We start from the raw sequence: 57,671 nt of genomic DNA, 5'->3' as shown, positions 1-57,671 counted from the left end.
AAAAGGAAATGAACTTGAATAAAGAGGAAGAAGGTGGTTCCTGGTTAGTCCGATTGAAACAATTTCTCCAGGGAGAACCGCAAAATCAGGAAGAACTGGTTGATTTATTAAGGGACGCCCACATTCGCTCTCTGATTAGCTCAGAAACACTGGGCATGATAGAAGGCGCAATTCTTTTCTCACAAATGCGCGTACGCGACATCATGTTGCCGAAAAATCAGATGGTCTATCTCAAACTCAATGACGAATACAGCCATATTATCGATACCGTCACACAAACAGGTCATTCCAGGTTTCCGGTTACCAGTGAAAATACCAATGAAATCATAGGTATTTTGCATGCAAAAGACTTGTTGCGCCATCAAAAGGACAATGAAGAGGCTTTTGATTTGCTGGACATTTGCAGGCAGGTAACCTTTGTTCCCGAAAGTCGCCGTCTCGACAGTCTGCTCAGCGAATTTCGCAGCAATAAAAATCATATGGCCATTGTAGTGGACGAATACGGTGAGGTGTCAGGGTTCGTCACTATAGAAGATATTATTGAACAAATAATTGGAGATATTGAAGATGAGTTTGATATAGACGAAGATGCTTATATTAAAGCGCATGATGATCATTGCTATATCATTAAAGCGCATACTCCAATTGAAGACTTTAATGAACAATTAGGTGCTGAATTTAGTGACGAGACATACGATACAATTGGCGGTATAGTAATGAATAATTTTGGTTATTTACCAAAACGTGGTGAAATAATTACCATTGATTCGTTTGAATTTAAAATAATAAATGCCGATGCTCGCAGAATAAAACTGTTAGAATGTATTGATAAACGAGGCTCAGAACATGATATTTCCAGCGATGAAGGATAACTGATTCATGAATAGCACTATTCTCATAATAGATGATGATACCGAACTCACCGATTTGTTAGCCCAATATCTGGAACCCGAAGGCTTTGATGTTGTTTGCGTTCATGATGGGGAGAATGGGGTAAAAAAAGCATTAAATCAGGTATTTGATGCGATAGTGCTTGATGTAATGCTGCCTAAATTAAATGGCTTTGAAGTATTAAAAGCGATTAGAGAACATCTGGAAACTCCTGTATTAATGCTGACTGCCCGAGGGGATGATATCGATCGCATCGTAGGTCTGGAAATAGGCGCTGATGATTATCTGCCAAAACCGTGCAACCCAAGGGAGCTGGTTGCAAGGCTTAGGGCAATACTGAGACGTACGCAGAAAATCCCTACACCCAAACCTGTTTTGGAACAGCATAATATAGTAGTGGATTGTTCCAAACGCCATGTGACCATGGCCGGCAAATATCTGGAATTGACCAATGCTGAATTTAATATACTGGAAATGCTGATTAAATCTCCAGGGCAGGCCTTTTCCAAAGAAGAACTTACAGAATACGCTTTAGGCCGAAAATATACCGCTTATGATCGCAGTATTGATGTTCACATCAGTAATTTAAGAAATAAACTCGGTGACAACCCTCAAGGTGAGCCCATAGTCAAAACCGTTCGCGGCTTTGGATATATGTTTAATGCGTAGTTTGTATTGGAAAATCTTTATTTCATTCTGGCTGGCAACGATTTTAATCATCCTGACCACCGCCTGGGTTACCAGCCAGATTGCCCAAAAAGCATCACAGCCAGCACGCGAAGAAAGCTTTATGGACAGTTATGCCAATGCTGCTGTGGCGACTTTTGAATCAGGACAACAATCAGCACTCCTTAAATGGTTTGATCAAATTGGTCTTTCTCGCCATATGGATATCTATTTGCTTTCCAGTACTGGCGAAATTATTGGCAGTAAAGCGGCTCCTGAAGATATAAAAAAAATATCAGCAAGCCTTATGAAAGATCAGCTTCCCAGTGAGGGAATCTTTAAATCGGGTAAACTCATTGTAAGCCATGAAATTCTCTCCACTTCCGGAAATTTTTACAGGCTTGTGGCGGTTAGTGAAAAACCAATCACTTTCTTTATTCAAATCCCCTGGGCCGGCCTTACTATCAGATTAACTCTCGCTACGTTTATCAGTGGCCTTATCTGTTATTTATTATCCATTTACCTGACGCAACCGCTACGTTCTCTTGGCATGGCTGCAAAATCGATTGCAAAAGGAAAACTTAATACGCGTGTTGGCCGTTTTAGAGGCCATAACAAGGATGAAATAGCTGAGTTAAGCAATGAATTTGACCGAATGGCTGAGCAATTGGAAACGCTGGTTCACTCTAAAGAACGATTATTACAGGATATCTCTCATGAGCTGCGCTCACCACTGGCCCGCCTTAATATTGCAATAGAACTGGGAAGAAAAAAGACAGGAAATCTGGCTGAATCAGAATTTAACCGCATGGAAATTGAAAGTTCCAGATTAAATGCGCTCATAGGTGAAATACTGGATTTTGCCCGCCTGGAAAAATCCACAACGGATCTGCAACTGGAAAAAACAAGTATTCCTGAATTACTTTCTGAAATCATCAAAGATGCCAATTATGAATTTGATAAAGAATCAATACGAATCCAGGCCGGTATAATCGAACCTTGTGAACTGATGATAGACAGACGGCTTATTTACCGTGGCATAGAGAATATAGTACGTAACGCATCCCACTACTCTCCTGAAAATCAGTTAGTGCTTATTTCATCCCGGTTCGATGAGGAAAAGAAACACCTTTATATTGAGGTAAAAGATCATGGCCCCGGAGTTCCGGAAAATCAATTACAGACTATTTTCAATCCTTTCTACAGAGTTGACTCATCAAGAACTAAAAAGACTGGCGGCTATGGTTTAGGTTTAGCCATTGCATCAAGGGCTGTCGCATTGCATCAGGGTGAGATAATCGCTCAAAATAATAAGGAAGGTGGTTTGTTGGTTAGAATCATTCTTCCAATCACCCGAAAAGAACAATAGAAAAACAAAATATGCAAATTTATACCAGATGATTTATTTTTAAGATCTTTGCTGTATAATGATGCGCAATAGAACATAAAATAGGCAGAAAGATAGAAAGCCCCCCAACATATCACCACAAAATCAATAAGGTCAACTGATCCTGCTATTCTTCGAATAAATAAATTTTTGTCCAAGGGTTTTTTCTATGCCAAATTTAAGCGAACTATTTTTCACGGTACTTGAACGTGAAAATGATACTATTCAAAACACCGAACTAAACAACAAATTAACCGAAATTTATGGGGACGCGCCTCGTACCTATGAACAACTGGAAGAGGATTTCGATATTTGCAAAACGCAGTTACTTGCTTTGCTGGAATACATCGAACAATTAAATCCCAATGCACTGCAATTATTTGCTGTTTACAAAGAAAGAGTCAGTGAACTGAATAAAAATTCTGCACTACCTGACATCAGAATTACTCTGAAGGCAGCCAAAGAAGCCCTTGAAAAATCATTATTAGCAATCATTTCAAAACACACACAAATCGATACAATAGCCCTAAACAATCTGACCACTGGCCTATGTTATGCAGGTGCTTATGTCAATGTTGAACAAGCCTTGGGATATTTTAACGGCACTTCCTCATTATCAGCCATGATCCATTACGCAAAGAAGAATATCATTCTCGATTTAGCAGCTGCTTTCCTCAACGAACACGGCATGGTTGAGTATGAAGGTAACGAAGTTCATTATGCAAACGCCCTATTTAATTATGTTGCAGATAAATATGGTCTGCTTTCACAGGAAGATCTCTTTGCACCAACGTATGAAGTGGATACCTTGGAGGCTTTTGATGCTTACGTTTCTCATCATATGACTATACCTGCCTTAATCCAGCACGTAATGAGATTATTGCCTCCTCTTCAGGAAACGATAACTCAAATGCCTGAGTTTCAACATCTTACTGATTTATTTCAAATTCTTGGTCATGAAAAGCCAGGATTGAAGGAATACATGATGTTATATGATGATGAAGATATAGATGATATCGCAACTTATGTGCGTAAACCGAATTGGGATCTTCTTCTTACAGGAGTTTTAGCCAGCAGCATGCAAAAAGCAGGCTATATCACTGATGTACATGCCATTATTGATTGTAAAAGCATCGTTGACACTGGCGAGTATATTTTTGATGCAAGCAATGACACTGTTACTGTTTTATCTCAGGAGGATTTATTGCTCCTGGTAGACAGCTCTGATACATCCATAGAAAAATGGCGTTTAATCAGACAAATGACCCCGGAATCAATACTTAAAGCGTATTTAAAAGAAGGTCAATTTGAGGAAATAAAAAGTTTCTTGTTTGGAACGTTACTTGGATACGCTGAATTACCCGAAGTTATTTTAAGTCAACTTTATTTGGCAGTTCGTAATTCAGGCAGAGTAGATCAATTACGTGAGCTGTCGCATTATATCTTTGCAACCAGACAGCAAATACCTTTTGATGAACTCACCTACTTGGTGGGCTTATTGTCACCCGAGGAGATATATCATTATTTGGTTCTGGCAATGAATCATGATATTCCCTATCAAGTTAAAGCATTATTAACTTGTGCGCCCTCCCCATTATCACCCATGCACGTTATTCATCTGGCATGTCAAAACAATGCGCTAAATGTCATCCGCCTATTAGGCCAGTTGGGCTTTGATTTAAACATTATGGACAACGTAGGATATACACCTGCTTGTATTGCCGTTGCCAGCCAAAATAGAGAACTCTTGATAGCACTTCATGCGGGCGGTGCAGATTTACAAAGAGCGATTCCACAGTCTCATAATGGAATTACCCATCAGGGTAAATCACCAGTGCAAATAGCAGCAGCATTAGGTTATAGCTCAATGATTGAAACATTACATGAACTGGGTGTTGATTTGAACCGTGCCGATAGAAATGGCGATACTGCTGCCTGTATTGCAATAAATAACAATGATACTGCGATGTTGGAAAAACTTCATGAGTTAGGAGTCGATTTAAATAAAAAAAGCGGATCGACAGGTCTTTTCTTTTCAATGTTTGCCAGCGGTCCATCATTAAGCCCACTTGAACTAGCAGTCAGAACCGGGAATATTGACATGATCCGTGTTCTTAAAATTCTGGATGTCAATTTGGATGTTCTTGATGGTGCTGATGATACTCCGATAGGCCTTGCAATTCACATGAACAAACTTCCCGTCATCAGTGTCTTGCATGAGTTAGGGGCTGATATTTCCCAACGGGATAAAAATGGTTTATCACCAACAGACCATGCAGCCCGAAATGGAAACAGTGCAGCGCTTAAGCTCCTCAAGGAGTTGGGAGCTGATATAAACGAAGCAGGACCATCTGGTGCAACCCCTTCCTTTGTTGCAGCAGAACAAGGCAGAGCCGATTCAATAAGGACATTAAAAACTCTGAAAGCAGATTTCAATCAAGCTAACAATGCTCAGCAAACCCCGGTCTTTATAGCCGCAAAAAATGGGCATATCAAGGTCATAAATTGGCTTCATCGCTATGGAGCAGATATAAATAAGACAGATAACCAAGGTCATACACCTGTTTATATCGCTGCCCTTCATGGCCGTCTTCAAGCCTTCAATGAGCTGGTTAACTATGGAGCTGATTTAAACGAAGTATGTCAAAATATCAGTGATTTGATTTACCTTAATTCAAAAAGTAATGATAAAAAAATGTTTTTCAGGCTCCTGGAAACGGATATTAATCTTGAAAGCATAACAGATTCTACCTGGCTCCAGATTCTGAATAACCTTGATGGTAATCAAATTGAAGTTGTTTTGAATATTTTAATTAAAAATGATAATGTATCAGTGTTCAAAAAATTGCTTAATATTCCACTCATTTCCAATCATGGTATTTTACACTATCAGGCTCATTTTGCTGCTGAACATGCTCAATCCGAATCTATTCTCCAGCTTATCCATCAATCTGGTATCAATATGGATTCATCTAACGGTTATGGAGAAAGCCTTGCCTATGTCGCAGCGAAGGCTGGAAATGCTTTAGTATTAAGACAGCTAATCGCTTTAAATGTTGATCTTGATAGTGTAACAGAAGACGTCGAGACTCCTGCCTTCGTTGCTGCCCGAATGGGACACGAGTCAATTATTCAACTGCTATTGGAACAAGGTAAAGCAAACACACCCGTTACCATTACTGTAAGCACACTAAAAGACCTGGTAAAAAAAATGGATGCGCAGATTGTTGCTAGAGCAGAAGAGAAAATCCAGGAACAAGAAGACTGGCAGATCACGTTGACCCCCAGAGACATCGCACACATCATGGGGCATGAGCATATTGTTACCTTGATCGATTCGTATCAACCAGCGCCACAGACTCCGCAAAATCGATTCAGCTTTTTTGCCCAACCTGAAGTAGCCTCTCCTTCATCCAGGAACAGAAGCATAAGCGAGGATGAAAACAGCTCCCCTACAGCATCACCTTCAAAAGCAAATCCCAAGAAACGGGCAAGCACGGGGGAAATATTATCGCCAATAGAAAACAAAAAACCCTATCAGCCCTCAGATCCAGATGCTGAATATCAGCATAGGCCTTAATTAAATTGCAGAAGACCATTACCCGTATTTGGAGAAGCCGTATACAGGACATAACTGTTCCGCTTCCTGACGGTCGCGGCTCGGTTTTCGTGCGTTCGTATTGACTTCATCGTGCACCGGAAACCGAGCCGCGACCGTCAGGAAGCGGAATTTTTATTGCAGCCCGTAGCCCGTATTAGGCGAAGCCGTAATACGGGAATGAGCTCATTGCCACTCCGATCCCGGCTGCGAGCAGACCGGGCTACAGATTGTGCCAGGATTTAGCGAAGCCGTATAATACGGGTTACGACCTGATTGAGCAGTGGATTTATGAACTGTAATTAGGTACCATGCCTAATAAAACAATAACAGGAACAAATTTAAGTGCGAGATGGTTCAAAGATAAGCAGTGCGAGCAGTTATTTTTTCGTATCCGGATTTATAATCGGAAAAATACAATATTTTCCTTTTCCTCTCGTTGTTTCTATTACCAACTTACTGTCACTTGCCTGCTATTTTATGGGCTATAGTTTGTGGTTTGTATCCAGTCATTTCTATCCTGAGCATACTCCATTGGAAAATGAATGGTATGGTTTTACCCAATTTAAAGAACAATATCTATATGCAGCAACACTGGGTATTATTGCTACTTTGACGAGTGCCTGCGCCATTGCGTTGCCCGTGCTGGCAATTCCTGCAGCCTGGCTTTTCGTTGTCAGTAATACAATATGGACTATTGGTGAATATCATAAACTGCAGAACCCGCCAGACTATGACCCTAAATATTCTCATAGCCGTCAGGATACTTATTTATCTTACGCCATAACCATGACCTCTATAGGATTAATTACTGCCATAAGCGTCAGCTTAAGCTTCCTGTTTCCGGCCATTATAGTTCCTGTCATTGCTGTATCAGCACTTATATGCCTTGGATTAGGTGTTCTTGCCGCAGATTATTGGCTTGACTGCACGTTTAACGATCATAAACCTGGTATTCCCGCAGATCATAGTTATAAACACATGCAACAGTCTTTGGGACCAGCCTTAAATTCACAATCACAAAATGCTCCTGCGCCTCATCAGGGTAATGAACTCTTTAAAACTGATGATAAACAGTCAGACCACACTGTTTTTGATGCGCCCGCTTCATCAATTCCGTCTTGTGTAGTACCTTAATAATTTAGTATATTCTGCACGCCAATATATAGAGATTCATGATGGATAAAATGATTGCAAAAATGATTTCCCAGGCTCACGCTGTATTGAATCATGCTTATGCGCCCTACTCTAAATTCTCGGTCGCATGCTGCATTTATACTGAGCAAGGTCATTTTTACACGGGTGTTAATGTGGAAAATGCTTCTTTTGGTTTAACCAGCTGTGCTGAAACATCGGCTATTGGTTCTATGATTTCGGCAGGTGAGCAAAAGATAAAAAGTATGGTGGTACTGGCTGGAAATGATCAGTTATGCTCTCCTTGTGGTGCGTGCAGGCAGCGTATTCATGAATTTTCTACCTCTGAAACACTGATTCATTTATGTAACAAGGACACTGTCTTCCACAGCATGACAGTTGATGAACTTTTACCCTTGGCCTTTAATTTTAAACTCTGATTGGAACTATGTATGACTCATTCTGAAACAAAAAAAGCCTATGCTTATTTAGCAGCCGATTATATTAAACAATTACACCCATCATTCAAACCAACTGTTGGCGTGGTTTTAGGATCTGGTTTGGGGCAATTTGCTGAAGAATTAGAAAATCCAGTTGTTATAGATTATGAAGACTTGCCAGGCTTTCCCAAAATGACTGTTAAAGGTCATGGTGGAAAATTAATTCTCGGCTACTGCGGTGGTGTAGGCGTAGTATGTCTGCAAGGCCGTGCACATACTTATGAAGGACTGGAAAACTACGATACCGTAAAAAACTATGTGCGAACGCTGAAAGTGCTGGGTTGCAGCCAGTTTATTGCTACTAATGCCTCTGGATCACTGCGTGAAGAAGTAGGCCCGGGTGAACTGATGATGATTACTGATCACATCAATATGCAGCCCAGCAATCCACTTATAGGCCCTAATGATGATGATTTTGGACCAAGATTTTATCCACTGGACAATGCCTATGATGCTGAAATGCAAAAAGACTTACTGGACATAGCCCAACAAAACTCCATTAATCTGAACACTGGAGTATACATTTCTGTACTGGGGCCGCATTATGAAACTGCTGCTGAAATCCGCGCGTTTAAAGTTTTAGGTGCTGATGCAGTGGGCATGTCGACTGTTCCGGAAGTTCTGGTAGCGAATCATTGTGGACTAAAAGTAGCGGTCATTGCTATGATAACCAATTATGCAACGGGTCTTGCAAAAACAAGCCATAATCATGATTCCGTTGTTAAAATGGCTGCTGGAGCTGCGGTAAAGCTTAATACGTTAATTAAAGAGTACATCAGGACATTATCGTGACACTGACAATTCATCTCAATGATGTATTGCAACAACTCCTTTCGTCTCAAAGTGGACGGACTATATCTAAAGATCAATTAATCGCAACAATTGATCTTACCCTTCTGGATCCGGATGCTTCTGTTGAAGCACTGGCTCTTCTGGCTGACAGAGCGCAAACGAATCATGTGGCTGCTGTCTGTGTCTTCCCTGAACATCTGCCGGCATTCAAAAGACTGTCGCATGTACATTTGGCTACTGTCATTAATTTTCCTCATGGCAATAATGATTTATTAGCCTGTCTTGCTGAACTGGATCAGGCAATTAACTTAGGTGCCAGAGAAATTGATTATGTTTTCCCCTATCAATCTTACTTAACAGGTAACAGGCAGCATGCACTCAATCAAAGTGATGTCATCATTCAAGCCTGCAAGAAACGAGAGCGCACTATTAAAATAATTCTGGAAACAGGTGCTTTCACCACCATGGAAAGTGTTTATCAGGTCAGTAAAGAATTGATTGCTATGGGCTGTGATTTTATTAAAACCTCCACAGGAAAAACCGCTCAGGGAGCGACCTTGCCTGACGTTTTTGCCATTTTAAGCGCCATTAAAGATGCAGCAACAGAAGAAAGTCCTTGTGGTCTTAAAGTATCAGGAGGCGTAAAAAGCCCAGAGCAGGCAAGAAATTTCGCTCATTTGGCTGAACTCATGCTCGGTAAAAAAATATCAGCCGATTGGTTTCGCATCGGTGCCAGCAGTTTGTTGAGTGAGTTATTAAACAGTAAGTGATTGTAGCCACGTCGTCCTGAGCGCAAAGAGACGCGCTCAGGACGACGTGCTTACCTGTCAGGGAGAATGACTTTGTTACGATTAGGGATAACAGGATTGGTACTGATTATCAGCTATAGCCTTTCAGCGCACCAATTAAAGCAAAGCTATTGCACACCGGCTCAATCCTGCTGGCCATCTACCACACAATGGAATGAACTTGATAAGCAAGTTAACGGGCATTTAATTAAAGGCATATCTCCCCTGCAAGCCTGCATTCAATCACCCGATAGTGAGACCTGTAATATCGCATTACAAGAACTGAAAAACCCTTTTTTTATCGAATCACAACCCGGAGGTACGCAGTCCAATGGCTGGTTCAACGCCTGGAATTCAGCAGTCAGTCCTTACATTGTAGCCGTTGAAAGTGCCGAGGAAATCGCTGCAGCAATACGCTTCGCACGACAACATCACATTAAAATAGCAATAAAAGGAACCGGGCACGATTATCTGGGCCGCTCAAATGCTCCAGACTCCCTGCTTATCTGGACTCACCCCATGCGTAAAGTAAAAACAGTCGATAAGTTCATCCCGAAAGGCTGTCCGCCAGCACACAAGAAGGTCAATGCGGTAACAGCAGAGGCAGGAACACGATGGCTCGAAGCCTATAAAGAAGTCACAGTGAACCATGGACGATACGTTCAAGGAGGTGGCTGTACCTCCGTAGGTGTTGCGGGCGGCTTCATTCAGGGAGGTGGGTTTGGCAGTTTTTCCAAAAAATTTGGTACAGGTGCTGCTGGTATTCTTGAAGCAGAATTAATTACTGCTGATGGAACAATACTTACCGTGAATACCTGTCAAAATCAGGATCTGTACTGGGCATTGAAAGGAGGCGGAGGAGGTACCTATGGCATAGTGAGCAAAATCACTTTGGAGACGCATCCCCTACCCACCTTCTTCGGAGCACTCACAGGAACAGTTAAAGCAAAATCAGATAAGGATTATCAGGATTTAATTCAATATTTTATTAATTTTTATCGCTTGAAACTTCACAATGAACACTGGGGAGAGCAAGTGATTTTAAACCCCGAAAATGAATTACAGCTTGCACTGGTTTTTCAAGGAATGAATAAATCAGAAGTGGATACGCTATGGCACCCCTTCATAAAATGGCTGGAAAGAAATCCAGAACGCTATCAAGTCAAGATCAATAGCCTGGTCTTGCCCGCCAGAACGTTCTGGGATTATACCTATCTGGAGCAACATCTCCCTGCGGACATCATTGCGGATCAAAGGAAAAATGCCACGCCCGGTGAGTTCTGGTGGGCAGGCAATCAAGCAGAGGTTTCTATATATCTTACCCATTATCAGTCAGGTTATTTGCCATTCCGGTTATTTCAGGAAGAAAATCAGGGTCGATTGGCTAAAGCTTTATATGATGCATCGCGGCTCACTCGTCTCTCACTGCATTTTAATAAGGGATTATCCGGTGCATCAACTGAGGCTAGAGCCCGTCAGAAGAATACGGCCATGAATCCTGCTGTTCTAGATGCTGTAGCGCTGGTGATTGTCTCTGGAGGACAGCAATATGCCTATCCCGGTATCACTGGGCATAAACCTGATTTGGCAGCGGCCAAACTAGCTGCTGATAAAGCAAAAAGCGCCATGCAGATCATAAGCAGCTTAAGTGTTAATTCCGGTACTTACGGTAATGAAGCAGATTACTTTTTACCCAACTGGCAAGCTGCTCTATGGGGGCGCAATTACGACAGATTACTGGAAATAAAGCACAAGTATGATCCTGAATCCTTATTTACTTGTCATCATTGTGTAGGAAGTGAATAAAAAAGATAAAATCAATTAAAAATCTTGATAAAGTCAGTTAGAATGGCTCAGCAATGAAATTAATAACTATTGGAGTTAAATCACTATGAACCTGAAACCCGTATTTAAATCCATTTTTGTCGCTTTACTAGGCTTATTTCTGGTTGCCTGCAGCAAAGACTTACCTCCCGGAGAATATGATGCCAATGAAATTGGCAAAATTAAAAAAGTCATTCCAGGTACTATCATATCCAAAAGACCTGTAAACCTTCATCGCCAAAATACTGCCCCTAATCCCAATACCAAGGGAGCGGACAGTTTTATCGATGGCGGCTATAATCAGACTCATGGTGTAGAATACGTCATTAAACTGAATTCGGGCAGTATTATCTCTGTCGTTCAGTCGGAAGATCTGAAGCTCAAAAACAAGCAGAAAATTTTGGTTATTTATGGCAGACACACACGTGTTGTAGCTGACAATGGCAGTGATGTGTATTAATCATTTCAAACTCGGATTCACGTCGTCCTGAGCGCAAAAAGACGCGCTCAGGACGACGTAGCCAGCGCAACGGCCAACCACATGAATGCCCCATAATAATTGCTTACTATAAATGCTTTAAAGCAATCTTGCGGAATACGCTGACTTATCAGCTTTTGCTGATGGATTAAAACAAAGCTTGCAATAGCCCATACTGGATAAAAGAGTACATTAACCTGATTGATTAAGGCCCATGCCAACCATAAGGCATGGAGAACAAGCAATAACAAGCCAATAATCAAACGATCATAGTCAGCAAAATAAATTGCTGTTGATTTGACCCCTATTTTTAAATCATCTTCCTTATCTGCCATGGCATACATAGTGTCGTAAGCTACAATCCAGGCAAAATTCAAGCTGCAAAGCAGCCACATATCTGCATCAAACGAAGTTCCTGAGGCAACATAAGCCATAGGAATCCCCATAGAAAAGGCAAGCCCAAGAACAACTTGCGGCGCACTGATAAAACGTTTACAAAAGGGATAGATGAAAATCACCGCAAGGGCAATTATAGCAAGATAAAAGCAACCCCAAGGAAGATAAAGCAGGATAAGAAAAGCAGCGAAAAGCAGTGTTGCTAACAAGAAAAAGGCTTCTTTTACGCTGATTTCATTTGAAGTGATTGGCCGTAATTTAGTTCGTGAAACATGCTTGTCTATGTCCCTATCTGCGATATCATTAATGACACAACCCGCAGAACGCATCAGCACCGTTCCAATAAAGAATAATGAAAACAATTTTAAGGACAGTCCCCCCCTGTTAGCCAACCATAAAGCCCAGGCGGTTGGATACCAGAGCAGTAAAATACCTATAGGTTTGTCAAGACGCGTTACTCTTTTATAAACATCCCATTTCATCACGCTACCGTCCCTAATTCAGGCAATAAAAGCTCTATTAAATAAAAAGAGGCTTTATGTTGAAATTGATATTCTGCTAATCTGCACCAAAGAGTACCCTTTGTGTCTGGCAGGTATTTTTTAGCCCAATAAAACTCCAGGCATTGTTCATCTACCGGATAACATATCCTGTTGCTACAACGCACCTGGCTTTCACCAAAAATTAAATTTTTTATTGATTCGCTATTCAAGCGATCAAAAAATGTTGGGGCAACCTCATAACATGTTTCGGGAATAATCGTTCTGGCATACCAATATTCAGTGTCTTTATGGCGCATGATAATTTCGCGCTGATAGATAAGTTCATCATTTATCTGAAGAAAATAGGTGTCCCACCAGTTTGGTTTGATCCAGTTTTGAAAAAGCACCTCCAGTTGCGAGGAACCTTTAAGCTGCACCAGTTTGTCAGTCAAAGAATGTTGATGTTCAGCCCAGGCTTTAAAACACTCGGAATGGGGTGTTTCTACAAAAAAAAGAGGCTGTTTATTGAAGAACATTAATAAATTATATTTATGAAGATGATGGGTGCATCTTACAAAATTAACCACTGCCTAACAAGCAATTAATCTGTTTTCACTTTAAGCCGCCCCAACCTGTTTAAAAGTATTTTTACAGATTGATGAGACTTTACATCAGTCAAAGTAAACGTACCATTGCTGATGGCATGAGAGGGATTATTGGATATCAGAATTTTATTAGCATTAGCGCCTGACCAGCTTAGACTCCAGTTGCGATGTTGCCATTGCCACTGATGAAGCAATTCCATTTGTCCCGTAATTTTATTTAACTGCTTTAACTCCATTCCTTTAGACCAGTCTGTCTCTGCATTAGGCGGGGTCAGATACAGCGTATGGCCAAGATTTATTCCTTGAAATTTGGCATACTGGATGGCCATTTTAAGTTCATCAATGATCATTTGCTTCTCATTTTTTTCCCTGAATAAGGAAAGCGCATTAATGCTAAACAAAGACAAGCAAATAAACAGAATTAAAGTAAACATGACTTCAAGAAGAGTAAATCCTTTTATGCTCATAAGTCGGTTTCATTACAGGAAGAAAGATGCTGCTTAAACGAGTAGAGATCTTGCAATACCTTTTTCTTGTCAGCAGGCCACTCAATAAGATGCTCCAATGAAAAACTGAGGATTATCGGACAGTTAGCTAAAGCATTGCTAATGAAATCAGGCAGCTCTACCCCTAAAGATAATAAAGCACGGGGGGTTACGCTTTTTAGCCAATGTTCCGATAAGTCCTGAATTTGGATTAGTTCCAATTGTTCCTCCATGAGACCAATACAATGAATCATTTTACGTAACAGCAACTCAGTTTTCCCATGGCGTGTCGAGGTAAGAATAAACAACCTGGGCCTTTCCTTCGGCTCTGCAATAGGTTGTGCTGGAATCAAAGCAGAATGATGTTCCTTACTCATCCAGGGTCGGATGCCTATTTGATTTAAATAATAAAGAGTTAAATCATTGTACATGAGAATATTCTGCTGAAAAAAACAAGTATATCCCGAAACAGCTGTATAGTCAGCTGTTTCAAGATTTATGGTGAAAATACGCAGCTATTGCTGCTGCAATTCTTTTAGGCGACATTGCGGCAGAACTGGCCAGAATCTTGTTCATTACCCCTGGAACAATATACAACTTTTTCTTTTGCAAGCCTCTATAAGCGATTTTTGCCACAGCCTCTGGACTCATCATTCCTGTATACCCTTTTTCCAGCATGGAATTTTCCATTCCAGCAGCTGGGAAAAAATTAGTCTTTGTAGCGCCAGGACATAAGATGGAAAGGGATACATTCGTTCCTTTCAATTCATAGGCTATTGCATGCGACAATGAAGTAACATAAGCCTTGCTTGCATAATAAGCAGCCATAAACGGCCCAGGCAGAAATGCAGCAGTTGAGGCTACCTGTAAAATGCGCCCTTCATTTCTCTCTAGAAAATCATTTAAATAACAACGAGTTAATTCACTGACCGAAACCATATTCAATTGCATGAGTTCATCAAGTCTGGGTAAACTCATATCAGCAAATGGTCCCATATAGCCAATACCTGCATTATTAACAAGACAATTGATTTCAATCCCATGCTCTCTTAATTCAGTATATAATTTGAGGGCACTTCCCGTCTGGCTAAGATCAGCGACTTTATAATCAACAGTGACTTTATAGAGCACTTTAAATTGCTCTACAATCTTTTTTAAACGCTCACCATCGCGAGAAACCAATAGTACATCATGACCATGTTGTGCGAACTCATGCGCTAAGGCTAATCCTATACCCTTCGATGCTCCCGTCACTAAAGTCCTCATGATATTGTCCATCCTTTATAGTTTGCATCGGTTCTTCCCTTTCTCGTAAATGAACTACCAACTGGGAAACCGACTCAAGTTTATTACTGTTAAATAATTTCAAAACTCTTAAAGCCTGAGGCATGGACAAATCCCATTGGCCATAATATTCAGGTTTAAACAAATTATTATTACAGTATAGTGTACTTTGCAGATCACTAAGATGTGCGTAAATCTGAGGGTCTGGATTATCTTTAAGTTCTTTTATTAATTTAACAAGGATATGAAGTAATATATGCGAGTCCCTGGATATTCGTCCAAAATGCTCCAGACAGGTGAAGGGATAATGAAGTGTTAATGAATGCCTGGCTGTTTCCAGGGTCTTCATGTCAGCCCCATTAAGTACTAAATCAGAGGTTAACTTTAAAAAAATGGGGTACAGGGTTAATAGCACTTTGTGATTGTCTGAATGCTGTTCCAGTAAATGGTGCTGAGCCAATATATTGCCAAAAAATGTTATAGGCTTGGGATTAGGCTTTTTCTTTTCCTCTACAGTTGTTTCTGTATTAAAGTAAAGAGAACGCAACTCTAAAGATTGCTTCATTAAATTGGTTCTGTTGGGTAAGGTTGATTGAACTATCAGATTATTTACTATTTCAAACCACTGCTTATTCCCTCTATAAGAACAATAGGCCAGCAAATCGCCCAAAGAACTGAATGTTGAATACATCAATTCCTGATTTTTATTAGTTGAATACTCTTTAGTTCCATAACGTACGGTCAAATATTCATTAGTTGCTTCATAGCCACTTTGAATCATTAGCAGCTGATCTTCTGGAGCAACACTAAAGCCAGAAGTTTTTATATTATCCACATTCGGAACAATGGTTTGATGTGCATATTGCCTTAGTTTAATACGATCTTTTTCCCAGCCACTGGCAGGGTCACTTACTCCTGTTAACAGACTATAGATCCAGTTCAGGATGAAGTTTTCCCTGTATACCTGATCCATAACATAGTCTATAACGGAACGTTCCGTCCCGTTATCAAACTGAACGCCTAAGACTTTTAAATTATTACCGTACTCTGATTCCAGTAAAGTAGAATGATCATCACAAAAGACTTCTGTTGGAAAGTTACTCAGTACCCCTCCATCATTATGCTCTTCCCCATCGATCATAGTATGTCGGTATACAACCGGGAATAAAGCAGATGTTTTTACTGCTTCACTGATTTCCATATCAGGAGTACGTTCCAGTGAAAAATAGGAAGTTTGTCTTAATTTTTTGTTGGTAGCCGTGACAATAAGCTCTTTCCCCAGGCCACAATCAGGATATTGTCGTCTGAGATTTTCCAAGGTATTGAACGTGATTTTTCCTTGTGGATAAGGAATATTATACTTCTCCACAATTTGCGTCACACGCTTCGCAATAGCATAATCCAATGCTGTTTTCAGAGAGTGAGAATCAGAAAGCCCATTCAGATCTATATCAAACTGAACCAGATGCTCTTGTTTAAAATTTTTAAATAACTCAGTAATTTCTTCTGCTGAATAACCCAAGTAGCACATTAAGGCCATAATTGCGCCTGCTGAGCTTCCCGCAAAACGAGTGGGCTTTATATTGGCTTCATTAAGTGCCTTCCATACCCCCACATGAGCAAAAATCTTGGCTCCACCACCGCAAAAAACAAGATTTTCAATATCAGGTCGCTTTTCTCTGACCAGAATTTCCTTGGTATGTTCACGTTGATAAATCTTTGTTTCATCGTGTTCATAAAGTAAAACCAGTTTATTCTCGACTGCTGAGGTTTTTCTTTCAGATTTAACTGGTGCAGTTATAAAAAAGGAAGTAATCCAGTGCCAAATGCGCAGATACCATGGTTCAGATTCATTAAATTGCTGTGTTTTCCTGTAAGCCCTCATTTCTTCAAAACGTGGCTCCTGATTGTTAATATCAATTGCCTGAGGATGAGCCCGCTTACACATTACTTCGGGTTTTACAGATTTTAGATCAAGATTTACTAATTGTTCAACCAACTGATCCGTTATAATTACCCTTTTGGTATTCCCTATTTGTTCTGACTCTGGATCATCTGGACCTTTATACTTTGTGCCTGAAGGTGGTACCAGGAATTGTTTAAACCCTACCAGAATCCCATTTTCACCGTGTAGCAGTTCAATTCCAGTAAGTTGATAATTAAGGGATAGTTCTAAATCGGTTACAGTCCAATGCTCCGCATTTTTACCTTGAAACCAGTTCTTTATTACCCCAATCCAGCTCAAGGTTTCTTCTGCGGTAAACCCCCGGTATTCATTTAATGAAGTGCTACTGGGCCATGCTTTTTCTTTTTCTGCAGCATGAGGTTCGAGAAACCATTTGAGGAAGGCATCCCTTTTTTCATCACTTAATCGAGTAAAATCAAACATCATCTGTTCATTATCGAATAAGTAATTTCCAAGGGCTATTTTATTATCAGGAGGCAACCCATTGATTCTGAGACGACCAAGATAAGAAATGATGATAATCTTTTTTAATAGTTCCAGATTTTTAGGGTACTTAGTGTCAGATTCCAGCAGCTGACTTATCACGTGCTGTGGTGTCATGGCTTCTTCCTTAAATCTATTTATCCATTATTATCGAAACGGAGGAGCTTAAAAATTTATTAAATGACATTAATACAATTATCATAAATAATCCTGGAATAAAATAGAATGGAGACAATTCATTCTTATGGCTCTGAAAATACCGCTGTTGATTCGGATTCATTATGTAGCCGAAAGATAATCAAGAGGCTAACAGATATTAATCAAAACGAGTCAATTAGATGACATCTAATTGTACTATAAGATCATTTTTATAAAAAGATGCATCACGAAATATCACGCAATATTTCTGAAACGACATGGTAAGGTGAGGCTGATCGCGTAATGGGGCGGCCTATAACCAGATAATCACTTCCAGCCTGAATGGCTTCTCCGGGTGTCATGATACGTGACTGGTCGTCTTTAGCATCAGAAGGAAGGCGTATTCCCGGAGTTACGTTTACAAAACCAGAACCACACTCCTGCTTGATAAACCGGGCTTCATGAGCTGAACTGACTACGCCATCCAAACCAGAGTCTCTCGCCAGTTTTGCCAAACTTATCACTTCATCAGCCAATGCTTTATTTACTCCAATATCTTCTAAATCCTCTTGTTTATGGCTGGTTAATACCGTAACGGCAATCAATAGAGGTGCGTCCTTTCCATGTGATTCCAGTGCCTTTTTAGCAGCCATCATCATGTCCATCCCACCCAGGGCATGGACATTCATCATCCAGACTCCCAGGTCGGCAGCGACACTGCATGATTTGGCTACTGTGTTGGGAATATCATGAAATTTTAAATCAAGGAATACTTTAAATTGTCGTTGAATAAGCTGCTTTACAAAAGAAGCCCCCAAAAGGGTGAACATTTCACTCCCGACTTTTAACGCACATTCCCTGGCATCCAGTTGATCAACCAGCGTCAAAGCATCATTCTGATTATTAAAATCAAGAGCAACAATTAATTTTGTGGTCATTTATACAGCTACCGCCTGATTGAGTTTCATTAATGCATTCTTTACTGCAGCAACAACAGCTATCTGCTCTTCTTCCTGCAAATAAGGATGCATAGGCAGACTGATTACACGATTGCTTGCCTTTTCAGCATTGGGAAAATCACCATGATTGTAGCCAAGATAACTCAAAGCCTTTTGAAGATGCATTGCTACAGGATAATGAACCGCCGTAGGAATACCAGCAGCATTCATGTGTCTTTGAAATTCATCTCGGTTATTCACTTCAATGGTATATTGCGCATACACGCTGGTGTTGTTTTTCTGAATAACAGGTGTTTTGACTATTGAAGACAACATCGCATCGTAGCGTTCAGCAACATTGCGTCGCATCACTACTTCTGCAGGAAAAAGCTTCATTTTTTCAATCAATACAGCAGCCTGCAAAGTATCCATTCTGCCATTAATTCCAACTCTGCTATGGCAATAACGTGCATTTTGGCCATGAATCCTGATTTCAATTAACTTTTGGGCTAACTCATCATCATCAGTAAAACAGGCACCTGAATCGCCATATCCGCCCAAAGGCTTGGATGGGAAGAAGCTGGTGCATCCCACAGTAGATAAACCACAGGAATGCTTGCCATTATAAGTAGCACCGAAACTCTGGGCAGCATCTTCTATAACGGGTAGCGAATACTTCCTGGCGATCGCATCAATTGCATCATGATCAGAGCACTGGCCGTACAGACTGACCGGCATAATGGCTTTTGTTCGGGGAGTTATAGCAGCTTCCAGTTTTTCTGGATCGATATTATAAGTTAAAGGATCAATATCGACAAAAACAGGAACTGCATGACAAAGGCTAATCACCTCAGCAGTAGCAAAGAAACTGAAAGGGCTGGTAATAACTTCATCTCCTGGCTGAATATCCAGAGCCATTAATGCCATTAAAAGTGCGTCAGTCCCACTGGAATTGACAATAACATGCTTTACTCCGATATAATCGGCTAACTGTTTTTCAAGCTCGGTAATTTCCGGACCCATAATGTATTGACCGTGATCCAATACTTTTTTGATACTGTTAAGAATATCGTTTTCTATTAAGGAATATTGTTTTTTCAGATCGATAAATTGCATTTTAGTCTCATAAAATTATATACGTTTATTTTTTAGGTAGCGTATTCCCCACTGTTATCCGGTTCAATAACAGTGCTCTAATCCCCTTCCAACCCATGTATAGGCTTCATTCTACCCCATTGTTTACAACTTGGACAATGCCAATGCAAATGTTTACCACCAAATCCACATTGTCCGCATCGATACACTGGTTTATTATCTAAAAATTTACTGGTTATATCATATAACATTTGTAACTTGTCACGAACCTTACCGTGATCTGACTCAAGATGCCAATAGATAAGTCGATTTAATCCTCGAATTGAAGGATGTTTGCTTAAATTGTCTGCTACGAAATCTATAGCCGCATCCATATTTTTACTTTGGCGCAAATATTCAGCAATGACGAAAATCACAGATGCTCTCGGATGCTCTGCCAAAGTCTGTTCAAGATAATGAATACAATCAGGCATTAAATCCAGTTCTTTATGGCAAAAAACAAGCGGTTCAATAATTTCAGTTAAAAATTCAGCATCTTGAAGCGGAACCTTTTTTAAAGATCGTATTGCCTGTTTGTAGCGCCCTTCTTTCATTTCAATATTGGCATTCATCAAACTAGCTCTGACTGATTCAGGATCAACGTTCATTGCCTGTTTGATGCAATATACGGCCCTATCAATGGCATTCACTTTTAATGACTGAGTCGCCATCTCGCAATAATAATGAGCCGCCTGGTTGTGCAAACTGTTACCTGTTGAAATTTCAAGCTTTTTAATTACGTCCAAAGCTTTTTCCCAGGCTTTTTCCTGTTGATAGATTGCTAACAAGCCTTGCAGACTGCTTGTTTCACGGCTTCCGCCGAGCTCTACTACCTCCAGAAATATACGCTCAGCGCGGTCAAACACACCGGCACTCATATAATCCTGCCCAAGAGCCATTAATGCCTCTTTTCTCTGCAAGATGCTCAACTGTGGCCTTGCAATTAAATTCTGATGAATACGGATTGCCCTATCCACTTCACCACGCCGCCTGAACAAACTTCCCAAAGCAAGATGAGTTTCTACGGTATCGCTATCCACCTCAAGCAACTTGATAAAAATATCCACCGCTTTATCAGATTGTTCATTCAATAAATAATTAAGACCAACAACGTATTCACGGGACAATCGATTGGTGACATTCGGATTTTTATCCTGATTATTGCGGTTCGCAACCCACCATCCAGACCATGCGGCAGCAGGCAACAAGAGTGGCCATAGATTAATCATTTATTAATTTCCCTCACTGCATGCATACTGGGTTTTCCTGCTAATAAAAGAATTAATGCTGATCCTGTAAAGGAATTGAGCGTAAATTTTTGATTTCTTTTTCTGTAAGTTTTAACTGATTTTTTATCTTATGACATTCCAGTTTCAGACGCCAGTATCTGCCTATAAACAGTATAAAGCCAACAAAAATCCCAACCCCAAGCATAATGGTCATAAGCACAGCAATAGGCATGGAAACCGTTTTAAAATAAAAATTAACAGCGACAGATGAGGCGTTTAAGGCAGCAAAACTAACACCAATGATAATGAGCAGAATATAAGTAACCAGCATTAGTATGCGCATTCAGTATTCCTTATAACTTTATACTCTAAATGATTAATCATAACATGAACATTTCCAATAAGTCAGTTAAATGAACTTAAAAAATACGTCTTAATAATTCACGTTAAATTAACGTGAGTTATGGATAAGCTTGTTTTATTCAGTCGTTACTTCGATGCCGTTTGGGCTGAGGAGAGGCGGTAGCCTCGTCTCGAAGCCCTTAGCACCATGCCAAGGCTTCGAGACAGCGCTATCGCGCTTCCTCAGCCCGAATGGATCGAGGTAAACACTGGCTCAAACAACGTTCTTATCCATAACTCAAATTAAATTAGTTCACACAAACAAAAAAAGCGCAGATTTCTCTACGCTTTTTTACACAACAATAAAGAATTATTCGCCTTCTTTACTTGCCATTTTTTCTTTCAATAAATCACCCAGAGTTGTTGAAGTACCTTCTGCTCTTGAGTATTTTTTGATTGCTTCAGCTTCGTCTTGAGCATCTTTCGCTTTAACAGAAAGAGTGATTGAACGATTCTTTCTGTCAACATTGATGATCTTGGCTTCGATTTCATCGCCCTCTTTTACAAGAGTAGTCGCATCATCAACGCGCTCGTCAGACAGTTCACTGGCACGGATAGTTCCAGTAATATCATCAGCCAATGCTACAGTAACCGACTTGGCATCTACTGCTGTTACAGTTCCTTTAACGATTGCGCCTTTAGTATATGAATCAGCAAAACTTGTGAAGTTATCACCTTCAAGTTGTTTGATTCCTAAAGAAATACGCTCACGCTCTGGATCGATTGCTAAAATCACAGCTTCCAGCTCTTGGCCTTTCTTAAACTGTTTTACAGCCTCTTCACCAGGAACAGTCCAGGAAATATCTGACAAGTGAACCAGACCATCAATCTCGCCATCAAGACCAATAAAGATTCCAAAGTCAGTGATAGAACGAATCTTGCCACTTACTTTCTGACCTTTGCTGTGTACAGAAGCGAATTGCTGCCATGGATTACCTACACATTGCTTCATACCCAGAGAGATACGACGACGGTCTTCATCAATTTCAAGAACCATTACGTCAACTACATCGCCCATAGATACGACTTTGCTTGGATGAACGTTTTTGTTAGTCCAATCCATTTCAGACATGTGTACTAAACCTTCTACACCTTCTTCAATTTCAACGAAGCAACCGTAATCAGTGATGTTGGTTACTTTACCTTGCAGACGCTTGGTTAACGGATAACGCTCAACCAGGTCAACCCAAGGATCATTACCTAATTGTTTCATACCTAAAGAAACACGGTTTCTTTCGCTATCGAAACTTAATACCTTAACTTTAACATCTTGACCTACTGACAGTAATTCACTTGGATGTTTAACACGTTTCCAGGAAATATCAGTGATGTGTAACAGGCCGTCTATGCCGCCAAGATCAATGAACGCACCGTAATCGGTAAGGTTCTTGACGATACCATGAAGTTCCTGGCCATCATGTAATGATTCGAGCAGGGCTTGTCTGTCAGCACTACTTTCTTCTTCAACCACTGCACGACGTGATACAACGATATTGTTGCGCTTCAGATCCATCTTGATTACTTTAAACTCAAGTTCTTTACCTTCAAGGTAAGAAGGATCTCTTACTGGTCTTACATCCACTAACGAACCAGGCAGGAATGCGCGTATGGTACCAATTTCAACAGTAAAGCCACCTTTGACTTTACCAGAAATGAGACCAGTAACTGTTTCATTATTTTCATGGGATTTGGACAATTTGCGCCATGCTTCCTGACGCTTGGCTTTTTCTCTTGAAAGCAGCGTTTCGCCGTAGCCGTCTTCTACTGAATCCAATGCTACTTCGACAGTATCGCCCAGGCTAATTTCCAGTGCGCCATCTTTGTCATAGAATTCTTCTACAGCAACAATACCTTCTGACTTCAAGCCAGCATTTAATGTTACGTAGTCATCATCTATACCAATAACTTTAGCTGTGATAATGGCACCAGGATAAAATTGAGCGCCGACAATACTTTGCTCAAATAGTTCTTTGAAACTTTCAGACATGTTAATAAACTCTTTAGTAAAAAAATGGAAGAATGAGGTCCGCTCACCTTCCCCCCCAACAAAAAAACAATCATTCTACACACTATTTAGATGTTTACCTAATAATAGTAATACATTCTGATAGACTTGTACAATTGTTAATCCGGTTGTATCGATTTTAACAGCATCTTCTGCTGGTTTCAGTGGTGCGTGTGTACGAGCAGTATCCCTTGTATCACGTTTAACCAATTCTTCTACAACCTGCGCGAGGCTAACATTAATTCCACTATCTTTCAACTGTAAATAGCGTCTATTTGCTCTTTCTTCACTGGTTGCATACAAAAAGACCTTTAAAACTGCATCAGGAAACACTACTGTGCCCATATCTCTGCCATCGGTGACCAGACCCGGCGGCTGAGCAAAGTTTCTCTGGCGCTCAAGCAATGCTTGTCTGACCTCAGGTATAGCGGCAATTTTTGATGCATCCTGCCCGCATTGCTCGCTACGAATGTGTTGAGATACATCTTCATCATCCAGGATTACCTGTGTTTCATTTTCAGCAGAAGATTCAAAACGCAAATTCAGATTCAAGGCCAACTGTGTGAGTTGCTCCATATTATCCATATTATCCGGATTAATTCCATTTTTACGGACGGCATAAGCCAAAACACGGTAAATTGCTCCACTATCAAGCATATTCCATCCCAGATGTTTGGCCAGTAAATGACACAAAGTCCCTTTGCCCGTACCGCTGGGGCCGTCTAAAGTAATGACGGGTACTCTTTTATCAATCATTGTCAACTATATCCTCTATACGAAAATGAAGTGAGTTTGCAGTGGCGACAAAACCAGGAAATGAAGTCGCAACATTCACACAGTTTTTAATAGTCACCGGATTTTCTGCAACAGCACCAGCTACCGCAAAAGACATAGCAATTCGGTGATCACCATAGCTATCCACTACCCCACCCTGCATTTTGCCACCATGAATGACAATACCGTCCTCTAATGCTTCAGCCTTAATCCCCATATGAATCAAACCATCAGCCATAGCACCAATCCTGTCACTTTCTTTCAGGCGCAATTCTTTTGCTCCGCGCAAAACCGTTTTTCCTTCAGCACATGCTGCCGCTATAAAAATGACAGGAAATTCATCAATGGCTAATGGGACCATAGTGACAGGAATTTCAATCCCTTTTAACGGTGCGTGTCTGATTTGCAGATCGGCTACTGCTTCTTCACCAAAATTCCTTTCATTTAAAATGGTAATATCAGCACCCATGGTCTTTAAAATATGGATAATACCTGTCCGAGTCGGATTAATACCCACGCTGTGAATCAAAATATCAGAACCCGGAATAATGCTTGCAGCCACAATAAAAAAAGCAGCTGATGAAATATCGCCAGGCACTGTTACCGTAGTCCCCTTAAACTCACTTTTACCATCAATTTCAATCACATTTCCCTTTATCTCCAGAGGATAGGAAAAGGTTTTCAGCATTCTTTCGGTGTGATCACGACTAACGCCGGTTTCAGTAATACGCGTCTTACCCTCAGCATAAAGTCCAGCCAATAAAATACATGATTTTACCTGCGCACTTGCCTCAGGCATCACATAATCAATCCCGTTCAGCTTATTTCCTCCTTTAATGACAATCGGAGGCTTGCCTTCATTTGTAGCAACAAGGGCACCCATTTGGCTTAAAGGTTTGCTGATACGCAGCATGGGCCTTTTTAATAAGCTTTCATCTCCGGTAAGTTCACTATCAAACTGCTGAGCAGCCAGCAAGCCAGCGAGTAAACGCAGGCTGGTACCGGAGTTACCGCAATCAACAACCTGATTTGGCTTTTTTAGCCCGTATTTACCCACACCATGAATCACAACCTTTTGTTCAGCAGGGCCTTCAATAGATACGCCCATAGCTTTAAATGCTTTCAGAGTTGCAAGACAGTCCTCACCATCCAGAAAGCCGTTAACCGTTGTTGTGCCATTGGCTATTGCTCCAAAAATGATGGAGCGATGGGAAATTGATTTATCCCCAGGGACATTAATACTCCCAGAGAGTGCAGTAACTGGATTACTGACAAAATTTAATGTGCTCACTAACTGTTTTCCTTTGCAAAGTCAGACATAAAGTCAATTAAAGCATTTACCCCGGCCATTGGCATGGCATTATATAAGCTCGCTCTTAATCCACCTGCATAGCGATGTCCTTTTAAAGCGCAAAGATTACGTTGCTCCGCTTCTTGAATAAATTGGGCTTCCAAAGCAGTATCTCTAAGTGAGAAACAGATATTAACCAGAGAACGGGCTTCAGGCACCACTTTTGTTGTATAAAACTCTGTATCATCAAGATATTGATACAAAGCAGCTGCCTTTAAACAATTTTGCTGGAATAAAGCATCAACACCACCCTGCTTCTTTATCCATTCAAACATTTTCAAAGCCAGATAGCAGTTAAATACTGGTGGCGTGGCATAAAGTGATCGATATTCCGCCTGTATTTTGTAATTCAGCATAGTAGGGATTACCGGATCTGGCAAACGCTCTAATAAATCATTTCTGACAATCACTACAGTTAAACCGGCATTAGCAATATTCTTCTGCGCTCCAGCAAAGATTAAACCATATTGACTCACATCAAGAGGCTCACTTAACAAACAGGAAGTCATATCTGCAATTAAAGGTATAGAGCCTGTCTGGGGAACGTAAGGAAAACGAACACCATTGACTGTTTCATTAGGGGTGTAATAGATATACGAAGTATCTTTTTTGCTGTTCCAGCTATTTGCAGCAGGAACAGAGGTATAATCATTTTTCTGTTCACTAGCGATGCAATATGCTTTTTTTAATTTTTGTGCCTCTTCCAAAGCCATTTGAGACCAGATACCGGTAACCAAATAGCCTGCCTCTTCGTCTTGCTGCAAAAAATTCATAGGAATCATGGCAAATTGCGTGCGTGCCGCACCGCCCAAAAACAATACCTGATAATGTTCTGGAATCGCGAGTAATTCCCTGAGTAATTGTTCTGCACATTCAAGCAAAGAGATGAATTCATTTGTTCGGTGGCCAACTTCAAGAACAGACATTCCCAAATGTTGCCAATTCAGTAGTTCTGCCTGAGCCTCTTTTAATACAGGCTCAGGAAGCATTGCAGGACCAGCACCAAAATTATAAGTCCTGACTTTCATTATTGTTGTCTTCGTTTTCTATGGATGCATCATCAGTTGACTCGATTGACTCATCAGAATCATCACCTATGTCTTCAATCTTCTGCATTCCAACTACCAACTCCCCAGCGCTGACGTTAATCAACCGCACACCCTGAGTGTTTCTGCCAATAATTGACAATTCATTTACTTTAAAACGCACCAATGTTCCCTTGTCAGTGATGAGCATGGCTTCATCACCATCAGTCACTTGTATGGAACGAACAACCTTACCATTACGTTCAGTAACCTGTATGGAGATAACTCCCTGGCCACCTCTGCCTGATACGCGATATTCTTCAATATCAGTACGCTTTCCATATCCATTTTCAGTGGCGGTTAAAATGGTCCCATTAGGATGGACAACGACCAGTGATTTAACTTCCTGGCCTTCTTCAATTCGTATACCGCGTACACCTCTGGCCGTACGACCCATGGGCCGAACTTTGCTTTCAGCAAAACGAATCACCTTTCCTGCGTCAGTAAAGAGCATAATATCACGCTCACCATCAGTGATATCAACCCCAACCAGACGGTCATCATCATCCAGATCCACAGCAATAATACCGTTAGAGCGAGGTCTGCTAAAGGCAGTTAATGGTACTTTCTTAACCGTACCTTTCTTGGTTGCCATAAAGACATAAGAACCATCCAGGTATTCACGTACAGGTAACATGGCATTAATTTCTTCATTCTCAGCCAAAGGCAGGATATTAATAATAGGTCTGCCGCGCGAAATACGACTTGCCAATGGCAATTGATAGGCTTTTAGCCAATATAATTTACCATGGTTAGAGAAGCACAACAGGGTATCGTGAGTGCTGGCAATAACCAGTTTTTCAACAAAGTCTTCATCTTTAACATGCGTAGCCGATTTACCTTTACCGCCACGGCGCTGAGCCTGATAAGCAGTGATCGGTTGATATTTGACATAGCCCTGATGAGACAAGGTAACAACCACATCTTCTTCAGTAATTAAATCTTCTATGGTTAAATCTTCTTGTGATGCGGTAATTTCAGTACGGCGCTCATCGCCAAACTGGGTTTTGATTTCCAGTAATTCATCACGAATCACTTGCATCAAACGCTCTGGCGAAGCCAGAATATCCAGTAATTCTTTGATGACACGCAATAACTCTTCAAACTCATTAAGGATCTTGTCTTGCTCCAGAGCAGTTAATCGATGCAGTCTTAATTCGAGGATTGCTTGTGCCTGTGCTGCAGATAATTTATATCCACCTGCATTTAAACCAAATTCATCAGTCAAATCATCAGGTCTTGACGCATTGGCACCAGCTTTTTCAAGCATTGCTTTAACAAGGCCTGGTTGCCATGATTTTGCCAGTAAGGCATCTTTTGCATCCTGAGGTGTAGGCGACTGTTTAATTAAGGCAATCATTTCATCAATATTAGCCAGCGCTATGCCTAAACCTTCCAATAAATGAGCACGAGCTCTTGCCTTTTTCAATTCGAATATGGTTCTTCTCGTAACTACTTCACGACGATGTTTAATAAAGTATTCAAGAATCTGTTTCAGGTTCAAAGTGCGCGGCTGCCCGTCAACCAGTGCCACCATATTAATTCCGAAAACATTCTGCATTTGCGTATGGGCATATAAGTTATTGAGAATCACATCAGCAACTTCATTACGCTTAATTTCAATAACAACACGCATACCCTGCTTGTCAGACTCGTCTCTTAGTCCGGAAATCCCTTCGATTTTTTTATCTCGTACCAATTCAGCAATACGTTCAACCAGACGCGCCTTATTTACCTGATAAGGTAATTCGTGGATGATGATTGCCTGTCTTCCTGAGTTATCATCTGTTTCAATTTCTGTTCTGGCACGGATAACAACCCGTCCTTTACCAGTACGATAACCTTGAATAATGCCTGCGCGGCCATTGATAATCGCAGCTGTTGGAAAATCAGGACCTGGAATAATTTCCATAATATCGTCCAGACTGGTTTCTGGTTCATCAATCAGAGCGATACAGGCATTAATTACTTCGGTGAGGTTATGAGGAGGAATGTTTGTAGCCATACCTACTGCGATACCTGAAGAACCGTTAACTAATAGATTGGGTACTCTTGAGGGCAGAACAACTGGTGCAAATTCTGTCTCGTCATAGTTAGGACTGAAATCTACAGTTTCCTTATCCAAATCAGCCAGGAGAGCATGAGCTACTTTGGACATTCTTACTTCGGTGTATCGCATTGCCGCAGGAGCATCGCCGTCTACTGATCCGAAGTTTCCCTGACCATCAACCAGCAGATAACGCAAAGAAAACGGTTGCGCCATACGTACTATAGTATCGTATACAGCAGTATCGCCATGTGGGTGGTATTTACCGATTACGTCCCCGACCACACGGGCGGATTTTTTATAAGGCTTATTCCAGTCATTGCCTAATTCGCTCATCGCGTAAAGCACACGTCTGTGTACTGGTTTTAAACCATCGCGCACATCAGGTAAAGCTCTTCCTACAATTACGCTCATAGCATAATCCAGATAGGATTGCTTCAATTCGTCTTCAATATTAACGGGCAAGACTTCTTTGGCTGAATAAACCATGATTTGGACGTGTCCTTATTCAATGATTAATATAAATTATGCCAAAGAGGATATCATACCAGCAGCTATAATTGAATCATCTTAGGTTGATGAAAGTTCATGAGGTTTTAGCGATTTTTAATCATTTTTAATAAATCTCTAAAAAAACACCTTAAATTTTAAAAATCATGCTAGGATTTATAAACCAAAACCATGTTTAAATTGACTGTAAGTGCTCATTTTTATATAGTTCCGCACACAAACATAAGTAAGCATGCTGGAATAGCATAAAACAATCAGGAGACACAATGACAGAAAAGACAGCTAAACTAAGCATTGATGGTCAAGGCACGCTGGAATTGCCGATTTACACTCCTACTTTAGGTAATGATGTAATCGATATTACGCAGCTTGGAGCGAATGGCGTCTTCACTTTTGATCAGGGCTTTTTATCTACAGCCTCCTGTGAGTCAAAAATTACTTATATTGATGGTGACCAAGGTGTACTGCTGTATAGAGGATATCCTATTGAGCAACTGGCTGAGAAAAAAGACTTTCTTGACGTCAGTTATCTATTACTCAATGGTGAATTACCCAATAAGGAAGAAAAGAAATCTTTTGTAAGCCTTATTAATAATCACACCATGGTACATCAGCAAATGTACCAGTTTTTAAATGGCTTCCGCCGTGATGCTCATCCTATGGCTATTATGGTCGGTATTGTGGGCGCCCTGTCAGCGTTCTATCACGATACTATGGATCTTAATAATGCTCATGATCGATTTATTTCAGCAATACGCCTGGTTGCAAAAATGCCTACTTTGGCAGCGATGAGCTATAAGTATTCTACTGGTCTTCCTTATATGTACCCACAAAATAAAATGTCTTATGCAGAGAATTTCCTCCATATGATGTTTGGGGTGCCTTCTGAAGATACAACTCCGGATCCTGTTTTGGTCAAAGCTATGGATACTATATTTATCCTTCATGCGGATCACGAGCAAAATGCATCTACTTCTACTGTTCGTCTTGCCGGTTCTACTGGCGCGAATCCCTTTGCCTGTATATCAGCTGGTATCGGCGCATTATGGGGACCAGCTCATGGTGGTGCTAATGAAGCCTGTCTGAACATGTTAAAAGAAATTGGTGATGTAAGCCGTATTCAGGAATACCTCGCAAGAGCTAAAGATAAAAACGATCCATTCCGTCTGATGGGATTTGGACACAGGGTTTACAAGAGCTATGATCCAAGAGCGAAAGTAATGCGTAAAACCTGTTATGACGTTCTGGAAGCCGTTGGAAAGAAAGACGAACCCTTGTTTAAACTGGCAATGGAATTAGAGCGTATCGCACTCGAAGACGATTATTTCATTGAGAAGAAGCTTTATCCTAACGTGGATTTCTATTCAGGACTGACGTTAAGTGCTATAGGCATTCCGACCAACATGTTCACTGTTATTTTCGCTTTGGCACGAACTGTTGGCTGGATGAGCCACTGGATGGAAATGGTTGCCAGCAAATCAAGAATTGGCAGACCACGCCAGCTTTATACTGGCGAAAAAACCCGCGATGTAATTTAAATCCTTAAAATGAGGCAGGGGCCAGTCCCCTCGCCCGCGAAATTAATATATAAAAAACTGTAGTCTTGATGCAGCGACAGCGCTGAGTGATCCTCTCATAATTTTAATCTCGTAAAAAGATGTAAATAAACAGGATGATCTTCGCAAGTAGCCCCTCCACCTCCGGGGGAGGGTGCCCGACAGGGTGGGTGGGGGGATCAAAAAGAGAACTTATTTAAGGTAAAAAGGTCTAAAATAACATGGCCTATTTGATAGAAACTCCTTTTTTGATCCCCCCATCCACCCTGTCGGGCACCTTCCCCCGGAGAGGGGAAGGCGATCCTGCATAGTTCTGAGTGGTACTCAATATGAGAGGATCACTCAGAGCGACAGCGTAATCAAGGCTACGCCTATTTTTATGGGGCAAGGCTCAACCTACATTTTATTTCACCATAGCCAAGGCTTTCTGCCATCCCTGATAATCCCTTTCAACGTTCTCAACTGCCCTCACAGGCTGAAATTCTCTCTCCACATCCCATACCTTTTTCAAAGCTGAGAATGACGAAAATGCTCCGTAGCCTATAGCCGCCAGAATAGCCGCTCCTTTTGCAGTTGTTTCAATGTCAGCGGGCTTTTGTACCTGCAATTGGCATTGATCTGCCAAAAATTGCAAGAACCACTGATTTACAGCCATACCTCCATCCACACGTAATAAGGAGAGATTCATATGGCTGTCTTCTCGCATACAGGCTAATACTTCACGTGTCTGATAACATACGCCTTCTAAGGCCGCTCTGGCAAAATGAGCACGATTAGTGGCTCTTGATAAGCCTGATACAACTGCTCCTGATGTCGACAACCAATGCGGTGCGCCCAACCCCGTAAATGAGGAAACGAGATATACTCCCTCATTACTCTCCAGACTTTGAGCCAAAGTTTCTGTTTCTGCAGAGTTACTAATCAATTTCATTTCATCACGTAACCATTTAACCGTAGTTCCTGCATGATAAATACTCCCCTCCAGGCCATAAGCCAGAGAGCCTTTAATTTTATAGGCAATGGTGGTGAGCAATTTATGCTGAGACATGACTGGTTTGCTTCCTGTATTTAATAACAGAAACCCTCCAGTACCAAATGTTGCTTTAACCATACCTTCATCCAGACAACCTTGTCCGATTAATGCTGCCTGCTGATCTCCCGCAACACCATTTATGGGAATTTCAACTCCTGTCCATTGTGCATCGATAGTGCCAAAATCACTGTCGCTATCACATACCTCGGGCAAGACTGATTCAGGAATAGCGAACAATCTCAACAGCTCTTTATCCCATTGTTCGGTTTTTATATTAAAGAGCATGGTTCTGGATGCATTAGTCACATCAGTTGCATGCCTTTTACCTTTGGTCATGCGCCATATCAGAAAACTGTCTATAGTTCCAAACGCTAATTCCCCTTGTTCTGCAAGCTTTTTTGCTTCAGGTATGTGTTCTAAAAACCAGTTTAATTTACTGGCGGAGAAATAAGGGTCCAAAAGCAAGCCTGTTTTCTCCTGAATCATGCCCTGATATTCCAGAAGCGATCGGCAATATTCTTCGGTACGTCTGTCTTGCCAGACTATTGCGGGAGCAAGGCAACTTCCCGTTTTTTTATTCCAGATGACGGTAGTTTCTCTTTGATTGGTGATCCCGCAGGACAAAATATGATCACTATTGACCTGAGAAATGACATCCTGAATGGCAGTAAGCGTCTTTTGCCATATTTCTTCAGGATCATGTTCTACCCACCCACTGTGAGGATAATATTGAGTGAGTGGATATTGGCTGCTCACGACCAAATCACCTTCAACGGTGTATATCATGGCTCGTGTACTGCTTGTTCCCTGATCTATAGCCAATAAATAATTCATAGCAGCCTCATTCCTTTTATTAGATAACATTAATATTCCTTGGCAATCGGACCAATTTGGTGATAAATATTAATTATTCTACACATTTTCTGCGGAGACAAAAACATGGAACAGGTTTTTGATATTGCGATCATTGGCGGAGGTATTAATGGATGTGGTTGTGCCGCTGACGCTGCTCTGCGTGGTTTGTCGGTCATCCTCTTTGAACAGGATGACCTGGCCTCGAAAACCTCATCAAGCAGCACCAAATTGATTCATGGCGGATTAAGATACCTGGAACACTACGAATTCGGTTTAGTTAAAAAGGCATTGGAAGAACGACAGGTCTTGCTCAATCTCGCGCCGCATCTGGTTCACCCGCAATCGTTTATTTTACCTTATCAAAAACACATGCGGCCTTCCTGGTTATTAAGATTAGGCTTGTTCTTTTATGATCATTTAAGCAGAAAGAACCGTTTACCCAAATGCAAATCCATTCAGAGAAATAAAAAGAACTCCTATTTTAATCCCCTGGTTGAACATTTAAAGCGCGGTTTTTTATTTTATGATGCGGCGACTGATGATGCACGTTTAACCATTACCAATGCCATTGCTGCAAAAAATCATAGTGCGAAAATCCATCCCCATTCAAAAGTGATTAAAGCAGAAGCGGTAAATCATCTATGGCACTTAACAATCCAACCTGCCAGTGGTACTGTTTATAAAGTCGTGGCTAAAAGTATTATCAATGCGGCTGGTCCATGGGTCGAGTCTATAGCACAATTGACCAAAATCGCGGTAAAACAAGAGATGACTCTGGTCAAGGGAAGTCATATTGTGGTGCCGCAAATCTATGAAGGAAAGCATGCTTATTTTTTACAGCATGAAGATAAACGAGTGGTATTCGTCATCCCGTATCATGGTTTCAGTATGATAGGAACTACAGATGTTCCTTTTACAGGAGAGTTGGGGCAAGTTACCATCAGTAATGAGGAAATTGATTATTTAACAACTTTGGTAAACTCTTATTTTAAAACTCAGATAAGCAAAAATGATATTCTCTATTCCTGGAGTGGAGTACGGCCTCTGCTCGCCAATGAAGAAAAGGATGCTAAAGCCCTTAGTCGTGATTATCGTTATGAGTTTATAAAAAATCCAGCCCCAATTGTGACCATTTTCGGGGGGAAAATTACTACATACAGGCAATTGGCAGAAGAAATTGTCAATCAGCTAGCGCCAGTTTTTCCTGAGATGCATCATTCAACGACTAAATATACTCCACTCCCGGGAGCAAGCCTGAACGGAATGGATTTTAGCCAATACGTAAATTACGCTAGAGAAAAATACAGTTGGCTTGATCCCGATTTATTACATCGCTATCTTTACAGTTATGGATGTTCCATGGAATTGTTTCTTTCCCAATGCAATGATATGAAATCATTGGGTAAAAAATACGGCCCATCCTTGTATCAGGTCGAAGTAGATTATCTGATACTGGAAGAATGGGCCAAGAATTGCGATGACATACTAACTCGCCGTACCAAGCTTGGCTTAAGCATGGACACGCAAAGTAAGAAAAGGCTGGCAGAATACCTGGCCGCCGTTACTCCTTGTCCTGATCCAGTTGAGCCCGTATTTCACTGACATCGGCATCTAAAGCCTGCTGTGCCAGTTCCTTTAATGTGGATTCTGGCATGCTTCCAGCATCTGAATAGATAACAATACTGTCTTTAAATACCATCAGATGAGGTATTGATCTGATTTCGAAGAAGTCAGCCAATTCCTGTTGTTCTTCAATATTGACTTTAGCAAAAACAATTCCCGGAAATTGATCAGAAACCTGCTCATATACTTTGGAAAATTGCTTGCACGGAGCACACCATTCCGCCCAAAAATCAATAAACACCAATTCATTTTCATTAATTAATGATTCAAAATCTGCACTGACTAGAGTCTTGCTTGGCATGTTTCTTCCTTGGTATCTATTAAATGAACAATTTTATCGAATATTTGATCAACATCACCAGTACCCGTAACTGTATGAAATTGAGCTGCACTATCACTGTTTAGGGCTTCATTTTTGTAATAATTAATTAATGGAGCGGTTTGTTCATGATAAACCTTTAACCTGTTTCTAACGGTTTCTTCTTTATCATCATCACGCTGTATCAGAGGCTCTTGCGTTTCATCATCCAAACCTTCATTTTTGGGAGGATGATTAATCAGATGATAAACGCGTCCTGATGGCTGGTGAATACGCCGACCGCTTATTCTATTGATGATTTCATCATCATCCACGGCAATCTCAATGACATGATCCAGCTCAATCCCGGCTTCCTTCATTGCGTTAGCCTGAACCAGTGTTCTTGGAAAGCCATCAAATAAAAAGCCATTCGCACAATCTGGTTTTTTCAAACGTTCTTTAACAAGGCCAATGATGATGTCATCAGAAACAAGGCCGCCTTGATCCATAATTTTCTTGGCACTTAAGCCTAAAGGTGTGCCCTGAGCAATAGCAGCACGTAACATATCCCCTGTTGAAATTTGTGGAATTTTATAACGTTCAATTAAACGCGCGGCTTGAGTTCCCTTTCCTGCACCTGGACCGCCTAAAAGCATTAATCGCATCCAAAACTCCTTAACCTTTAATTGTAATTTTTAGATCTGAAAGTATAGCATAATATCAAATTTACCAATTTAATAAATTTGCGAGAATACATCAGTATAAATGTTTCATTCATCCTGTCAAAACCAGGAACGGGATTTTAATGATCCCTTACATGAATTTAACTGCATTGCATAAAGTTGCGACTTGGCTTGCACCTTACGTGCCACAGGCATCAGCCATTCTTTTTTCAGATAGGTCTTTCTTTGATAGCCACCTATTCCTTCATGATACGCCAGATACAGCGAGTAGGGATCTGATCTCGAAATTCCCGCTTTAACCGCAGCCTGGTTAGCATACCAGCCTATAAAATCGACGCCGTCAGTAAAATCGCTGCGTGAGGACAATATAGAGCCATTATTTTCTTTATAATGCTTCCAGGTAGAACGTAGCGCCTGTGTATATCCATAGGCACTGGATGGCCTTTTCCATGGAATAATCCATAATAATTTGCTACGGCCAGGACGCGCCCTGGCGTCAAATTTCGATTCCTGATGAATAATAGCCATCTGAACCGGAACAGGAACCTTCCAGCGCCGCTCAACGTCCTTGGCATCGGTATACCATTTTGGATATTGTTTAAAAATACTGCATATATTATTAACATCAGAAGGCGGTGGTGGCGAAACGCAGGAACTTAATAAAGTACCGGCAAACAGAATCGTCAGAAATTTAAAGTGTGTAATTGTTTTATATAAATTTTTTGTGTTCATAATGACCACGAAAATAAAAAAAAATATAGTAGCAAATTTACTTATTCCAAGTCTATGGGATTTGCTGTTGTTAGCATGAGACGCATGCTAGAATCATGCGAAAAATAAAAAAGGTAAATAATCCACATGACTGTATTAGTATTTGATATAGAAACTATTCCTGATATTGAAGCCGGACGAAAATTATATGATCTGGATGGTTTATCCGATGAAGATACTGCAAAAGCAATGTTTGCCTTAAGGCGTGCTAAAGTTGGTAATGATTTCCTGCCCCATTATTTACAAAAGGTCTGTGCCATTTCACTCGTAATCAGTCATGGCTCACAATTAAAGGTTTGGTCCCTGGGGGACGAGGATTCAGATGAAAAGGAATTGCTTACACGTTTTTTTGCCGGGATTGAAAAACACACACCGACGCTGGTGAGCTGGAATGGCAGTGGCTTTGATCTTCCGGTTTTACATTATCGTTCTCTTTTGCATGGGGTTACCGCTTCAACCTATTGGGAAACAGGAGAAAATCAACAGTCGTTCAAATGGAACAATTATCTGAGTCGTTTCCATTATCGCCATATTGATTTGATGGATCTCGTTGCCGGTTATCAAAACCGGGCGTTTGCTCCGCTGGATGATATTTCAACCATGCTTGGCTTTCCTGGAAAAATGGGAATGTCTGGCTCTAAGGTTTGGGAACAATTTGCCAAGGGCGAGATAAAAAGTATTCGTGATTATTGCGAAACGGACGTTCTTAATACCTATTGCGTGTATTTACGCTTTGAATTAATCAGAGGAACGATTAATCAGGAAGAATACACCAATTCAATAGTGCGTTTGAAAGATTATCTTGCTACAGAAAAGGATAAACAGCATCTGCAGGAGTTTTTAGGATTCATGGCTTAAGGATACAAATAAACAGGATGATCTTCGCAAGTAGCCCCTCCACCTCCGGGGGAGGGTGCCCGACAGGGCGGGTGGGGGGATCAAAACAGAAAGCTCATTTAAGGTAGAAAGCTCTAAAACTACATGGTCTATTTGATAGAAACTCCTTTTTTTGATCCCCCCATCCGCCCTGTCGGGCACCTTCCCCCGGAGAGGGGAAGGCGATTCTGCATAGATCTGAGTGTTCAAGTCAAGGCTACACCTGTTAAAAAGGTCTTTTTCCTGTGCACGTGGCTACAGCTCTATCCTCTTCAATCAGCTTTATCGCCTCTTTGTATTCTCTACTTTCCAGGTAAATTACTGTCTTTTGATAGCGCTCATCTCCCAAACGCACATACGAGTCCAAATCAACAGCATCGGCCCGGTTTGCTACTTGTGTCCATGACCATATAGTGATCCACCATTCTATAACCGGTTTATACATCTCAACCCATGCCAGAACGGAGTCAGTGACACCGCTCTCACCAAAATAGGTGGTCAGCAAGGTCAGTTCTTGATCCTTTCTTAATTTGGCTTCAACAATGAAATAAACCAAATCCCAAAGAAAATCGTTATTACTGGAGTACTCCCAGTCAATCTCATGGATTACCTCTTTTCTATCAGCCCCCCTGCCTTGATAAGATAAAATAAAGTTCATAGGTGTAGTGTCATTATGGCAAGGAAGCATTTTGATTTGGTAGGCAGAAAACAATGCTTTCAAACGCGCCATCTGTTCTTCAATAACATCAATAGAACCCGTGAATGCAAAGTTTTTTGCTTTTAGTGTCTGTAACAAATCTTCATTACGCTGGAAAAAATCAGTGCTGTTTTTAAAAGGTTCGGATGAATGCAGGCGCTTCATCATGCCTGCTATTTCCTGCAGGATATCTTTTCTCTCCAAAGCAGTTTCATCCAGAGGATGCACGCCCTTTATAAATTGGGTCAACTGCAATCCATCTTCGGGATCAAAATGTATGACGGGCACGTTAAGCTTCAATGAATCGCTGGCAGCCTGAAGCGCATTATTTGCTTCATCAGTTCTTCTGATAAATGCAGATGAACCCTTCCCCGGAATTCGTAACACGTATTGTTCTGGAGTATATCTAATGCCTAACTTATAAGTGGTATTAGTCATCCCTCCGGCCAGGAGTTTAAATTTCAATACATCAAGGCCAGCAAAATTAAGTGCTGGAATCCTATGAATAACGGGTAATAAAGAGATATACTTTCTGGTTAGCTGGACACAATCCTTCCATTGGCGGCTCACCATTGCAGCCTTATGTTGCGATTCGGGATCCAATAAGCTTAAGATATAAACTATCAAGTGATCAGGAAGTGCAAGACGAGGATCTTGCCCAAAAAAATTTAATTTCATAGTGGTATCTGGAATGATTAAAAAATAAGCCTTTATTATACAAAACATGATCATATATTGATACAAATTAATATTTATAAAGCAACATCGTGCTGACTCTACCAAAACAGGATAGAACCAAAATGTTGCTACTGTAAGGGGCATGTATGGCTCTGCCACTCATCTACATTTCGCGCAAACAAGGCATAGCATTCGCTTGTTTCCTGGTTTTCTATGAGTTTTTAACTTATATAGCCAATGACATGATCATGCCTGGTATGATTAGCGTTGTTAAATCATTTAGTGCTCCTGAATCAACAGTGGCAACGTCACTGACTATCTACATTCTCGGCGGCGCCAGTCTGCAATTGATCTTAGGCCCGGTTGCAGACACGTATGGACGCAGGCCAATGATGTTGCTTGGTGCTTTTCTCTTCTTTCTGTTCACCATCCTGATTGCCTGCTCTAATTCAATGAATCAGTTTCTGGCGGCACGATTCTTCCAGGGCATGGGACTTTGTTTTATAGGTGTCATCGGGTATGCAACCATTCAGGAAATTTTTGAGGAAATGGATGCTATTCGTTTAATCGCAATCATGGCTAATGCCGCCATTTTAGCGCCTCTTCTGGGACCTGTATTAGGGGCTCTTGTTATTTATTACACCAGTTGGCGTGTCATCTTCATAGTGATTGCTGCCTTTGCAGTATTTGCTCTTTGGGGTTTATGGGCTTACATGCCTGAGCCCATAGGCCAGATTAAAAGGGATGGTCAGCAAATTCCTAAAGCGCCTTTCTCACCCAAAGCCGTCTTCAAAAACTATTGGTTATTAGTAAGTAATCTTCCTTTTAGCTACAGTACCCTGGCCATCGGTTTGGTCGGAATCCCATGCCTCGCCTGGATAGCTTTGGCACCTGTAATTCTGATAGCAGAAGGCAAACTGACAGTAATTCAGTATGGACTCTGGCAGCTTCCTATTTTCGGGGCAACGATATTAGGTAACTGGTTTTTGCACCGCTTAACCTATAAATATAAAATTAAATCCATTATCTTTTTAGGTAGCGTTATTATGACGGCAGGCATGGTACTGATGGCTCTGCTGCCTTATTTATATGGTGAGCATTATCAATACCTGCTGCCAGGTATTATTATTTATTTTTTCTCCCTAAGTGTTATTACCGCTCCTTTAAACCGACATTGCCTCTTTGTTACTTCTGTAACTAAAGGAACCGCATCAGCGCTGATTAGCCTGGGCACCATGGTAATTGGCGCGCTGGGCATTGAATTCGCCAGTATGTTTTATCATTCACACAGCAATCTTTACTTTGCATTATGTTGCAATTTAATCGGCCTGCTTTATTTATTTTTTGTAAGCCTAGCTTTCTATGGAAGTAAAGATTGAAATTCAATGTGAGCAAAAACAAATCAAAAGAAACAATATGGTACAGTTAGGAGATTAATTGACTTGGAAATGAATGATGTTACACTGTGCGCTTTAGTCTTTCTGTTACAGCTTTCATATTTACGTTTTAAGGAAACATTATGTCGTTACAAAATGATTTTGATAAAATTGATAAAAAATTCGCAGCATTCGAAAATTTCCTGGTGCAACCTACTGATGAGCAATCACAAGTACTTGATTTATTAACAGAATCATTGGGAGCAGAAGATAAAAATACGATAGCCAAGGCGGCAGAGGAGTTAAAAAAGATCAGAACATTTTATCAGAATCGCTTTGAAGCTAACACAGGAGTAATTGCACAAGCTGTAATACTTGCTGAATATGATGCATTGTACCACAACCTTTACAAGATAACGGCAAATGAAATAAGCGCTGAAGAGGTTTTGGAAGAAATAGAAAATGATACTTTGCTCTGGGAAGCCGGTATTATCATTAAGAATATTTTGAATGTTTGCGCAGCCCTGCTCTGGCTTTTACCTGTTGCTGCATCTCTGGTGATCATGCCTTTTATCGTACCATTTCTCTCAATAAATCCTTTCCTGGGTGTGTCACTGCTTATCACTTGTAGTGCAGCACTCATATTTGGACTGTATGAAGCACTAGACAATTTATCGTATATTACTTCGCTGGAACCTGTTGAAGAGAATCTCCTGGTTGAACTTTCATTCTTTTCTAAAATGAACACTTTATATAAGCCAGATGGAATGGATGCACCTGAATCAGAGGATTCAGATTACGACTGTGAGCGTTCATACGATATTTTCGCTCAAGTTTAAAGCTCATAGGGAGGGTTCACGCATCACTGCCATTAACTTAACGTGATTTTCGGATAAGAAGCTTGTTTGATCCAGTCGTTACTTCGATGCCGTTCGGGCTGAGGAGAGGCGGTAGCCTCGTCTCGAAGCCTTAGCACCATGCCAAGGCTTCGAGACAGCGCTATCGCGCTTCCTCAGCCCGAACGGGATCGAGGTAAACACTGGATAAAACAAGCTTCTTATCCGAAACTCACGTTAAGTTAAGGCATTTCGCGTGAATCCTATCTAAAATAATTAAAGGAATGATTATGACATTTAAAAAAGCTCTTTCTACTTTTGCACTTGGTTCTGTTTTGATTGCCTCACTCCCGTTACATGCTGCAGACATTATTTCCCGTACCTATGAATTTGAACCAGGGATTCCCCTGAACATAGATAATCCCTTGTTCTGGCAACTCGATACTTTATGTACCATTGACATTAAAGATCCGGAAATTCGTTTAACAGGAGTGATGAAAAGGAAAAATGGGGAAATTAACGGCTGGGTTTTAAAACAAGGCGAGTCGATCTCTGTAGTCGTCAAAAACAAAGATGTAATGCATATTATTGCTGATGTAGGTGCTCGAGTGGAAATTACCAATCAGGGACAGTCAGTTGTAGTCGCTACCTGTAGAATTTAATCAATCTTCTTTCATAACTCACGTTGTCCTGAGCGCGTCTTTTTGCGCGAAGGATCTCCTGAAAGCGGCATTCCACCAGTATTTGGAGATCCTTCGCGCAAAAAGAAACGCTCAGGACGACGTAAATCGAAGAGACAGCTGCGCAGCAAGCGCAGACCGGGCTTTAAAAAATCAACCAATACCTTGATACGCGGCAGTTAATTTGGTGGTGTAAATGGTGATGATTTCAATTTTTCTTCATCTTTATCAACTTCTGACGTTGAGGCTGGACTTGCTTCTGGAAACATACGGTATAAATTAACTCTTTTATTCTTGAAAGCTATTCCAAAAACATCTTCTGGTGTTGGAGATAACTCCATCATTTCCAATTCATTTTTTACCGCGTCATAAGGGGTAGACTCGCGTACGAAAGCAAGTATGGTATGACAATGTGCCCGTATCTCTTCAAATTCCGCAGCTTCAAGCAGATACCTTATAGATACAAGGGCTTTCTTTTCAGCATTTAGATACTCGTCTCCTTCCTCATTCCTCCTTCCAAGTAAAAGAACATCTCCATCAGCAGCCAAAAAAGCACAAGCCAGCTTCGTTTGAAATGACGAATTTTCTCCAATTTGCTTTATTATCCAATCACGTTGTTCTGGAGTTAATGTTTCAATTATGTCTTGTGTCGCAGGCGGAAAAGGAAATACATTCCCCTTTGCAATATCTGAATCTATCGCCGATAACAATGCCTCTTTCCTTGGCTCAGTAGTAGCGAGAAGCGTCATTTCTTTATCAAGCGTTTGTAGAAAATCAGCATAATCATCAGACGATTCAAATAAAGAACCTACTATCCCTAATCGCTCTTGTCTTTTACTTATTGAAAGAGAGTCACCATTCCTGGCGTTAGAGTCCGAAGCAGCAGGGATTGACAAATTATAGGTGTAATAGTTCTTGAATTCCGTCACTCTTTGACTCAGAGAATCTGTATTTCCTCTTGGGGATTTCTTTATCTCTTTTATAGCTTCTTCTATTATCTCTTCCCTTAAATGTAAAGAGATATCTCTATCTGTTAGCATTATAGCTTCCTCCTGTAAATTAACCGTACACTATTAACATTTCCTTAGAATACTGATGACTGGTGACCTAGAACAACATCTTCAACACGCTGTATTTGAATTCAAGATGTTCTCCCGCTTCGATAAAAAATGCTCATTTGTCTTTCTTATAGAGACATAATCAATAAAAGATCTATTAGGTTAAAGTATAGACATTTGTAATTTAAACACAAGGAGAGTCTTTTTGGCTGGCCGCAACAAAATTTCCGCTTCCTGACGGTCGCGGCTCGGTTTTCGTGCGTTTGTATTTACTTCAACGTGCACCGGAAACCGAGCCGCGACCGTCAGGAAGCGGAACAGTTAGACTGGCAGGAACAGTGTTCTACCCTGACCCTATGAAAGCTCATTACCACTTCGATCCCGGCTGCAAGCAGCCCGGGCTACATTTGTTTGCGTATCTTATTTGGATGCGAGCTCAAGGGCTCGTATTCTATGGGTTAAGATTTCTTCACTTTTGCCGGATGCGACTCTTTTAAAATAAAAGCGGCAATAATAAAACTTGCTAGAAAGCATAAGGGCATTACCAATAGTGCCGTCTGATAGCTCGATACGCTATAAACATGCACCCCATTGACCAAACGCCAGGCATCAGATTGCTGTAAAAAATATCCCACTAAGGGCTGGAAAATAGCTCCGCCAATTAAGACCGAAAGGTTATTAAATCCCGAAGCTGTTCCCACGTATTCAAGGGAATTATTTTCTTTCACAACAGCAAAGCTTACAGTTTGTCCCCCTGCTCCCAGTCCCAGCACGAATAAAACAAGATAAGTCATGTTGTAAGACAGTCCAGGCCAATAAAGTAAAATCAGAGTAGCAAGTAAACCTAATACAGCACTGATGGTTAGGGCTGCACGGCGACTTTCTACTCGGTCACTAAACCATCCTAATAAGGGACTACCTATCCCTATCCCCAGCCAAATCATGCTGCAAAGTCCAGAAGCTGCGATCACGCTGATTTGAAATTTTTCCTGCAGGTAAGGAACTCCCCAGAGGGCCGCAAATACAGCAATCGGTGTCCAGATAGCAAAAGCATAGCTGCCGATAATCCAGGTGTGAGCGCGTTTGCAGACAACAACCAGCCGTTTCCACTCATCTTTCAGGTAATGACTTGGAATGGACTGATTTTGCTGATGAGGGTAATCCCGAATAAATGCCCAGAAGAATCCGGCCAGAATAAATCCAACAGCAGATAATATAAAACTGGCATTTCGCCAACCGACAAGCCCTATCAGCGAAGCTAAAGGCATTTCACCAAACATGGCACCAACCGAACTCATGAGCTGGGCAATACCGGCCAGGATGGCGAAGTAATGAGGCGGGAACCAACGGGATATAAGTACCAACACACCAATAAATGAAAATGCAGAACCTATACCAATTAAAAATCGTCCGATACAGGCAGTGAAGACACTGTCAGTAGACGCGAAGAACGCTGAACCCAAGGCGCATAAGATAATGGCAAAAGTCATTAATTTACGTGGGCCATAACGATCATATAAAACACCGGCAGGAAGTTGTGACGGTGCATAGGCATAAAAGTAAAAGGCGGAAATGACACCAAATCCTTGTCCGGTTACACCAAAGGTTTTCATCATGGATTCTGCCATGACGCTTGGTGCTACCTGCAATACAAATTCATAAAGATAAAATGAGGCTGCCAGGAAAAATATAAAATATGCTGTAGCCAAGCTCTCGCCAGTTTTTTGTGTTGTTCTTATTGTGTAGTGTGCGCTCAATTCAGGATCACTCCGTTTGGAATCGCCCATTTAAACGCAAGGCTAATTGTTTTGTCAATATCATTTGCATCTATTTCAAAATCTTGATTAAAAGTCAGATTTCAAACCAGTATGCACCAAATATGGTGTTTATTAATTGTTTCGCATCGTTATTGCTATCTCATTATAGGGTACACTGCACCCAATAAGGCAAGTTTTTTTGATCCGGTGATAGAGGTTAAATCCACTGGCTGAGTATTTATAGTTTGCTGCGCCAACCATGCAAACATCATAGCCTCTAAATAATCAGGGCTAAAACCTGCTTCACTAATGCTTTTTACCTGTGTTTCTGGCAACAGTTCTGCCAGTAACTTGCTTAACTGAGTATTGTGAGTACCCCCACCACACAAATATACATATTTTAAAGGCTTTTTATTATTTAGAATCGCATCGGCTATTGCATGGGCAGTCAGTGCTAATAAAGTTGCCTGCACATCAACGGGTTTATAATCTTGAAGCAAATGGTTTTCCAGCCAGCCTAAGGAAAAATACTCCTTGCCAATACTTTTAGGGGCGCTCAGTGCAAAAAATGGGTCCGAGAGCAGATGATCCAGCAGTGATTTGATCACAGTTCCTTGTGCAGACCATGCACCATCCTCATCATAACTTTTTGCCTGATGGCGGTAGATCCAGCCATCCATCAAACAGTTACCTGGGCCAACATCCCAACCTTTGGTCGGATGTTCATGAGAAATAAGGCTTACATTGGCAATGCCACCAATATTAATAAGGGCGACATCCGAATCAGCGTGTGAAAATAACTCCTGATGATACAATGGAGCAAAAGGAGCCCCCTGCCCGCCATTCACTAAATCTCGGGTGCGAAAATCTGCGACTACGGGAATTCCAGTCAAGGAAGAAATGGTGTGGCCGCAGCCAAGCTGTAAGGTATAGGGAATGGTTTCGCTGGTATCATGACATACTGTCTGGCCATGGCTACCTATGGCTTCAATATCTTTGGCAGATAGTCTGGCTTCATGCAGCAATTGATTCACTGCGGATGCAAATTCCCGTCCTATTAGTGTATTTAACTGACAGATTTCACCAAGAGTCAAATTGACACCCGCGAGTACACGCTCAATACGTTGTTTTACTTCATCACTGTATTTGGCGGTAATGCCATGGATTAATTTATTAGCGGGTAGCTCAAGCAGTGCAGCATCAATACCATCCATGCTGGTGCCTGACATCAAACCTATGTATAAAGCCATGAAATACTCGGAATTTGTAATAGAATGAATACATAGTACTAAATACTGGAGGTACTGGCAAAGTTGCAAAGGTATTTTACTTTGATTTGTAACTCATAACCGTAGCTCGGTCTGCTTGCAGCCGGGATTGTGCCTGCTTCATCCCGGCTGCAAGCAGACCGAGCTACACACCCTGCCAATTTTTTGCTCTCTGACTTTACAGTGGCACTTGTTCAAAAGACGTAACTTTGTAGTGGTTTAACCCGATTCACGTCATCCTGAGCGCGTCCTTTTGCGCGAAGGATCTCCAAATATTGGTACTATGCCGATTTCAGGAGATCCTTCGCGCAAAAGGACGCGCTCAGGACGACGTAGATCGGGGAACGGTTAAAGAAGTGTATAAGAGACAGCCCCAAGCAGCCAACTGTAGCCCGGTCTGCTCGCAGCCGGGATCGAAATGGCACCATCCCGGCTGCGAGCAGGCCGGGCTACACATCCTGCCAGTTTATTGCTGGTTAAGGCTTTCTTCTATCATGGCACTTTTCGTTTTTCAATGTTACATTCAAGATGAGGGTTTTCTTGTAATGAGTAACACATAAGTAAAGGATAAAAATGCATCATCCCAAAACGCCATTTTTATACATAGCATGCCTTTCGGGTTTCTCATTAATTACCTTTGACTTATATCAGCCTGCTATGCCTAATATCATCCAATACTTCCATACAACACATGAGCTGGGGCAGTTAACTTTAAGTTTTTATTTGTTTATTCAAGGCCTGGCGCAATTATTCTGGGGCCCTCTTATCGACCATTTTGGCCGATTGAAATGTCTTACTGTCAGTCTGATTCTATTCATCACCGCCACTCTGGTATGTATTTTTGCAAGCAGCATTTATATATTGATTCTTGGCAGAGTGCTGCAAAGTTTTTTCGGTTGCTGTTCTGCTGTAGTTGCTTTTTCATCCACCCGTGATTATGACGATACTCTGGAAAGAGCAAAAATACTCTCCTATATATCAATGGTAGTCTCTGTTTCTCCGGTCATTGCGCCGTTATTCGGCGCTATAGTGTTTTTATATTTCGGCTGGCAGGCAACGTTTATTTGTATGGCTGTAGCTGCTATGGTTCTGCTTTTTCTTGCCGGGCCTTTATTATTAGAATCTCCCTATTGGCTAAAAGAACAGGCTGCCTTTTCATTTCATCAATCCATCAGGCACTATTTATTAATTCTGAGTAGTAAACATACCTGGACAGGAATTATCATCCTTACAGGAGCCTTTGCTAATATAATGATTTTTATAGTGAACAGTACTTATCTCATCATTCAGCAATTACATTATTCCCCTACCGTTTTTGCATTGATCTTTGCCTGTAATGGTTTCATCATGATTTTGAGCAATTTCCTGGGTATACGTCTCAGAGAATATTTTTCACTGCGTTGGAACATGTGTTTTGGCAGCTTGCTGATGATTGCCGGCAGTTTCATTTCGCTAATGCTTTACCTCCATCAGGGATTTAGCTTATTAACTCTTGTCCCCCTGCTCATAGTTACTTGTGGCGTATGCATAGCGAATCCGCCAGCCCTCTCTTTGGCGCTGATGAATTATCCCGAGATTGCCGGTTCCGCTACGGCCATACTTAATACCATGCGAATGAGCTTATCTGCACTTATTGCCGCAGGAATTGGTATTTTATTGACCAAAAACATTTATATTGTACCATTAAGCATGATGTTTTTTGGAATTTTATGTCTTTTATTCAGTGCTTTATATGGTAAAAGTGAAGAGATGATAAGTTAGGGGTGATGCGCAGAACTGTAGCTGTAATATAGGTGCCACGTCATCCCGGCTGCAAGCAGACCGGGCTACGCACTGTGCTATTGCGGAGCAACTTCGTTCCGTTCCACGTCGTCCTGAGCGCGTCTTTTTGCGCGAAGGATCTCCTGAAAGCGGCATAGTGCCAATATTTGGAGATCCTTCGCGCAAAAAGACGCGCTCAGGACGACGTAGATCGGTGTGTAGAAGAGCCAACTGCTTGCAGCCGGGATCGATGTAAGAATTCTTTAATTTCTTGTCAGTTTGAAGCAATTGTAGAAATTGTCGGTAGTAATCTTTGCAATGTCTTTATAATCCATGCCCCGCAATTCTGCTATAGCTTCAGCGACATGCTTTACCAGAGCCGGATGATTTTGCTTACCTCGATGAGGTACAGGAGCCAGATACGGTGAATCCGTTTCAATCAGCATCCTATCCAAGGGAATTTTTCTTGCAACCTCTTGCAATGCAACAGCATTTTTAAAGGTTACAATTCCTGAAAATGAAATATAAAAATTAAGCTCTATAGCCCTGCGCGCTATATCCAGATCTTCAGCGAAGCAGTGCATCACACCGCCAATTTCCTGAGCATTCTCTTCAGCCATAAGTTTTAAAGTATCTTCTGCTGCCTGACGGGTATGAATAATCAGAGGCTTTTTAGTGATGATTGACGCTTTTATATGTTCCCGGAACTGTGCTCGCTGAACGTCCTGGGCTTCATCGGTCAGTGTGCGGTAGTAATCAAGCCCGGTCTCACCAATAGCGATACAGGCGGGATTTGCAGCTAAATCACAAAGCATTTTCGCAGTTACAGGCTCATCCATTTCATTATTAGGATGCACACCAACCGATATATTTATATTAGGGTACAATGCCGCCAGACGTTCCAGTTCAGGATAGTCACTTAACTCCACACAAACACTCAGGAAATGCTGAACATCGTTTTCTTTGGCCCTTGCCATCAGCTGAGAAAGATCATTATTAAACTCTGTCAAATCTATAAAGTTCAAGTGGCAATGTGAATCAACTAACATGTTTATCCTTCTTATATTGTATCTGTCAATTGTGAGGATTTTAACATTCCTGCCAGGTAAGTTTCTATTTTATTACATAAATAACGGCTGTTATCACCTATAAATTGCACGCCTATTCCGGGAGGTTTATTTCCTTGAGCCCCCTTGGGAGTAATCCATACCACAGTACCTTGAACCAAATAGGGTTCGTGCTCATTAATTAATTTTACGGATAATTCCACTGATTCGCCCAAAGGATAGATATGATTGGAACGAATGAACAGGCCACCACCTTTAACAAAGGGCATGTAGGCTAAATACAAAGAAGCTTCACTGGTAAAGGAACAGTTTATAAGTTGAGCTTTTTCAGTCATAAACCCTCCAGTTTCAAAAGTCTGATTATTGGCAATATAACGTCCTGTTACATTTACTTTGAAATCAGAGAAAACAGAAGATCCTCAAGAACCAAAGTATGATTTATATTCATATTATGGCTTAATTTTTTTAATAATGTATTTATTTTATCAATTTGAGAAAAAATCAATATAGGATTTGATAGCGCCAATAACCTCTGTAATTGCTTGATTGCAGGCCCGGAACTGGCTGTTGCAGTAAAATGCATGTATTGTAATTGCGAATAAACCAAATATAAAAACCAAAGCAGAGTACCAAGCTCATATTGAGACCATTGGGCAGCCAGGATGCAAGGATGCTCTCTCTGTTCTATCAGGGCAATTAATCCTTCTAAAATCACTTCCGATTGCTTCACGATTGCAGAGCGCTCCGATTCTTCAGGATATTTATCGCCCAACGCCAGCAAATTATTTTCTCTGGCATCATCAGGAGAAGAAAAAGTAAGGATTTGGCAACGACTTAATATGGTTGGTAATACCGTAGATAATTGCTGGGCAATCAAAATAAATACGGTATGGTCAGCCGGTTCTTCCAAAATTTTTAATAGCGCATTAGCAGAGGCGGTATTCATCTTGTCAGCTGCTTCTAAAACGATTATCCGATGTTGCGCACGCTGTGGCGTTAAAAAAGCAGAATTCTGCAATTCTCTGACCTGATCAATTTTAATTGCACTACCCGCTTTTTCAGGCTTAACCCATAGTACATCCGGATGCTCGGAATTTTGAACCATTGTACAGTCAAGACATGCCAGACAAGGTTCTTGAGAGTTTATTTTACAATGAAGAAGTTGCATGATACGGATAGCGAAATCCGCAAGGGCACAATGCAAAGGACCAACAAAAAGCATAGCCTGAGGGATGCGCTGATGAGTTGCAGCAGTTTGAATTTTTTTCCACTGCTCTATATGGTTCATCGCTTACTCTCAATAAATGCTATAACAGTATTTTGAATATCCTTTTGTACTTCGTCCAAGGGTTGAGTAGCATTGATTTTAACAACATCTGAATGCTCATCAATATAACTCATATAAGTCTCATAGACACGATGGAAAAAATCAATGGATTGTTGTTCTATTCTATCCAGCTTGCCTCGCAACAACGCCCTTTGCATGCCTGACTCAGGTGTAATATCTAAAAACAGGGTAAGATCAGGCTTAAATCCATCCAAACAAAAGGAAGACAAATGATTTATCATGGACAAGTCAATCCCTCTGCCTCCACCTTGATAAGCCAGTGTAGATAATTCAAACCGATCAGCAATAACCCATTCACCGCGCTTTAACGCCGGCTTAATCACTTCTGCAAGCAATTGCATGCGTGCAGCATACAGCAATAACAGTTCCGTTTTATCTTCTATAATGCCGCTATAATCAGGATTTTTAATTATAGATCGCAACAGTTCGCCAATAGCTGTGCCGCCCGGTTCTCGGACGGTGATGTGAGGAATAGCACGTTGTTCCAGGAGCGTCATCAGGGTATGCACAGCAGTGGATTTTCCAGCCCCTTCCAATCCTTCAATTACTATTAACTTCCCTGCTGACATTAGGAATCCTTTCTTTGATATTGATTGATCGCTTTTCTTTGTTGCTCGTAAGTTTCTGAAAACTGATGCGACCCATCTCCCTTGGCCACAAAATATAAATAATTGGATAATTGTGGATGAGCCGCCGCGTCTATAGCCTCTTTTCCAACCATAGCAATAGGTGTAGGGGGTAATCCTCTGTGTATGTAAGAGTTATAAGGAGAGTTAATCAACATGTCATTATGAGATAATTTTCCTTTGTAGGAATTGCCCAACGCATAAATCACCGTAGGATCCATTTGCAGCGGCATACCTTTCTTTAACCGATTAACCACAACACCGGAAATCAGTTTCCGCTCCTGCGCTATAGCCGTTTCTTTCTCTATTATTGATGCCGCAATCAGCAGTTCATAAGGATTACGATAAGGCAGATTAGGCGCCCTGTTAGCCCAACTGGTATTCAGATAAGCCATTAAATTTTTATTTGCCTGCTCTAAAAGGCTTTTACTGCTGCTTCCACCATGAAATTGATAGGTATCGGCGAGTAGTAATCCTTCTGCACTGGGGTATTGAGCTTTAATAGCAGACCAGTCATCCGGACTATAACTTAAATAATTTGTCTTGATCAGATCCTGAGTTATTTTTTGCTGTGTAGTCCCTTCGATAATGATAAAATTTTGTGTGATTACATCGCCTGTAGCGACTCTGTGCAGCAATTGCAAAGCACTTTCACCAGGATTAATCTCATAAACACCTGCTTTTAATTTCTGTGACAATCCTTCAAAACGAATGATCAAAAGTAAAAGCCGTGTTGAATTAATTAATTTTCTAGCTTTTAATAAATGAACGAACTGATAAGCCGAAGCAGAACGATCCAGACTAATAATCTGCGGTTGATTTCCTGTTGGAATTAAAGGAGCCTTTACCAGGCTATACACACTCAATCCCACAATAAGAAAAGACATAAAAAACAGTATTAAAATAGAAAGTAACAGTTTTTTATGTCTTGAAGAGTGCATTCTAGTTAAATTCGCTTAAATACCAGGCTACCGTTAGTTCCACCAAAGCCCAGAGAATTACTTAATACGTAATTAATTGTTCTCTTTTGGGGAGTATGGGCAACATAATTCAAATCACAACCCTCATCCGGATTATCAAGGTTAATAGTTGGTGGAGCGATTTGATCTCTTATAGCCAAAATACTTATTATCGCTTCAACAGCACCGGCAGCTCCTAATAAATGTCCGGTCATAGACTTTGTAGAGCTCACTGCCAAATCATAGGCATGCTGCTGAAAAACGCGTTTAATCGCTTTTGTTTCATTCATATCGTTCAGATAAGTTGAAGTACCATGCGCATTAATGTAATCAACCTGATGCGGCTCAATACCCGCATCATGAACAGCGGCCTCCATGGCACGTGCAGCACCATCAGCATCTTCATCTGGTGCAGTAATGTGATACGCATCACCTGACATGCCAAAACCAACCAGTTCAGCATAAATTTTAGCGCCACGCGCTTTCGCATGCTCATATTCTTCCAAAACAAGAATACCAGCACCTTCACCCATAACAAAACCATCTCTGTCCTTATCCCAAGGTCTCGATGCCTTCGTTGGTTCATCGTTGCGCTTGGATAAAGAACGTACTGCAGAAAAGCCTGCCAGACATAATGGGGTCGTTGTCATTTCCGATCCGCCGCAAACCATTACATCAGCATCACCATAAGCAATCATGCGCCCGGCAAGTCCAATATTGTGCGTACCAGTAGTACAGGCTGTCACAACAGAAATATTGGGGCCTTTAAGATTGTGTCTAATAGAAATCTGACCAGCAACCATATTAATTATGCCTGCGGGTATAAAAAACGGGGACACTTTACGTGGACCGCCAGATACCAGCTTGTCCTGATTGCTGGTTATTGTCTGAATACCACCGATTCCAGCCCCCACTGCCACGCCAGTACGACGTGATAGAGCTTCGTCAATGCTCAAATCTGAATCGATTATTGCTTCTTCTGCAGCAGCAATACCGTATTGAGTAAACATATCCATTTTACGAGCGTCTTTAATCGGTACGTAGTTCTCAACATTAAAATTCTTGACCTTGGCCCAGATCCTGGTGCTGTATTCTGTAGTGTCAAAATCATCCACACTACCAACACCACTAACCCCATCCAAAATATTTTGCCAAGTTTCCTGGACATTAAGTCCGACTGGAGTAAGCATCCCCATACCGGTAACCACTACACGCCGCTTGTTCAATGAAAGCTCCTCGAAAAAGAACAGGTTTCCTCGTCACTTCTCACCCTTCCGTCATCCTGCATGTATCTGCGATATCTTCTGACTAATTATACAGCCTCTGTAAGATATTCACGCTACATTCAAGATGACGTATTAACGGGAGAGCTATTATGCTTCTTCTTTATTTAAATTAGATTCGATGTAATCAATAGCTTCTTGAATTGTAGTAATTTTTTCAGCTTTCTCATCAGGAATTTCAGTTTCAAATTCTTCTTCAAGAGCCATAACCAACTCTACAGTATCAAGAGAATCAGCGCCTAAGTCATCAACAAATGACGCATCATTTTTTAATTCTTCTTCTTTAACACCCAATTGTTCAACAACAATTTTACGTACACGGTCTTCAACTGTACTCATATTTTGATTTTCCTCTTTCGGTTGATAGAAATAATTTAAAATACTGACGGCTAGTTTATTCAATTATACAGATAACGCAAGTGCATTTAACTCATATACATGCCACCATTGACATGAATTGTTTCACCTGTAATATATTTAGCACTGTCTGATGCTAAAAAAACAACAGCATCGGCTACATCTTCTGCTTGTCCCAGTTTGCGCATTGGAATTCTTTTTAACATTTCGTCTTTAACCATATCAGGCAAAGCAGTAGTCATATCTGTATCTATAAAACCAGGAGCAACAACATTAACAGTAATACCTCTACTGCCAATTTCCTGAGCTAAAGACTTAGAGAAGCCTACAACCCCCGCTTTTGCAGCCGTATAGTTAACCTGACCCGAATTGCCACTTGCACCTACAACTGAACCTACAGAAATTATTCGTCCCCAACGCGCCCGAAACATAGGTTTTAAGCACGCTTTGGACATTCTATAAATAGAATTCAAATTCGTTTCTATTACTTTGTACCATTCTTCATCATCCATACGCAATAATAAATTATCCGCCGTAATTCCTGCGTTATTTACAAGTATAGATGGACTTTGATCATTATCAGACAAAGTGGACATCAAGTGTTCGACTTGTTCTCCATTGGTTACATCAAGAACAATTCCCTTCCCAGCTAATTTCTCTTTTTCGAAAGCAGCATCAATGGCAGCGGCACCTTGTTCCGTTGTTGACGTACCGAAAACAAAAGCCCCCTGCTTTGCCATTTTCAACGCAATGGCATGCCCAATTCCGCGACTGGCACCAGTAACTAAAGCTATTTTACCTTCTAAAGTAATCATGAAACACTTCCTCTCAAGCTGGAATATGGAGCTGTTCTACGACCTGATCAAGACTGATTGTGTCATAAACACTGATCGTATTTAAACTTCTGTCTATTCGTTTTATCAATCCACCCAGAACTTTACCTGGTCCTGATTCAACAACGAGATCCACGCCATTGTTCTTGAATAATTGGATAGTCTCTACCCATCGAACAGGGCTGTATAGTTGCTCTTTTAATTTTGTTCTGATTTGATCGGCTGATTGATAAATATTTAAATCAACGTTAGATACAACATCTACACTTGGCTTTTTAAAATCAATAGCAGCCAGGTCCGCTGCAAATATTTCGGCTGCGTCAGATAAAAGCGGGCAGTGACATGGCACACTCACTGGAATTACTTTCGCCAATCGAGCTCCTGCTTCGTCAGCAAGATGAATTAATCGCTCGACTGCTGCTGTATGACCAGCAACAACAACCTGTCCTATTGCATTGTAATTTGCAGGAGTAACTTTACTGTCTGCACCACTGGCCTGTTGACATAAATCATCTACTTGCTCATCAGTCAGGCCAACTACAGCCGCCATAGCTCCCACACCGAGCGGTATGGCATTTTGCATGACTTGTCCTCTGCGTGCTACCAGACGGGCAGCATCAGCCAAAGTCAATGAGTTCGCGCAAACCAAAGCAGCATATTCACCCAAACTATGGCCAGCCATCAATCTGGGAGCAGGTATCCCTAATTGGCGCATTAATTGATAGACAGCCACATCAGCGGTTAACATTGCAACCTGAGTATGTTCAGTCTGGTTTAGTTTTTCTTCAGGACCGTTTTGAGTCAGATTCCAAAGATCATAACCTACAGCTTCAGAAGCATTATGAAATACATCACTCACAATGGAATATTGTGGCAAAAAGTCGGACAACATTCCTATAGATTGAGATCCTTGTCCAGGAAATACAAATGCTGTGTTAATCATAATAGAATCAGACCTTTAAATTAATAATTAGTAACGGATGACCATTGCGCCCCAGGTCATACCACCACCAAATGATTCAATTAATATCAATTCATCACGCTTGATGTGATTGTTTTTAATTGAATAATCCAGAGCTAAAGGTATCGATGCGGCAGATGTGTTGCCTTGATTACCAATGGTTACTATGACTTGTGACATAGGAAGAGATAATTTTTTTGCTATAGCTTGAATAATACGTATGTTTGCCTGATGGGGAATAAGCCAATCGATGTCTGATTTTTTTAATTTGCTTAACTCAAGCACTTCGTCAACGACATCACCCATAATATTTACGGCAAGTTTAAAGACTTCATTACCACGCATACCAATTGTTCCACGTTTTTCGTCAAAGGTAGCGTTTGGCAGGCTTAATAATTTATCTGAGTCAAAGGACGAATGCAGCACACTGCCCATTACACCTTGTCGGTCACTGGCACTTAATACAACTGCGCCGGCACCATCGCCAAATAATATACATACGGATCTGTCAGTCCAGTCTACAGCTTTCGACATCGTTTCGCTGCCAATTACCAGAATGTGTTGTGCAGTACCTGACGCAATATACTGCTTTGCAATATCCATGGCATAGACAAAACCACTGCATGCAGCACTTATATCAAAAGCCGGGATAGGTTTTTTAATTTTTAAATGGTGCTGCACATGGCAGGCAACGCTGGGGAAAAAATGATCTGGTGTGCACGTAGCCACCAGGATTAAATCAATGTCATCTGCAACCAGGCCAGAGGACTCTAAAGCACCTTGAGCTGCCTTGGCGGCCATATACGAAGTAGTTTCATGGGGTTCGGCAACACTTCGGCTGCTTATCCCTGTTCTGGTCACTATCCATTCATCATCAGTATCTAATGTTGTCGTCAAATCAGCATTAGTAACCTGCCTTTCAGGAGAGTAACTTCCTGTGCCACTAATTACAGCATTCTTCATAGCAACAATCCCTGATTTATAAAATCGTTTATTTGATCACGTACCAAATCTACAACATTATTTTGTACTTCAAGAACAGCCTGACCAATGGCATATTCAAAGCCTACTTCATTAGCCCCACCATGGCTTTTAATAACAATACCATTCAAACCAAGCATACTGGCACCATTGTATCGGGAAGGATCCAGACGGCTTTTCAAATGCTTTAACGCAGGAAGCGCGATTAACCCGGCAATTTTTGTTAACCAGTTTTGATTAAAGGATTCTTTAAGGACTGTTAACAAGAGTTTTGCCAATCCTTCACTGGCTTTTAACGCTACATTACCAACAAACCCATCGCATACAACCAGGTCAACATCACCGCTGTAAAAATGATCCCCTTCAACGTAACCAACATAATTCATTACGGTACATTCAGCCAGCATATGAGCAGTGCGTTTCACCTGATCATTACCTTTGATTTCTTCAACACCAATGTTAAGCAAGGCTATTTTAGGTTTGGGCTTATTTTCAATCGCCTGAATCAGGGCAGAACCCATGACAGCAAACTGGAATAAATGTTCAGCACATGAATCAACGTTCGCGCCAAGGTCAATAACCCAGGTTTTACCTTTAATAGTAGGTAATTCAGAAACTATAGCCGGTCGGTCTATTCCTGGCAGTGTTTTCAGCACATAGCGCGCTGTAGCCATCAAGGCACCCGTATTACCCGCGCTGACGCAAGCCTGTGCTTTGCCTTCCTTAACAAGGTTAATGGCAACACGCATGGAAGAATCTTTTTTATTGCGCAACGCATGAGAGGGTAATTCATCCATACCCACTATCTCAGATGCATGAACAATGGAAAACTGTTTTGAGGATAAGGCACCATGCTTCTTTAGAGCAGCGCTCACCTTGTCTTGAACTCCGACAAGGATCAGCTTTAAATTTGGATTTTTTTTAGTTGCACGAATACAGGCAGGAATCACTACACTTAAGCCATGATCCCCACCCATCGCATCAACTGCAATGGTGATGTTATTCAAGAATAATTACTCTTGGTCTTCGTATGCAGAGTTAGCGGTATCAAGAACTTTTCTACCACGATAGTAACCATCTTCAGTCATGTGATGACGCAAGTGTGTTTCACCGGTAGTCTGATCAACAGAAAGAGTTGGTAAAGTCAGCGCATCATGAGAACGACGCATATCACGGCGTGAGCGTGATTTTTTATTTTGTTGTACGGCCATTGTATTACTCCTAAACAATTTGCATTCATAAAGCGGGAATATTACCGATATTTTGGCTTCAATCCAAGTGTTAATTACACAAAATATCAATAAGTTTCACTTTTCCCAGTTAAAATTTGATTTATTTCACTATCACAATCACTAATTTCAGGATGAAATTGTGGCGCGTAGAGATGTAATTCGTCAATAACAAGTTCCATAAGATCTACCTGCCAGTTAGATGAAACCACACTTTCGTATTGTTCCAATATCTGTTCTGCCCTTTCATCACTTCGGCATACTGCTATGGTCGTCTGATTGTCATAGGAATTTGCAAACTCTTGTGCGCAGCGCTGGCAAACAACTGACAATGGTCCTTTTACTCTTAGATGAATCAGGTAAAAGTCATCTTCAGCTTCAATAGCGTAGCTCACGTCCAAATGACATGGCCCATTAAGAAAAGCCGGGAGACGATCGCTGACAACCAACGTTTGGTTTTGCTGGCCTTGCTTGGCCATTTCTTGCAGATGTAGCATTTGTAAAACTTCCCAAATAACATATTATCCTACAAAATGCCCTGTTTATCAACATATTGTGCCTTGTCGAAAAGTGGGGAATACAATAAGTCCTGGCGGAACGTGTACCCGGTCTGCTTGCAGCCGGGATCGAAGTAGCACACCCTGCCAAATCAGGGAGATCCTTCGCGCAAAAAGACGCGCTCAGGACGACGTGGATCTGGGAATGGCACAGTTTTGTAGCCCGTATTAGGCGAAGCCGTAATACGGGAATGAGTTGATTGCCACTTCCCTCCCGTATTACGGCTGGCGCCTAATACGGGCTACAAATTGGCACCATGCCACATTCAGGAGATCCTTCGCGCAAAAAGAC

At 41.1% G+C, this 57,671-nt stretch carries 54 protein-coding genes (2 of these 54 only partly in view); 18 read left to right on the top strand and 36 right to left on the bottom strand.

Annotated elements, in window-relative coordinates:
• Positions 1-22, top strand: the end of a protein-coding gene (gene ybeY, locus B094_RS0104470; protein ID WP_018576603.1) for an rRNA maturation RNase YbeY. The gene continues 455 nt to the left of window position 1, outside the view; the window shows 22 of its 477 coding nt (coding positions 456-477); its start codon lies off the left edge, out of view; it ends in the stop codon at positions 20-22.
• Positions 1-872: the 3' portion of a CorC family transporter gene (locus B094_RS0104465; RefSeq protein WP_193392327.1), read on the top strand. 7 nt of this gene lie to the left of the window's left edge; only the last 872 of its 879 coding nucleotides appear in the window; the start codon falls outside the window, past its left edge; the stop codon is at positions 870-872. Before ybeY ends, B094_RS0104465 begins: the two co-directional genes overlap by 29 nt.
• A gap of 7 nt (positions 873-879) precedes the next feature.
• Positions 880-1,560: a two-component system response regulator CpxR gene (gene cpxR, locus B094_RS0104460; RefSeq protein WP_018576601.1), complete on the top strand. Its 681-nt coding sequence runs from the start codon at positions 880-882 to the stop codon at positions 1,558-1,560.
• On the top strand, positions 1,553-2,926 hold the full coding sequence (gene cpxA / locus B094_RS0104455; protein ID WP_018576600.1) for a two-component system sensor histidine kinase CpxA: 1,374 nt from the start codon (positions 1,553-1,555) through the stop codon (positions 2,924-2,926). The genes cpxR and cpxA overlap by 8 nt, the downstream gene beginning before the upstream one ends.
• Positions 2,927-3,113: 187 nt before the next feature.
• Positions 3,114-6,524, top strand: a complete 3,411-nt coding sequence (locus B094_RS0104450; RefSeq protein ID WP_018576599.1) for an ankyrin repeat domain-containing protein — start codon at positions 3,114-3,116, stop codon at positions 6,522-6,524.
• A gap of 363 nt (positions 6,525-6,887) precedes the next feature.
• Entirely contained in the window at positions 6,888-7,679 is a 792-nt protein-coding gene (locus B094_RS0104445; protein ID WP_018576598.1) for a hypothetical protein, read from the top strand.
• A gap of 41 nt (positions 7,680-7,720) precedes the next feature.
• On the top strand, positions 7,721-8,116 hold the full coding sequence (gene cdd, locus B094_RS0104440; RefSeq protein WP_018576597.1) for a cytidine deaminase: 396 nt from the start codon (positions 7,721-7,723) through the stop codon (positions 8,114-8,116).
• A gap of 12 nt (positions 8,117-8,128) precedes the next feature.
• Positions 8,129-8,968: a purine-nucleoside phosphorylase gene (locus B094_RS0104435; RefSeq protein WP_018576596.1), complete on the top strand. Its 840-nt coding sequence runs from the start codon at positions 8,129-8,131 to the stop codon at positions 8,966-8,968.
• Complete coding sequence (gene deoC / locus B094_RS0104430; RefSeq protein ID WP_018576595.1) at positions 8,965-9,738, top strand: deoxyribose-phosphate aldolase; 774 nt, start codon at positions 8,965-8,967, stop codon at positions 9,736-9,738. The genes B094_RS0104435 and deoC overlap by 4 nt, the downstream gene beginning before the upstream one ends.
• A gap of 66 nt (positions 9,739-9,804) precedes the next feature.
• Complete coding sequence (locus B094_RS0104425) at positions 9,805-11,562, top strand: FAD-dependent oxidoreductase (protein ID WP_018576594.1); 1,758 nt, start codon at positions 9,805-9,807, stop codon at positions 11,560-11,562.
• Positions 11,563-11,647: 85 nt separating this feature from the next.
• On the top strand, positions 11,648-12,040 hold the full coding sequence (locus B094_RS0104420; RefSeq protein ID WP_018576593.1) for a hypothetical protein: 393 nt from the start codon (positions 11,648-11,650) through the stop codon (positions 12,038-12,040).
• A gap of 47 nt (positions 12,041-12,087) precedes the next feature.
• On the opposite strand, the gene ubiA is transcribed toward B094_RS0104420, so the two are convergent.
• The 15 genes from ubiA to gyrA form a co-directional block, all read right to left on the bottom strand.
• A complete protein-coding gene (gene ubiA / locus B094_RS0104415; protein ID WP_026253877.1) occupies positions 12,088-12,939 on the bottom strand; it encodes a 4-hydroxybenzoate octaprenyltransferase in 852 nt (283 codons plus the stop codon).
• Positions 12,936-13,472: a chorismate--pyruvate lyase family protein gene (locus tag B094_RS0104410; RefSeq protein ID WP_018576591.1), complete on the bottom strand. Its 537-nt coding sequence runs from the start codon at positions 13,470-13,472 to the stop codon at positions 12,936-12,938. Before B094_RS0104410 ends, ubiA begins: the two co-directional genes overlap by 4 nt.
• Positions 13,473-13,537: 65 nt before the next feature.
• On the bottom strand, positions 13,538-14,008 hold the full coding sequence (locus B094_RS0104405; protein ID WP_018576590.1) for a GspH/FimT family pseudopilin: 471 nt from the start codon (positions 14,006-14,008) through the stop codon (positions 13,538-13,540).
• On the bottom strand, positions 14,005-14,457 hold the full coding sequence (locus B094_RS0104400) for a DNA polymerase III subunit psi (protein ID WP_018576589.1): 453 nt from the start codon (positions 14,455-14,457) through the stop codon (positions 14,005-14,007). The genes B094_RS0104405 and B094_RS0104400 overlap by 4 nt, the downstream gene beginning before the upstream one ends.
• A 58-nt stretch (positions 14,458-14,515) precedes the next feature.
• Positions 14,516-15,292: an SDR family NAD(P)-dependent oxidoreductase gene (locus B094_RS0104395; protein ID WP_018576588.1), complete on the bottom strand. Its 777-nt coding sequence runs from the start codon at positions 15,290-15,292 to the stop codon at positions 14,516-14,518.
• Positions 15,237-17,876, bottom strand: a complete 2,640-nt coding sequence (gene vpdC, locus B094_RS0104390) for a Dot/Icm T4SS effector VpdC (protein WP_018576587.1) — start codon at positions 17,874-17,876, stop codon at positions 15,237-15,239. Before vpdC ends, B094_RS0104395 begins: the two co-directional genes overlap by 56 nt.
• Positions 17,877-18,142: 266 nt before the next feature.
• Positions 18,143-18,835, bottom strand: coding sequence for an orotidine-5'-phosphate decarboxylase (gene pyrF, locus B094_RS0104385; protein WP_018576586.1), 693 nt, complete (start codon positions 18,833-18,835; stop codon positions 18,143-18,145).
• Positions 18,836-19,951, bottom strand: a complete 1,116-nt coding sequence (locus tag B094_RS0104380; protein WP_018576585.1) for a DegT/DnrJ/EryC1/StrS family aminotransferase — start codon at positions 19,949-19,951, stop codon at positions 18,836-18,838.
• A gap of 77 nt (positions 19,952-20,028) precedes the next feature.
• Entirely contained in the window at positions 20,029-21,198 is a 1,170-nt protein-coding gene (gene lapB / locus B094_RS0104375) for a lipopolysaccharide assembly protein LapB (protein ID WP_018576584.1), read from the bottom strand.
• Positions 21,199-21,250: 52 nt separating this feature from the next.
• A complete protein-coding gene (locus B094_RS0104370; RefSeq protein ID WP_018576583.1) occupies positions 21,251-21,541 on the bottom strand; it encodes a LapA family protein in 291 nt (96 codons plus the stop codon).
• Between the two features lie 369 nt (positions 21,542-21,910).
• On the bottom strand, positions 21,911-23,587 hold the full coding sequence (rpsA, locus tag B094_RS0104365; protein WP_018576582.1) for a 30S ribosomal protein S1: 1,677 nt from the start codon (positions 23,585-23,587) through the stop codon (positions 21,911-21,913).
• A gap of 75 nt (positions 23,588-23,662) precedes the next feature.
• The gene (gene cmk, locus B094_RS0104360) at positions 23,663-24,361 is read right to left on the bottom strand and encodes a (d)CMP kinase (protein ID WP_018576581.1); all 699 of its coding nucleotides are present in this window, start codon (positions 24,359-24,361) and stop codon (positions 23,663-23,665) included.
• Entirely contained in the window at positions 24,354-25,670 is a 1,317-nt protein-coding gene (aroA, locus tag B094_RS0104355) for a 3-phosphoshikimate 1-carboxyvinyltransferase (protein ID WP_018576580.1), read from the bottom strand. Before aroA ends, cmk begins: the two co-directional genes overlap by 8 nt.
• Positions 25,670-26,758 (bottom strand): 3-phosphoserine/phosphohydroxythreonine transaminase, encoded by a 1,089-nt coding sequence (gene serC / locus B094_RS0104350; RefSeq protein WP_018576579.1) that lies wholly within the window; start codon positions 26,756-26,758, stop codon positions 25,670-25,672. The genes aroA and serC overlap by 1 nt, the downstream gene beginning before the upstream one ends.
• Entirely contained in the window at positions 26,739-29,351 is a 2,613-nt protein-coding gene (gyrA, locus tag B094_RS0104345; protein ID WP_018576578.1) for a DNA gyrase subunit A, read from the bottom strand. Before gyrA ends, serC begins: the two co-directional genes overlap by 20 nt.
• A gap of 287 nt (positions 29,352-29,638) precedes the next feature.
• Here gyrA and gltA point away from each other — a divergent pair, with 287 nt between their 5' ends.
• On the top strand, positions 29,639-30,910 hold the full coding sequence (gene gltA / locus B094_RS0104340; RefSeq protein WP_018576577.1) for a citrate synthase: 1,272 nt from the start codon (positions 29,639-29,641) through the stop codon (positions 30,908-30,910).
• 421 nt (positions 30,911-31,331) lie between these two features.
• On the opposite strand, the gene glpK is transcribed toward gltA, so the two are convergent.
• On the bottom strand, positions 31,332-32,795 hold the full coding sequence (gene glpK / locus B094_RS0104335; RefSeq protein ID WP_026253876.1) for a glycerol kinase GlpK: 1,464 nt from the start codon (positions 32,793-32,795) through the stop codon (positions 31,332-31,334).
• Between the two features lie 105 nt (positions 32,796-32,900).
• On the opposite strand from glpK, the gene glpD reads away from it, so the two are divergent.
• Positions 32,901-34,418 (top strand): glycerol-3-phosphate dehydrogenase, encoded by a 1,518-nt coding sequence (gene glpD / locus B094_RS0104330; RefSeq protein ID WP_018576575.1) that lies wholly within the window; start codon positions 32,901-32,903, stop codon positions 34,416-34,418.
• Here glpD and B094_RS0104325 read toward each other — a convergent pair.
• From B094_RS0104325 to B094_RS0104315, 3 genes are all read right to left on the bottom strand, one after another.
• Positions 34,378-34,740, bottom strand: a complete 363-nt coding sequence (locus B094_RS0104325) for a thioredoxin family protein (RefSeq protein WP_018576574.1) — start codon at positions 34,738-34,740, stop codon at positions 34,378-34,380. The genes glpD and B094_RS0104325 overlap by 41 nt on opposite strands.
• Positions 34,722-35,402: an adenylate kinase gene (adk, locus tag B094_RS0104320; protein WP_018576573.1), complete on the bottom strand. Its 681-nt coding sequence runs from the start codon at positions 35,400-35,402 to the stop codon at positions 34,722-34,724. The genes B094_RS0104325 and adk overlap by 19 nt, the downstream gene beginning before the upstream one ends.
• A gap of 117 nt (positions 35,403-35,519) precedes the next feature.
• Positions 35,520-36,152: a transglycosylase SLT domain-containing protein gene (locus B094_RS0104315; RefSeq protein WP_018576572.1), complete on the bottom strand. Its 633-nt coding sequence runs from the start codon at positions 36,150-36,152 to the stop codon at positions 35,520-35,522.
• Between the two features lie 126 nt (positions 36,153-36,278).
• On the opposite strand from B094_RS0104315, the gene B094_RS0104310 reads away from it, so the two are divergent.
• A complete protein-coding gene (locus tag B094_RS0104310) occupies positions 36,279-37,049 on the top strand; it encodes a 3'-5' exonuclease (RefSeq protein ID WP_018576571.1) in 771 nt (256 codons plus the stop codon).
• Between the two features lie 244 nt (positions 37,050-37,293).
• On the opposite strand, the gene B094_RS0104305 is transcribed toward B094_RS0104310, so the two are convergent.
• Positions 37,294-38,442, bottom strand: coding sequence for a phosphotransferase family protein (locus B094_RS0104305; RefSeq protein WP_026253874.1), 1,149 nt, complete (start codon positions 38,440-38,442; stop codon positions 37,294-37,296).
• 146 nt (positions 38,443-38,588) lie between these two features.
• Between B094_RS0104305 and B094_RS0104300 the strand changes: the two genes are divergently transcribed.
• From B094_RS0104300 to B094_RS15710, 3 genes are all read left to right on the top strand, one after another.
• Positions 38,589-39,821, top strand: a complete 1,233-nt coding sequence (locus B094_RS0104300) for an MFS transporter (protein ID WP_018576569.1) — start codon at positions 38,589-38,591, stop codon at positions 39,819-39,821.
• A gap of 140 nt (positions 39,822-39,961) precedes the next feature.
• Positions 39,962-40,657, top strand: coding sequence for a DUF5638 domain-containing protein (locus B094_RS0104295; RefSeq protein ID WP_018576568.1), 696 nt, complete (start codon positions 39,962-39,964; stop codon positions 40,655-40,657).
• A 287-nt stretch (positions 40,658-40,944) separates the two neighbouring features.
• The gene (locus B094_RS15710) at positions 40,945-41,316 is read left to right on the top strand and encodes a hypothetical protein (protein ID WP_018576567.1); all 372 of its coding nucleotides are present in this window, start codon (positions 40,945-40,947) and stop codon (positions 41,314-41,316) included.
• Positions 41,317-41,513: 197 nt separating this feature from the next.
• Here the strand turns inward: B094_RS15710 and B094_RS0104285 are convergent, their stop codons facing one another.
• From B094_RS0104285 to B094_RS0104275, 3 genes are all read right to left on the bottom strand, one after another.
• A complete protein-coding gene (locus B094_RS0104285) occupies positions 41,514-42,374 on the bottom strand; it encodes a hypothetical protein (RefSeq protein ID WP_018576566.1) in 861 nt (286 codons plus the stop codon).
• A 476-nt stretch (positions 42,375-42,850) separates the two neighbouring features.
• On the bottom strand, positions 42,851-44,149 hold the full coding sequence (locus B094_RS0104280; RefSeq protein WP_026253873.1) for an MFS transporter: 1,299 nt from the start codon (positions 44,147-44,149) through the stop codon (positions 42,851-42,853).
• A gap of 155 nt (positions 44,150-44,304) precedes the next feature.
• A complete protein-coding gene (locus tag B094_RS0104275; RefSeq protein WP_026253872.1) occupies positions 44,305-45,399 on the bottom strand; it encodes an anhydro-N-acetylmuramic acid kinase in 1,095 nt (364 codons plus the stop codon).
• A 591-nt stretch (positions 45,400-45,990) separates the two neighbouring features.
• Here B094_RS0104275 and B094_RS0104270 point away from each other — a divergent pair.
• On the top strand, positions 45,991-47,178 hold the full coding sequence (locus tag B094_RS0104270; protein WP_018576563.1) for a multidrug effflux MFS transporter: 1,188 nt from the start codon (positions 45,991-45,993) through the stop codon (positions 47,176-47,178).
• Positions 47,179-47,441: 263 nt separating this feature from the next.
• On the opposite strand, the gene B094_RS0104265 is transcribed toward B094_RS0104270, so the two are convergent.
• From B094_RS0104265 to B094_RS0104205, 13 genes are all read right to left on the bottom strand, one after another.
• Positions 47,442-48,227 carry a TatD family hydrolase gene (locus tag B094_RS0104265; protein ID WP_018576562.1) on the bottom strand — a complete coding sequence of 262 codons (786 nt, stop codon included), beginning with the start codon at positions 48,225-48,227 and terminating at the stop codon, positions 47,442-47,444.
• A gap of 11 nt (positions 48,228-48,238) precedes the next feature.
• Positions 48,239-48,580, bottom strand: a complete 342-nt coding sequence (locus B094_RS0104260) for a PilZ domain-containing protein (protein ID WP_018576561.1) — start codon at positions 48,578-48,580, stop codon at positions 48,239-48,241.
• Positions 48,581-48,633: 53 nt separating this feature from the next.
• Positions 48,634-49,533, bottom strand: coding sequence for a hypothetical protein (locus B094_RS0104255; protein ID WP_018576560.1), 900 nt, complete (start codon positions 49,531-49,533; stop codon positions 48,634-48,636).
• On the bottom strand, positions 49,530-50,162 hold the full coding sequence (tmk, locus tag B094_RS0104250; RefSeq protein ID WP_018576559.1) for a dTMP kinase: 633 nt from the start codon (positions 50,160-50,162) through the stop codon (positions 49,530-49,532). The genes B094_RS0104255 and tmk overlap by 4 nt, the downstream gene beginning before the upstream one ends.
• Positions 50,162-51,160, bottom strand: coding sequence for an endolytic transglycosylase MltG (gene mltG / locus B094_RS0104245; protein ID WP_018576558.1), 999 nt, complete (start codon positions 51,158-51,160; stop codon positions 50,162-50,164). The genes tmk and mltG overlap by 1 nt, the downstream gene beginning before the upstream one ends.
• A 5-nt stretch (positions 51,161-51,165) precedes the next feature.
• Entirely contained in the window at positions 51,166-52,404 is a 1,239-nt protein-coding gene (gene fabF / locus B094_RS0104240) for a beta-ketoacyl-ACP synthase II (protein ID WP_018576557.1), read from the bottom strand.
• Positions 52,405-52,551: 147 nt separating this feature from the next.
• On the bottom strand, positions 52,552-52,842 hold the full coding sequence (acpP, locus tag B094_RS0104235; RefSeq protein ID WP_420324226.1) for an acyl carrier protein: 291 nt from the start codon (positions 52,840-52,842) through the stop codon (positions 52,552-52,554).
• A 44-nt stretch (positions 52,843-52,886) separates the two neighbouring features.
• On the bottom strand, positions 52,887-53,633 hold the full coding sequence (gene fabG / locus B094_RS0104230) for a 3-oxoacyl-ACP reductase FabG (RefSeq protein WP_018576555.1): 747 nt from the start codon (positions 53,631-53,633) through the stop codon (positions 52,887-52,889).
• 13 nt (positions 53,634-53,646) lie between these two features.
• Positions 53,647-54,594 (bottom strand): ACP S-malonyltransferase, encoded by a 948-nt coding sequence (fabD, locus tag B094_RS0104225; RefSeq protein ID WP_018576554.1) that lies wholly within the window; start codon positions 54,592-54,594, stop codon positions 53,647-53,649.
• Positions 54,595-54,621: 27 nt separating this feature from the next.
• Positions 54,622-55,575: a beta-ketoacyl-ACP synthase III gene (locus tag B094_RS0104220; protein ID WP_018576553.1), complete on the bottom strand. Its 954-nt coding sequence runs from the start codon at positions 55,573-55,575 to the stop codon at positions 54,622-54,624.
• The gene (plsX, locus tag B094_RS0104215) at positions 55,572-56,600 is read right to left on the bottom strand and encodes a phosphate acyltransferase PlsX (RefSeq protein ID WP_018576552.1); all 1,029 of its coding nucleotides are present in this window, start codon (positions 56,598-56,600) and stop codon (positions 55,572-55,574) included. The genes B094_RS0104220 and plsX overlap by 4 nt, the downstream gene beginning before the upstream one ends.
• 6 nt (positions 56,601-56,606) lie before the next feature.
• Positions 56,607-56,804 carry a 50S ribosomal protein L32 gene (gene rpmF, locus B094_RS0104210; protein ID WP_018576551.1) on the bottom strand — a complete coding sequence of 66 codons (198 nt, stop codon included), beginning with the start codon at positions 56,802-56,804 and terminating at the stop codon, positions 56,607-56,609.
• A gap of 86 nt (positions 56,805-56,890) precedes the next feature.
• Positions 56,891-57,319 carry a YceD family protein gene (locus tag B094_RS0104205; RefSeq protein ID WP_018576550.1) on the bottom strand — a complete coding sequence of 143 codons (429 nt, stop codon included), beginning with the start codon at positions 57,317-57,319 and terminating at the stop codon, positions 56,891-56,893.
• Positions 57,320-57,671: the final 352 nt, after the last annotated feature.

The sequence above is a fragment of the Legionella shakespearei DSM 23087 genome, assembly GCF_000373765.1.
In the GTDB taxonomy this organism is placed as follows: domain Bacteria; phylum Pseudomonadota; class Gammaproteobacteria; order Legionellales; family Legionellaceae; genus Legionella; species Legionella shakespearei.
Note: the sequence above shows the minus strand (reverse complement) of the source record. Positions and strands in the feature narration are given on the sequence as shown.

What these genes read in the sequence shown, in the direction of transcription:
- cpxR (WP_018576601.1), top strand. Translation starts at nt 880, where the DNA reads ATGAATAGCACTATTCTCATAATAGATGATGATACCGAACTCACCGAT.
- cpxA (WP_018576600.1), top strand. Translation starts at nt 1,553, where the DNA reads ATGCGTAGTTTGTATTGGAAAATCTTTATTTCATTCTGGCTGGCAACG.
- B094_RS0104450 (WP_018576599.1), top strand. Translation starts at nt 3,114, where the DNA reads ATGCCAAATTTAAGCGAACTATTTTTCACGGTACTTGAACGTGAAAAT.
- cdd (WP_018576597.1), top strand. Translation starts at nt 7,721, where the DNA reads ATGGATAAAATGATTGCAAAAATGATTTCCCAGGCTCACGCTGTATTG.
- B094_RS0104435 (WP_018576596.1), top strand. Translation starts at nt 8,129, where the DNA reads ATGACTCATTCTGAAACAAAAAAAGCCTATGCTTATTTAGCAGCCGAT.
- B094_RS0104425 (WP_018576594.1), top strand. Translation starts at nt 9,805, where the DNA reads ATGACTTTGTTACGATTAGGGATAACAGGATTGGTACTGATTATCAGC.
- B094_RS0104420 (WP_018576593.1), top strand. Translation starts at nt 11,648, where the DNA reads ATGAACCTGAAACCCGTATTTAAATCCATTTTTGTCGCTTTACTAGGC.
- B094_RS0104410 (WP_018576591.1), bottom strand. Translation starts at nt 13,472, where the DNA reads ATGTTCTTCAATAAACAGCCTCTTTTTTTTGTAGAAACACCCCATTCC.
- B094_RS0104405 (WP_018576590.1), bottom strand. Translation starts at nt 14,008, where the DNA reads ATGAGCATAAAAGGATTTACTCTTCTTGAAGTCATGTTTACTTTAATT.
- B094_RS0104400 (WP_018576589.1), bottom strand. Translation starts at nt 14,457, where the DNA reads ATGTACAATGATTTAACTCTTTATTATTTAAATCAAATAGGCATCCGA.
- B094_RS0104395 (WP_018576588.1), bottom strand. Translation starts at nt 15,292, where the DNA reads ATGAGGACTTTAGTGACGGGAGCATCGAAGGGTATAGGATTAGCCTTA.
- vpdC (WP_018576587.1), bottom strand. Translation starts at nt 17,876, where the DNA reads ATGACACCACAGCACGTGATAAGTCAGCTGCTGGAATCTGACACTAAG.
- pyrF (WP_018576586.1), bottom strand. Translation starts at nt 18,835, where the DNA reads ATGACCACAAAATTAATTGTTGCTCTTGATTTTAATAATCAGAATGAT.
- B094_RS0104380 (WP_018576585.1), bottom strand. Translation starts at nt 19,951, where the DNA reads ATGCAATTTATCGATCTGAAAAAACAATATTCCTTAATAGAAAACGAT.
- lapB (WP_018576584.1), bottom strand. Translation starts at nt 21,198, where the DNA reads ATGATTAATCTATGGCCACTCTTGTTGCCTGCTGCCGCATGGTCTGGA.
- B094_RS0104370 (WP_018576583.1), bottom strand. Translation starts at nt 21,541, where the DNA reads ATGCGCATACTAATGCTGGTTACTTATATTCTGCTCATTATCATTGGT.
- rpsA (WP_018576582.1), bottom strand. Translation starts at nt 23,587, where the DNA reads ATGTCTGAAAGTTTCAAAGAACTATTTGAGCAAAGTATTGTCGGCGCT.
- cmk (WP_018576581.1), bottom strand. Translation starts at nt 24,361, where the DNA reads ATGATTGATAAAAGAGTACCCGTCATTACTTTAGACGGCCCCAGCGGT.
- serC (WP_018576579.1), bottom strand. Translation starts at nt 26,758, where the DNA reads ATGAAAGTCAGGACTTATAATTTTGGTGCTGGTCCTGCAATGCTTCCT.
- gyrA (WP_018576578.1), bottom strand. Translation starts at nt 29,351, where the DNA reads ATGGTTTATTCAGCCAAAGAAGTCTTGCCCGTTAATATTGAAGACGAA.
- gltA (WP_018576577.1), top strand. Translation starts at nt 29,639, where the DNA reads ATGACAGAAAAGACAGCTAAACTAAGCATTGATGGTCAAGGCACGCTG.
- glpK (WP_026253876.1), bottom strand. Translation starts at nt 32,795, where the DNA reads ATGAATTATTTATTGGCTATAGATCAGGGAACAAGCAGTACACGAGCC.
- glpD (WP_018576575.1), top strand. Translation starts at nt 32,901, where the DNA reads ATGGAACAGGTTTTTGATATTGCGATCATTGGCGGAGGTATTAATGGA.
- B094_RS0104325 (WP_018576574.1), bottom strand. Translation starts at nt 34,740, where the DNA reads ATGCCAAGCAAGACTCTAGTCAGTGCAGATTTTGAATCATTAATTAAT.
- adk (WP_018576573.1), bottom strand. Translation starts at nt 35,402, where the DNA reads ATGCGATTAATGCTTTTAGGCGGTCCAGGTGCAGGAAAGGGAACTCAA.
- B094_RS0104315 (WP_018576572.1), bottom strand. Translation starts at nt 36,152, where the DNA reads ATGAACACAAAAAATTTATATAAAACAATTACACACTTTAAATTTCTG.
- B094_RS0104310 (WP_018576571.1), top strand. Translation starts at nt 36,279, where the DNA reads ATGACTGTATTAGTATTTGATATAGAAACTATTCCTGATATTGAAGCC.
- B094_RS0104305 (WP_026253874.1), bottom strand. Translation starts at nt 38,442, where the DNA reads ATGAAATTAAATTTTTTTGGGCAAGATCCTCGTCTTGCACTTCCTGAT.
- B094_RS0104300 (WP_018576569.1), top strand. Translation starts at nt 38,589, where the DNA reads ATGGCTCTGCCACTCATCTACATTTCGCGCAAACAAGGCATAGCATTC.
- B094_RS0104295 (WP_018576568.1), top strand. Translation starts at nt 39,962, where the DNA reads ATGTCGTTACAAAATGATTTTGATAAAATTGATAAAAAATTCGCAGCA.
- B094_RS15710 (WP_018576567.1), top strand. Translation starts at nt 40,945, where the DNA reads ATGACATTTAAAAAAGCTCTTTCTACTTTTGCACTTGGTTCTGTTTTG.
- B094_RS0104285 (WP_018576566.1), bottom strand. Translation starts at nt 42,374, where the DNA reads ATGCTAACAGATAGAGATATCTCTTTACATTTAAGGGAAGAGATAATA.
- B094_RS0104275 (WP_026253872.1), bottom strand. Translation starts at nt 45,399, where the DNA reads ATGGCTTTATACATAGGTTTGATGTCAGGCACCAGCATGGATGGTATT.
- B094_RS0104270 (WP_018576563.1), top strand. Translation starts at nt 45,991, where the DNA reads ATGCATCATCCCAAAACGCCATTTTTATACATAGCATGCCTTTCGGGT.
- B094_RS0104265 (WP_018576562.1), bottom strand. Translation starts at nt 48,227, where the DNA reads ATGTTAGTTGATTCACATTGCCACTTGAACTTTATAGATTTGACAGAG.
- B094_RS0104260 (WP_018576561.1), bottom strand. Translation starts at nt 48,580, where the DNA reads ATGACTGAAAAAGCTCAACTTATAAACTGTTCCTTTACCAGTGAAGCT.
- B094_RS0104255 (WP_018576560.1), bottom strand. Translation starts at nt 49,533, where the DNA reads ATGAACCATATAGAGCAGTGGAAAAAAATTCAAACTGCTGCAACTCAT.
- tmk (WP_018576559.1), bottom strand. Translation starts at nt 50,162, where the DNA reads ATGTCAGCAGGGAAGTTAATAGTAATTGAAGGATTGGAAGGGGCTGGA.
- mltG (WP_018576558.1), bottom strand. Translation starts at nt 51,160, where the DNA reads ATGCACTCTTCAAGACATAAAAAACTGTTACTTTCTATTTTAATACTG.
- fabG (WP_018576555.1), bottom strand. Translation starts at nt 53,633, where the DNA reads ATGATTACTTTAGAAGGTAAAATAGCTTTAGTTACTGGTGCCAGTCGC.
- fabD (WP_018576554.1), bottom strand. Translation starts at nt 54,594, where the DNA reads ATGATTAACACAGCATTTGTATTTCCTGGACAAGGATCTCAATCTATA.
- B094_RS0104220 (WP_018576553.1), bottom strand. Translation starts at nt 55,575, where the DNA reads ATGAAGAATGCTGTAATTAGTGGCACAGGAAGTTACTCTCCTGAAAGG.
- rpmF (WP_018576551.1), bottom strand. Translation starts at nt 56,804, where the DNA reads ATGGCCGTACAACAAAATAAAAAATCACGCTCACGCCGTGATATGCGT.
- B094_RS0104205 (WP_018576550.1), bottom strand. Translation starts at nt 57,319, where the DNA reads ATGCTACATCTGCAAGAAATGGCCAAGCAAGGCCAGCAAAACCAAACG.